Genomic DNA, 57671 nt, shown 5'->3' with positions numbered 1-57671 from the left:
TCCGCACCTGCGGAGATAGACCCGGGGCGTGCGTCGTGGGAGGCCCGATCTCGTCGGTTCATCCGCACCTGCGGAGATAGACCCGCCTTGGCAACCGGCGGGCACACGCTGTTGCCGGTTCCTCCGCACCTGCGGAGATAGACCCCACACGAAGGCGGCTGACGTCATGATCTGCGCGGTTCCTCCGCACGTGGGGAGATAGATCCCGTTTGAGAAGCTTCGATTGAAAATTGGAAACGCTCGTGATGATGCGGTGGCGGTCCTGCCTCAGGCGGGTTCGGCGGTACGCTGTTCGCCAAGGGACTGGACGAGCAGTTCCGACAGATGCCGGCGCATCAGGGTAAAGCCCTCGCTCATGCGATCGCGCGGCCGAGGCAGATCGATCGGGACTTCAGCGAGAATGCGCCCCGGGAACGGACGCATCACGACCACCCTGTCCGCCATGAAGATCGCTTCCTCGATATCGTGCGTCACCAGCACCATGGTGGAGCCGAAATCCCGCCAGAGATCCACCAGATGGGATTGCAGGTCTTCCCGGGTCATGGCGTCGAGCGCGGAGAAGGGCTCGTCCAGCAGCAGGACCGAGGGCATTGTCACGATCGCTCTTGCGAGCGCCACCCGCTGCGCCTGACCGCCGGACAATTCCTTGGTCCAGCGCCCCTCAAAACCCGAGAGCCCCAGCCTTTTGAGAACCTGTGCAACGGCCGTCTTCCGCTTGTCCGCGGCAAGATGGGACAGGCCGAAGCCCACATTGTCGGCCACGCTCAACCACGGAAACAGGCGCGGCTCCTGGAACACGACATTCACGAGAGGATCCGGCTTGTGCAGCCGGCGGCCGCGCAGCTTGACCGTCCCTTCGCTGGCCTCTTCCAGGCCGGCGAGCAGGCGCAGAAGCGTGCTCTTGCCGCATCCGGAACCGCCGATGATGGCCACCACCTCCCCTTTGCTGATGCTCAGCGTAAAGGCTTCCAGCGCGCGGGTCCCGTTGGGATAGATCTTCGACAGGCGCAGGATATCGAGCATTACCGTTTCCCCTGATGCGTATCCTGCCAGGCGAGGAACGGGGCGGAGCAGAGCAGAAGCACGGTATCCGTCACCTTGCCGACCAGGGCGAAGACGAGGATGGCGGCAATGATCTGATCCGGCTTGCCCAGTTGCTGTCCGTCAACCAGAAGATAGCCCAGCCCCTCCGATGCGCCCATGAATTCGGCAGCAACCACGAACATCCAGCCAAGGCCGAGGCCCGCGCGCAGGGCCAGCACATAGCTTGGCAGGATGGACGGCAGCAGGATCCTGCGGACAAGCCCCAGCCGCGACAGGCGGAAGACACGCCCGACCTCAACGATGCGCCGGTCGACGCCGGTGATGGCCCCATGCACCCCGAGATAGACCGGAAAGAAGACGCCGACAGCGATCAGGGCAACCTTGGAGGTCTCGAAAATACCGAACCACAGGATGAACAGCGGCACCCAGGCAATGGAAGGGATGGCCCTGAGTGCCTGCAGCGTGGGATCGAGAAGACGCGACGCCATGGGCGAGGAACCGGTCACCGCCCCGAGCACCGTGCCCGCTGCCGCGCCCGTCACGAAGCCCACAAGCACGCGCCGCAACGTGACCCCGATATGCATCGAGAGTTCTCCCGAGGCGGCAAGCGATGAGAGCGCCGTCAGAACGCGCGAGGGCGGCGGCATCAGCCGCCCTCCAATCACGCCGGACCGGACGCCGAGTTCCCAGCCTGCGAGCACAAGCAGCGGAAACAGGACGGAAATCAGGACCGGTTTCAGCAGCTGTAGAAGCGAAGCACCCTGCCGCAAGGGCAGATCATCGCCCGGCTGGCGTTTGAGAAAGACGGCTTCCAGAAAGGCCATGTCGTGCGGCTCCGAAGATTACTGGCCCACCCCGACAGGCAGATAGGAGGGATCGATGAGCTGGGAGACGGTGGCGGCAACGTCCACATCGGCCTTCACCACCCCGGCTTTCTGCAGGGCAAGGCCGGCGGCGGCAATCGTGCCCGCCTGCTCCTGTCCGATCGCGGAATGGTTGAGGTCGGTCCGCTGCAGCTGACGCTCGATCACGGGCTCCGGCAGTTTCGTGGCGGCGACCAGTTCAGCCTTCAGCTTGGCCGGGTTCTTTTGCGATTCAGCGCGCGCCTGCTCGTAGGCCCGCAGCACACGCCTGACAATGTCCGGGTGTTGGGCCGCAAATTCCTCGCGAACATTCAGCACACCCCAGCTGTTGTTGGCTGGATTGCGGTGAAAGAGAACGTCACCATCCTCGATCTCGGCCGATGCCATGATCGGATCCAGGCCCGCCCAGGCCGCCACGTCTCCCCGCTTCAGTGCGAGGCGGCCATCCGCATGCTGCAACAGGACAAGTGACACGTCCTTTTCCGTCAGTCCCGCCTCCGCGAGCGCCCGCACAAGGAAGATATGCGGATCGGTGCCCCGTGTCACGGCGATGGCCTTGCCCTTCAGATCCGCCACCGTGGTGATGCCGGTATCCTTGCGCGTCACCAGCGCCGTCCACTCCGGCTTCGAATAGACATAGACCGACTTGATCGGATTGCCGTTGATGCGACCGATCAGGGCAGCGGCGCCAGCCGTCGAGCCGAAATCAAGGGAACCGGCATTGAGGAATTCCAGCGCCTTGTTGGAGCCGGCAGACTGCACCCAGGTAACCTTGATGCCATCCTTCTCGAATTCCTTTTCCAGAACGCCGTCGGCTTTCAGGACAAGGCTGACGGGATTGTAGGTCGCCCAGTCGATCCGGATTTCCGAGATCTGCGCCGCAAGGGCGGCGACGTGACTTGCTCCTACCAGGGCCAGGGCAGCGGCCAGACGAATGATCGACTTCATTCCAATACCTCCGATTTGGATGAATTATTTCTATAAATTTAATATTATATCGAGAGTGCCCATTCCAAAGTTGGACCCCGGTCTGCATTTCCATACCCTCGCAAGGGCCATGAAAGGATTTCCCATGCCCTCGCCCGTCCTCGCCGGGTATCCCTTTGCAGATCTCGTGGCGGCGCGACGGACCGTCAGCCGCATTCCGCCCTCCGTTGCGATCCATGCCGTCGCACCGTCTTCACGGCCATCCGGATGGCAGCCCCCTTCATCCTCGCAGGCATGGCAGGCCTAGGGTGCGAAACGCCCGCGCTCGGCATCCCGGATTGCCGGATCTCGAAAACTCCGGGGATCGGGATGCTCTGCCCCGGTGCGACGTTGCCAGCCGATCTGCGGGGCGATCTTTTCGACAAAATCGGTAATGATCTGCAGATACTCCTCCAGCGCGAATTCGTAAGGCAGCTCAAGGCGCAGTTCCTGAACTTCGGACAGAACCGGATCCGCCTGAAGGCGGGCAATGATTTCATCCGAACTGCCGACGAGATCGCGGCTGAACAACGTGCGGCGCGGGCCTTGCGGCGAGAGTGTCCGCTCATGCCGGCTGGCGGCATAGGTCGCGTAGCGGGCCCGCGTTCTTGCATCGGCGCTATCGGTCGGCACGATCACGCGGCCTGCCGCCACCCGCGGTGTGCGGCCGGGCGGCAAGGCGGCGCGATAGGCTCTGAGCTGCGCCAGTTGCGCCTCCTCGAACCGGTCGGACACATCGCCGGAGGTGAGACTGCCGATCATCAGGTTGAGGCCCTTCGAACCTGTCCATTCATAGGAGCGAAGCGAGCCGCCGCCATACCAGACCCGGTCCCTGAGACCCGGCGCAAAGGGTTGCAGGCGGGCACGCTGGCGGTTGCCGGGTGAGAGAACATAGGTTTCCCCATCGCCCAGATAATGGCCGGAGAGGCTGTCGAGAAGCCGCTCCACCCGCCCGTAGGAGAAATCGAAGCTGCGCCAGTCGCCATCGAAGACCAATGGCGCGACCAGCTCCGCATGCAGCGGCGGACCGGCGCTGACCCCGACATTCAACCGCCCGCCTGCGAGGGAATCAGCCATGGAAAGGTCCTCCGCCAGCCGGAACGGACTTTCATAGCCGAGCTGGATCACGGCAGACCCCAGTTCGATCCGCCGCGTGCGCTGGCTGGCTGCGGCGAGAAACACCGGCGCGGAGGAAACACCATGCTCCAGATGGCGCTGACGCACCCAGGCGCTGTCAAAACCCAGCGCCTCGCCGGCCTCGAAGAGTTTCAGCGTCTCCTCGAGCCCCGCCGCCGGATCGTTATCGGGATAATTGCCAGGGGTGAGGAAGCCGATATGGGCGATGGAGAGAGCCATGGTGGGGAAACCTTTGAAAGCAAAGCGGGGATGCGCGTTCAGTATTTCGGCAGGCCGGGCGGGTTGGTCTCGGATTTCGCCAGGGCCTCCTCGCTCAACTGCCAGCGGTCGAGGATCTTTGCGTAGTCGCCGCTGGCGATCAGTCCGTTCGTGGCAATCGTGAGGGCATTGGCGAGACCGGATCCCTTGCGGGTGGTGATCGCCACATCCGAGCGTTCCGGCCAGCCGGCGGAGAGAAAGCCGACACGCTTGATGTTCTTGTCACGGTTGGCGATGAAGACCAGCGTGGAATGCGGCTGCACGATGACGTCGGCGCGGCCCGATTGCAGCGCAAGCAACTGCGTCGCCTCGTCATCATAATATTGCAGCTCGATCGGCTTCAGGCCCGCCTTGACGTTCTCCTCGCTCCACCGCACCAGGATGCGCTCCTGATTGGTGCCGGCGCCGACGATGATGCGAAGCCCGGCAGCATCCTTCGGTTCGCTGATCGGTCCGATCTTGCTGTCGAGCCGCACGAAGAAACCATGGCCGCCCTTGCGATAGCTGGAGAAATCGAACTTCTCCTTGCGCTGCTCGGTGACGCCGACATTGGAAATCACCGCGTCATACTTGCCGGAGCTGAGGCCGAGCGGCCAGTCGGCCCAGGCGACGGGAATGATGGTCAGCCGCAGGCCAAGGCTTTCGGCAATGGCAGACGCAAGATCGGGATCGGCGCCGACGACCGTCTTGGCATCCGTCGCATAGGTGTTGAGCGGCGGGCCGCCGACGGCCGAGGCGACCGTGAAGGTGCCCGGCGTCACGAACCTGAAATCGGCGGGAACGGCGGCGATCGCTTGTGGATTGGGCTTCACATGAATACGCCCCGTCTGTTCGGGTGACAGGTCGTAGACGCTGTCCGCGCCGGCACGCACCGCCGATGCGGGTCCGAGAGCGACGAGAACCAATGCGGTCGCGAGACTGCGACCAATTTTATCAACCATCGACACGATGATAGTCTCCAGCTTCTGAAACGGGAAAAGGGCGCGCCAGGGGGCGCGCCCCCACAATCACTTCTTCTTCGGCAGACCGGGCGGATTGGTCTTCGATTCCGTGATGGCCTCGGAGGTCAGGTTCCAGCGCGCCAGGGCCCTGGTGTAGTTGCCCTGCCTGATCTCTTCGTTCAGAACCGCCGTGAAGGCATCGGCGATGCCGGATCCCTTGCGGGTTGCAACCGCGATTTCCGCCGTCAGCGGCCAGCCGCCGGAGAAGGTTCCAACCAGCCGCGTCTTGCCTTCCTTCTGCGCCTGGAAGGCCGCTGTCGCATTCGGACCGAGATAGACATCCGCGCGGCCGGCCTGCAGGGCGAGGTCAAGCACCGCCTGGTCGTCGTAATACTGAACCTCGGTTGCCGGCAGGCCCTTGGCCTTGTTCTCTTCGATCCAGCGCAGCAGGATCTGCTCCTGGTTCGTCGCGGCGCCGACGATGACCTTCAGGCCGGCGACGTCTTCCGGCTTCGAGATCGCCTTCACCTTGCCGTCCCTGGCGGCATAGAAGCCCAGCAGGTCGTTACGATAGCTGGAGAAATCAAACTTCTCCTTGCGCTCTTCCGTCACCGTCACGTTGGAGATCACGGCGTCATACTTGCCGGAGGCAAGACCCAGCGGCCAGTCGGCCCAGGCAATCGGCACCAGTTGCAGCTGCAACCCCAGCCCGTCGGCGATCAGCTGGGCCAGATCCGGCTCGATGCCGATCGGGGTCCTGGTATCGCTCGCATAATCCACCAGCGGCAGGCGGAAGGGAACCGTTGCGACCGTCAGCTTGCCGGGCGTCACGAAGGTGAAGCCGGCCGGGATCAGCTTGATCGCCGCCTCGACCTTCTGCGCCCGCACGCGCCCCTTCTGCTCCGGCGAAAGATCGACCTCCTGCGCATGGGCGATACCGGCGACGGATACGGCAAGGGCGACAAGGCCCGCCACAACAGTGCTGAAAATACTTTTGGAATAAGACATGTCAGGTGTTCCTCTGATGTTTTCGTTAGAGAACCTTGGCCAGGAATTCCGCAGTGCGCGGATGGTCCGGCGTGTTGAAGAGCTTGTCCGGCGTACCGGTCTCGAGAATGCGTCCCTGCTCCATGAAGACGACCAGATCCGCCACCTCGCGGGCAAAGCCGATCTCGTGCGTCACGATCACCAGCGTGGTGCCGGAGCGGGAAAGTTCGCGGATCACCTCCAGCACTTCGCCCACCAGCTCCGGGTCGAGCGCGGAGGTCGGCTCGTCGAACAGGAGAACCTTGGGCTTGAGGGCAAGGGCGCGGGCAATGGCAACGCGCTGCTGCTGGCCGCCGGAGAGCTGGCGCGGATAGGCATCCGCCTTGTCGGCCAGGCCGACGCGGGCCAGAAGCTCGCGCGCCTCCCGTTCGGCCTGTTCGCGGGCAAGCCCACGCACGGTGACGGGCGCCTCCACGATGTTGTCGAGAACGGTCAGATGCGGGAAGAGATTGAAGTTCTGGAACACCATGCCGACTTCGACGCGGCGCTTCAGGATGTCCTTCTCCTTCAGCTCGTAGAGCGTCTCGCCCTCCTGCCGATAGCCGACCAGCTGACCGTCAATGGCAATGAAACCTTCATCGACCCGTTCGAGATGGTTGATCGAGCGCAGCAGCGTCGACTTGCCGGAGCCCGACTGACCGAGGATGACGGTGACGCTGCCCGCCGCAAGCGTCAACGACACATCGTCGAGAACCTTCAGCGGACCGAAGCTCTTGGAGACGCCCTGGATCGTCACGTCGCCGCCATGCGCGTGAAGCGGCGCGATGCTGACCGAACGGTCCACCTGCGTTGCGACAACAGCGCTCCGCGTCTGATGCGTTCCGGCAAGGCGCCGCGACAGGCGCGAGAGCAGCGAGGGGGGCAGCGTGCGCAGCGCGCCACGGGCATAATGCCGTTCGATATGGTGCTGGACCAGCGACAGCACCGTGAGGATGACGAGATACCAGACCGTCGCCACCATCAGCAGCGGAATGACCTCCAGATTGCGACGGTAGATGATCTGGATCGTGTAGAACAGTTCCGGCAGCGCCAGGATGTAGACCTGCGAGGTGCCCTTGGCGAGCCCGATGATATCGTTGAAGGCGGTGGGCAGGATGGAGCGCATGGCCTGCGGCAGGATGATGCGCCTCGCCTGCCGGCCCCGCGGCAGGCCGAGTGCGGCGGCCGCCTCGAGCTGTCCCTGATCGACCGAGAGAATGCCGCCCCGGATGATCTCGGAGGCGAAGGCGGCCTGGTTCAGCGTCAGGCCGAGCAGCGCCGCGGCAAACGGCGTCATGATCTGCGTGGTGTTCCAGCTGATGAAATTGATGCCGGTAAAGGGCACGCCGATCGTCACGGTCTCGTAGAGATAGCCGAGATTGTTGAGGATCAGCAGCAGGACGACGAGCGGAATGGAGCGAAAGATCCAGATATAGGTCCAGGACAGACCTGACAGCAGCGGCGAACGGGACACGCGCGCCAGAGCGAGCGCCGTGCCGAGCGTGAAGCCTGAAATCGTGCCCAGCAGGGTCAGCAGCAGCGTGCGGCCGAGGCCGACGAGCACCGGTTCTGCAAAGAACCATTGCGCAAAGACATCCCAGCCCCAGCGCGGATTGGTGAACACCGAATGCAGCGCGACCCCGATGACGAGAAGCGCAAACAGCGTGCCGGCGGTGCGGGCCGGATAGCGGGCCGGAACGATCCTGTACTGGGCAAAACCGGTGCGGGGGCGGGACGAGGAGGACGCGCTGGCCACGCCCGTCTCGACGAAATCTGTTGTGACAGCCATGCGAAAGCCCCTCATGCGCTCGGCCGCACGTCCGCCACGGGACGCTGCAGGGAATGGGCAGGACGATGGCGCTCCACCTTCAGGTGTTTCTCGAAGGGCAGCTTCACGATGGTTTCCGGCGCAGCCGTGGTGTCGAACAGCGCGGTGTAGCCATTGGTGAGATAAAGGCCGACCGCCTCCGGCTGGCGAAAGCCGGTGGTGAGATAGACCCGGTGGTATCCCTGCCGGATCGCCTGGGCCTCCAGTTCCAGAAGCACCTTGCGCGCCAGACCCTGGCGGCGCAGCGTTGCGTCGGTCCAGATCCGCTTGAACTCCGCCGTTCCCTCGTCGGCATGGGCCATGAAGGCGCCGCCGGCAATGGCCCTGCCCTCCCGCAGCAGCAGCAGGAAATTGCCGTGCGGCGGCTGGAAGACCTCGGCCGGATAGCGGTTGATTTCCTTCTTCGCGCCCTCGGCATCGAAGAAGCTGCCGTAACGGCTGTCATATTCGAACGTCAGCTGCTCCAGCAGCGGCGCCGCCAGCGGGTCGAGCGGGCTGGTGTAATGGAAATGATCGCTCATGGCGTTCTCCTTGGATCGTGGCAGATCAGGACAGGAAGGTCTCGGCCAGCCGCACCCAGAGGGTTGCGGCTGGCGCGATGATGTCGTCGTTGAAGCGGTAATGGGGGCTATGGAGCGGCGCGCCCTCGCCATTGCCGACGAAGACGTAAGCGCCGGGACGCGCCTGCAGCATGTAGGCAAAATCCTCGCTGGCGGTGCGCGGCCGGAAATCGGCAATCACCGTTCCGGCCGGGAAGTTGCGCTCGGCCACGTCCCGGACAAAGGCCGTCTCGGCCTCATCGTTGACGACGGCCGGAAAGCCGCGCCGATACTTGACCTCGGCCGAGGCGCCGAAGCTTTCGGCCTGGGAGCGCGCAAGCGCCGGCACCCGCGTCTCCAGCCTCGCCCGGACCTCCTCGGTGAAGGCGCGCAGGGTCAGCTTCAGCTCGACGCTTTCCGGAATGACGTTGGAGGCGGCGCCGCCGTGAATGGAGCCGACCGTCACGACCGCCGTTTCCAGCGGATCGATGTTGCGCGACACGATGCTCTGCAGCGCCGTGATGAGGCTTGCCGAGGCGAGCACCGGATCGACAGCCTCATGCGGAGACGCGCCATGGCCGCCCTTGCCGCGAACGGTGATGAGCGCCTGATCCACCGAGGCCATGGCCGGCCCCGCCACGAAGCCGAACCTGCCCGCCGCCACCCCCGGCCAGTTGTGCAGGCCAAAGACCGCATCGACGGGGAAGCGCTCGAACAGGCCCTGCCCGATCATCGCCTTGGCCCCGGCGCCGATCTCTTCCGCCGGCTGGAAGATCAGAACCAGCGTGCCCTCGAAGGCGACTTCTTCCGCGAGATAACGCGCCGCGGCGAGCAGAATGGCCGTATGCCCGTCATGGCCGCAGGCATGCATCACACCCGCATTCTCCGAGGTAAACGGTTGCCCGGTCTCCTCGGTGATGGGCAGCGCATCGAAATCGGCGCGGATGCCGAGGCGCTTCGATCCCCGGCCGCGCTTCAGCGTGGCGACCACGCCGGTGCCCCCGATGCCTTCCTGCACGGTGTAGCCATAGGAGAGCAGGTAGCGGGCGATGACACCTGCGGTGCGCTTCTCCTCGAAGGCGAGTTCGGGGTGGCGATGCAGATCGTGCCGCAGGGCGATGATCTCATCGAGAAAGGCGAAATCGATCACCCCGGCAGGATCGCCCGGGCGACCGCCGTTCACATGAACATTCATGACAGGACTCCAAAGCTTGCGCGGCAGGGTTGGCTTTGACGGCCGGGCGTCAGGCGCGGGCCTTTTCCCAGGCCTCCAGCCTGGCGTAATGGCTTGGCTTGAACGGCAGGCCGAGATTTTCGCGCAGTGTGGCACCGGTCAGCTGACCGTCGAAATAGCCGCGCGCCTTCAGGATCGGGATGACCAGTTCGATGAAATCGTCGAGACCCTCGGCAATCACCGGAAAACCGAGGATGAAGCCGTCTGCGGCACCGTTTTCCACCCAGTCGATGATCGTGTCGGCCACCGTCTCGGCCGAACCAACGAAGCCTTCACGCGGCGTGGCCGCCTCGAGCGCCGCCTCGCGCAGCGTCTGCCCCTTTTCGCGGGCCACACGCTTGATACGATCGGTGGTCGAGCGGAAGCTGTTCTTGCCGATGTCACCGAGGTCCGGGAACGGGGCGTCGAGTGGATAGACGCTGAAATCGTGATGATCGAAGAAGCGACCGAGATAGGCGAGCGCCTCCTCGATGGTGATCAGATTGCGGATGATCTGGTATTTCTCTTCCGCTTCCGCTTGCGTGCGGCCAACGACCGGACCGATGCCCGGGAAAATCTTCACGTCATCCGCAGAGCGCCCCTGCGCGACCGCCGCCTGCTTCACGCGTTGCAGGAAGCTGCGATTTTCCTCCAGCGACACCGAATTGGTGAAAACGGCATCGGCGTGACGACCGGCAAGGCCGATGCCGGCATCGGAAGACCCCGCCTGGAAGACGACCGGCTGGCCCTGCGGAGATCGCTGGATGTTGAGGGGCCCTTCCACGGAGAAGAAGCGGCCCTTGTGATCGAGCCGGTGCAGCTTCTCGCGGTCGAAGAACTGGCCGGTCTCGCGATCGCGCACGAAGGCGTCATCGTCCCAGCTGTCCCACAGGCCCTTCACCACCTCCAGATATTCCTGGGCGATCTCGTAGCGCAGCGCATGTTCCGGATGCTGGCGGCTGTAATTGCGCGCAGTGCCTTCCAGCGGCGTGGTCACCGCATTCCAGCCGGCCCGCCCGCCACTGATGAGGTCCAGCGAGGCGAACTGCCGCGCCACCGTGAAGGGGTCGCTGTAGGAGGTGGAAACGGTGCCCGCCAGCCCGAAGCGGCTGGTGACGGTGGCAAGCGCCGACAGGATCGTCAGCGGCTCGAAGCGGTTGAGGAAATGCGGGATCGACTTCTCGTTGATGTAGAGCCCGTCGGCCACGAAGCCGAAGGCGATGCCGGCGGCTTCCGCCTTCTGCGCGACGCTCTGGAAGAAGGCGAGGTTGACGCTGGCATCGACCGGACTTTTGGGATGGCGCCAGGCGTTCATATGGCCGCCAGCGCCCTGTAGCATGATTCCGAAGGTGATTTTCTTGCTCATGGGATGATGCTCCGAGGTCAGGCGGCCGCCGAAAGAGGCTGGCGCGCCAGAAGTTCGATGGATGCCAGCCGCTCGTCGGCGCTGACGGCGGGCGGCTCGAGGATGAATTCCTCGATGCCGTAGCGGGCCGAGAGATCGGCAAGCTCGGCGTGGATCGTCTCCGGCGTCCCGTGCAGGATGCTCGGCTTGCGCTCCTCGATGCGGAAACTCTTCGCGCCGGCCTGCCGGGCAAATTCCTCCGCCTGCTCCCGCCGCCCGAGACTGACGGACTGTCCGTTGTCGAGGAAGACCTTGAAGACTTTCAGGTCCGCCACCTGTTCCGCGGCGCGTGCCGCATCGGTGGAGGCGAGCACGGCCAGCGCGAGGATGGCGCTCTTGCCACCGCTTTCGGCGCGGAAAGTCTCCAGGCTGAGGCGAAGGTTTTCCGGATCGCCGTTCAGGTGACCGGCAAAGACGAAATGCCAGCCCTGCTGCGCGGCCAGCCGCGCGCTGTCCGGGCTTGCCCCCAGCAAGAACCGCTCCGCGCTGACGGGCGGCTGCGGCCCCGCAACCGGGCGCGCCGGATCCCGTCCGACGCGGACGGCTTCATCCAGATAGGTTGTCAATGCCGCGAGCTGGGCGGCAAAATCCGGCTTTTCCGCGCGGTAGACCTGCAAGGCCTGCGTCGCATTCGGCAGACCACCCGGCGTCTTGCCGATCCCGAGATCGACGCGACCAGGCGCCAGAGAAGACAGCAGGTTGAAGGTCTCGGCAACCTTGTAGGGGCTGTAATGCTGCAGCATGACGCCCCCGGAGCCGACGCGGATGCGCGAGGTATTGGCGAGGATCCAGCTGACCAGCACCTCCGGTGCAGAGCTTGCCAGTTCGGTGGTGCCGTGATGCTCCGCCACCCAGAAGCGCCGATAACCCAGCTCTTCCGCGCGCCTGGCAAGGTTGACGGTGTTCGCCAGCGCGGTCACGGCGCTGTCTCCTGCGCGAACCGGACTTTTATCCAGAAGACTGAGCTGATAGGGCATGGGCATCTCCAACAATTTATCGGAGATTATTTATTCTATGTATTTTGTAGATTTATAAGCAATGAATTTGCGTAAGTCGGAAACGATCGGGAAAATTTGGTGCGCGCCTGTCGATTGCACAACCTGACGGATGCGGCCGAGCCTCGCATTGTCCAGCGGCGCCAACCGACCTCAGACGGCCGACACGTCAGCCAGACTCCGCACGATGCTCTGTGCATGGCGCCCGCTCCGCCCGTGGGCGTCTCGGCGATCTCTTGCGGATTACAATCAGGGTTAAGTGTCAGGGCCCATCTGGTCCCGTGCCTCCCATCGGGACATCCAAAATGTCCTGCAAGCTGTGCGCGCCATCCGGGTCCGCGGGTGCTTGCCCAACGCATCTGCGGCATCCCTGCTTCGGCCCCTTCCAAAGACGGAGGCGAATTTTTCTCTTCTGTTCGCAAATTCGCAATTTTTATAATCTGTAGAATTTATGGACTAACCTATCCTCATCCTCAGTGTCCATGAAGCGCCGATGGCGCCGGGACTGCAGAGGAGAGGCACATGACGAAGATTTCAAATTCCGAAACCCTTGCGTTGCACGCGGGCTGGCGGGCAGATCCTGCCACGGGGGCGGTCCAGCCGCCGATCTACCAGACGACGTCGTTCCAGTTCCAGAACGCCGACCATGCCTCGCGCCTCTTCGCGCTGGAGGAACTCGGGCCGATCTATACCCGTATCGGCAATCCGACCAATGATGTTCTGGAACAGCGTCTGGCGGCGCTGGAAGGCGGTGCGGCCGCTCTGGTTCTGGCCTCCGGACAGGCTGCCTCGGCCTTCGCGATCCAGAACCTGGCGCGGGCGGGTGATAACATCGTCAGCTCGACCGACCTCTATGGCGGCACCTGGAACCTGTTTGCCAACACCCTGAAGGATCAGGGCATCGAGGTGCGCTTCGTCGATCCGCAGGATCCGGAAGCCTTTGCCCGTGCAACCGACGAGCGCACGCGCGCCTACTATGCCGAAACCCTGCCGAACCCCAAGCTGCAGGTCTTCCCGATCGCGGAAGTCGCCGCCATCGGGCGCAAGCTCGGCATTCCGCTGATCGTCGACAATACCGCAGCGCCACTCCTCGCGCGCCCCTTCGACCACGGCGCCGCCATCGTCGTTTACTCGACCACCAAATATATCGGCGGCCATGGCTCTTCCATCGGCGGCGCCATCATCGACGGCGGCAATTTCGATTGGGAGGCCGCTGCGGCACGCCAGCCGGCGCTCAACACGCCGGATCCGAGCTACCACGGCGCTGTCTGGGTGGAAGCAACCCGGGCGCTTGGCCCCGTCGCCTACATCATCAAGGCGCGCACCACCCTGCTGCGTGACCTCGGAGCGGCACTGTCCCCCTTCAACGCCTTCCTGACGCTGCAAGGGATCGAGACCTTGCCGCTGCGCATCGAACGGCACAGCAGCAATGCGCAGAAGGTGGCGGAATTCCTCTCCCGGCATCCAGAGGTCACCAAGGTCATCTATCCGGGCCTGCAGACCGGTACGGCACGTGCACGCGCCGATGCCGTCCTGAAGGGGGGCTATGGTGGTCTCGTGGGCTTTGAGCTGGCAGGCGGACGCGATGCCGGTCGACGCTTCATCGATGCGCTGACACTGCATTATCACGTGGCCAATATCGGCGATGCCCGCAGCCTTGCCATTCATCCGGCCTCCACCACGCATTCGCAGCTGAGCGCCGAGGACCAGCGCAAGACGGGCGTGACGGAAGGCTATGTGCGCCTTTCGGTCGGCATCGAGCATATCGACGACATTCTGGCCGATCTCGAGCGCGGCCTGGAAGCCGCCCAGTCGTTCAAGGCGGCGGCGGAATAAGCGCTGTCTTACCGATCAACACGAAGATATTCAGGGAGATCCGACATGTTTTCCATTTCACGGCGCGGGCTTGCAACGCTGGCACTTGCGACCGGCCTGACCGCGACCCTTGCGGCGACAGGCGCTTTTGCCGCCGACGTCACCATCAATATCGGCTATCAGCCGATCGTCGAGCCATCGCGCGTGCCGCAGGCCGACGGGACCTATGAGGCTGCCACCAAGGCCAAGATCAACTGGAAGAAGTTCGACAGCGGCGCGGATGTGATTGCGGCCATCGCCTCCGGCTCGCTCGATATCGGCTATGTCGGCTCCTCACCACTTGCTGCCGCCGCCAGCCGCGAACTGCCGATCGAGACGATCGCGCTCGTCGGCCTGATCGGCGAGGCCGAGGCGCTCGCGGCCCGCAACATCGCCAAGCCGGAGGATCTGGTCGGCAAGAAGATTGCCACGCCCTTCGTGTCCACCGGTCACTACAGCCTGCTGACCGCCCTGAAGCACTGGAACATCGATCCGAAATCCGTGCAGATCCTCAACCTGCGGCCGCCGGAGATCGCGGCAGCCTGGAGCCGTGGCGATATCGATGCGGCCTACGTCTGGGACCCGGTGCTGGCGGAGATCAAGAAGTCCGGCACCGTTCTCGCCACATCGGCCGATGTCGCCCAGTGGGGCGGCCCGACCTTCGATGCCTGGATCGTCAGCAAGGATTTTGCCACCAAGCATCCCGATCTCGTCGCGGCCTTCGTCAAGGTGACCGGTGACGCAACGGCGGCCTATCGTTCAAAGCCCGAGGCCTGGAATGCCGGATCTCCGCAGGCGGAGAAGATTGCCCGTCTGACCGGCGCCAAGCAGGACGAGGTCCCTGCACTTCTGAAGGGATACATCTTCCCGACCCTTGAGGAACAGGCGGGCGCCGACCTGCTCGGCGGCGGCACCGCAAAGGCTGTGGCTCAGACCTCCGCCTTCCTGAAGGAGCAGGGCAAGATCCCGGGCACGCTGGCCGATTACAGCCCCTATGTCTCCAATCACTGGGTGAAGGACGCAGCCAAGCTGTCGTTCTGACGACAGGGCCGGGCAAAGGGATCGGCGGGCGCTCCATGGAACGACCCGCCGTTTCTGCTGTCCGGATCGCACGGGGCGTCCGCCCCGGTCAGGTATGTCGCTGCAGGTGAGAAGGTACAAGATCGTGACGAGTTCACTGACATTCCGGGATATCGGACTGATCTACCCGGGAAGAGGCCGTTCCGAGCCGGATGTTCCGGTGCTCGATCGCATCAATCTCAGCCTTCGGAGCGGGGAATTCGTGGTCGTGATCGGCCGTTCCGGGTCCGGCAAGACAAGTCTTTTGAACATTGCCGCCGGCTTTCAGCGTCCGACATCCGGCGCCGTGCTGGTGGATGGCGTTGCAATCGACGGACCGGGGATCGACCGCGCCGTGGTGTTTCAGGATGATGCCCTCTATCCCTGGCTGACGGCCGCCGACAATATCGCCTTCCCGCTGAAGCTGGCGGGCGTGGCCAGGCAGGAGCGGCAGGCCACCGTCCGGGATCTGCTGGCGCAGGTCGGGCTGGAAGGGTACGGCGAGCGGCGCATCTGGGAGCTGTCGGGCGGCATGCGCCAGCGCGTGGGCATTGCCCGCGCGCTGGCCTCGAAACCCCGCTTCCTGCTGCTCGATGAACCGCTTGGCGCGCTCGACGCCCTGACCCGCACCAGGCTTCAGCTTTTCCTGCTGCACATCTGGCGAACCAGCCATGCCGGCGCGCTGCTGATTACCCACAGCATCGAGGAGGCCCTGCTTCTGGCGACCCGGATCGTCGTGCTGTCCGCCAATCCCGGCCGCATTTCCACCGTGGTGGAGACGGGCTTTGGTCTGGAGATTCTGGCGGGGGCCACGCCGCAGGCGATCCGCCGGACGAAGCCGTTCCGGGACCTCTATGACGAACTGACGAACCTGATCGAAGGCAGTGACCCGGAGGAACTGGCGGCATGAGCGTGATTTCGGATCTGAAGACATCGCTGGAGCCGGATGCCGGGCATGCTGCGCCCGCCGCGCGACCGGCCCGACGTCGAAAGACAACGACTCCTTCCACCATCAGCCTTTCTCTTCTGACGGCGGTCGCCCTCGTCGGCCTCTGGTGGGCCGCGAGCACGCTTCGGCTTGTCTCGCCGGTGTTCCTGCCCTCGCCGGTCGCTGTCGTCATCGCCTTCTCATCGCTGCTGAAGGTCGGTTTCGTCGATTCCACGCTGCTCCAGCATGTCAGCGCCAGCCTTGCACGCGTGCTGGCGGCCCTTGTGGTGTCCGCGCTCATCGGCGTGCCCGTCGGCATTCTGATTGCGACCAGCCGTATCGGGCGCGGCATTCTCGATCCGATCGTGGAGTTCCTGCGTCCCCTGCCGCCGCTTGCCTATCTGCCGCTCATCATCATCTGGGCAGGCATCGGCGAAGCATCCAAGGTCACGGTGATCGCCCTGTCCATGCTGCCGCCCATCATCCTCTCGACACGTGCAGGTGTGCGCGCCGTGCCGAAGGACTTTATCAACGCGGCGCGCTCGTTTGGTGCAAGCCGTCGTCAGGTGCTGGCCTCGGTCATCCTGCCCGCCAGCCTGCCCGCGATCCTGACAGGCATCCGGATCGCGCTCGGGACCGGCTGGTCCACGCTGGTTGCGGCGGAACTGATCGCGGCCAGCCAGGGGCTGGGCTTCATGATCCAGTCCGCCGCCCAGTTCCTCGTCACGGACGTGGTCATCGTCGGCATCTTCGTCATCGCCGCCATCGCCTTCCTGCTGGAATGGGTGGCGCGAGCGCTGGAGCGCCGCTTCGTGCCCTGGGCGGCCACAGGCAGCGCCTGAGCGGACCGGCCTCGGCAAGAGGACGTCGTATCGCCCGTCGATCCGACAATGTGCCTCGCCTCCTCTGCCGCAAGCCCCCTATGGCCCATTCTGTCACCCGCGCAAAACTTAGAGGAATTTTCCGCAGACCGGGTACTGGAAGTGTGCATGCGCCCTTCAACAGATGTCGGGTCGAGGATAGTTTCGGCTTACAGATCAGATAGAAATGCAAGGACCATCATCATGCGACGCTCCCATTCCCCTCTCACCTCTCCGACGCGTGGCGTGACAGTCAGTGTTGTCGGGCTCGTCGCCCTGATGACGGCGTCGCTCACCTCGGCGCACGCCGCGGATGCCGATCCGAATGCCAGCGTCAGCATCGGGTCCCTGTATGAGCCGCAGAACCTCGACAACACGGCAGGCGCTGGCCAGGGCATCAACGAAGCCTTCAACGGCAATGTCTACGAAGCGCTTTTCCGGCTGTCGGACTCCGGCGCCGTCGAGCCGGTGCTTGCCAAGGATTACAAGGTGTCCGAGGATGGGCTGACCTATACCTTCACGTTACAGCCGGGCGTGAAATTTCACTCCGGCGAACCGCTCACGGCCAAGGACGTGAAATATTCGATCGAGCGGGTGACGGCGCCGGACTCCAAGAGTTCGCGCAAGAACAGCCTCAAGGGCATTGCCTCCATCGAGACACCGGATGATGCGACGGTCCTCATCAAGCTTTCGGCGCGCTCCATCTCGCTGCCGTACAATCTGAGCTATGTCTGGATCGTCAACGACGCGGCGAAGGACCTGAAGTCGGCGGAAGACGGCACCGGCCCCTACAAGCTCGGGGACTGGCGGCGCGGTTCGTCGCTGTCGCTCGCCCGCTTCGACGGCTATTGGGGGAGCAAGCCTGCGAATGGCGGCGTGACCTTCCGTTACTTCACCGATGCGACCGCCCTCAACAACGCCCTGCTGACGGGTGCCGTCGACATCATCACCTCGGTCCAGAGCCCGGATTCCCTCAAGCAGTTCCAGACCAACAAGAGCTTCACCGTGGCCGAGGGGCAGTCAACCACAAAGCTGCTGCTGGCCTATAACGATCGGGTCGCCCCCTTCGACAACGTCAAGGTGCGCAAGGCGCTGGCCCGCGCCATCGACAAGAAGAAGCTGCTCAATGCCATCTGGGGTGACCGCGGCCTCGTGATCGGCTCCTTCGTGCCGCCGACAGATCCCTGGTATGTGGATCTCACCAAGGTGGATGACTACAATGTCGAGAGCGCCAAGGCTCTTCTCGCGGAAGCCGGTTTCAAGGACGGTTTCACCTTCACGATCGACACGCCGAACTACGACCCGCACCCGCTGGTCGCGCAGTTCCTGCAGACGGAATATGCCAAGATCGGCGTAAAGGTGAACATCAACATCATCACCGCCAACGAATGGTACTCCAAGGTCTACAAGGCCCATGACTTCCAGGCGACCCTTCAGGAGCATGTGAACCACCGCGACATCGTGTTCTACGGCAATCCCGATTTCTACTGGGGCTACAACAATCCAAAGGTGGTCGATCTCGTGAAGGCGGCCGAAGCCAGCACGACGACGGATGAGCAGACCGCCCGCCTCAAGGAAGCAAACACCCTCATCGCGGAGGATGCCGCCAGCAACTGGCTCTACCTTTATCCGCAGATCGTGGTGTCGAAAGCCTCCGTCACCGGCTATCCGGTCAACGGCCTGAACTCGCAGTTCTTCGCCTCGGGCATTCGCAAGGCCGGGAAATAAGCGTCAAGCCATCGACAGCAGCCGCAAGCCGCCCTATGACGGGGCGGCTTTTGCATGGGGCCGTGGCGATTGTCCCTGCCAGGCCATCGCCGATCACCGGCCGGCAAGGCGTGGTGGATGCCGCGTGCCGTCGACGGATAAGGAGATCCGATCATTCTCGTTTATCTCTTGCGCCGTTCTGCCATCCTGCTTGTCTCCGTTCTGCTGGCCAGCGCGGTCTTGTTCGTGCTGCTGCGGCTTTTGCCGGGAGATCCGGCCAATGCTCTCGTTTCGGTCGGCGCGGATGCGGAACAGATCGAAGCGGCGCGCCGTCAGGTTGGCTCGAACCTGCCGCTGCTCCAGCAGTTCCTGCATTTCCTCGCCAATATCGCCGTGTTCGATTTCGGCGTTTCCTTCGTCAGCGGCGCACCGGTTCTGGGCGAGATCGGCGGGCGTTTGATGGTGACCCTGCCCCTGACGCTTGCAGCCTTTGCGGGATCGATCCTGATTGCCGTTCCGATCGGCATCCTGGCGGCGGTCCGTCAGCGAACCTGGTATGGCGCCCTGATATCGATCGTCTCGCAGCTTGGCATTGCCGTGCCGGCCTTCTGGATCGGCATTCTGCTGGTGACGCTGTTTGCCGTGAACCTGCAGCTGTTTCCCTCCGGCGGCTTTCCCGATGATGGATGGACCGCGCCGGCCGAGAGCATCCAGGCCCTCATCCTGCCGGTCCTGACGATCACGCTGGTGATGTCGGCTTCCCTGATCCGCTATGTCCGCTCCGCCACCGAGGACATCCTGTCGAGCGATTATCTGAGGACGGCGCGGGCCCTGGGTGCCACGCTGTCCGGCGCGCTTGTCCGCCATGGCATTCGCAATGGCGCCGTCCCCGTGATTTCCATTCTCGGCATCGAGCTTGCCTCGACCCTGCTTGGCGCCGTCGTCATCGAACGGGTGTTTGCGTTGCCCGGTCTCGGCTCCATGTTGCTGCTTGGCATCGAGCAGCGCGATTATCCCAATGTTCAAGGCGTGCTGGTGGTATCGACCCTGCTCGTTCTCATCGTCGGCTTCCTGGCCGATGTGCTTCAGCGCCTTGTCGATCCGCGTCTTCGCGAGCGCGTGACGGGTGGCGCATCATGAACGGAACGGCCGGGTCCATGCCGCAGACCGAGGGAAAAATGACACGTCGAACGATACCGCTGTCGCTGATTGTCGGCGGCGTGATCGTCGGCCTTCATCTGCTGGCCGGGCTGCTGACCCTGTTCTGGACGCCCTACGATCCGACCGCGATGGTGGGGGGGCGACTTGCCGGACCCTCCCTTGCCCACTGGGCCGGGACGGATCGCCTCGGGCGAGATCTTTTCACCCAGATCCTGATCGGCGCCCGCATTGCCATCGAAGTGGGCAGTGGCGCTGTCGCGATCGGCGCCGCGATCGGCGTCACGCTCGGCATTCTGGCCGCCTTTGCCACCCGCACGCTCGATGATGTGTTTGCCGCCGCCTTCGACATTCTGATTGCATTTCCAACCCTGCTCGTCGCCATGCTGATCGTCGCCGCCAGCCAGACGGCGAGCCTTTTCACGGCGGCGCTTGCCATCGGGATTGCGGGGTCGGCCATCATCGCCCGCCTCACCCGCATCCTGGCCAAGCGGGTGCTCTCGATGGATTACATCATCGCCGCCCGTGTCGCCGGCAGCAGCTGGCCATCCATCGTCGTCGTGCATGTGCTGCCCAATATCTGGCCGACGCTGATCGTCAATCTGGCGCTCCAGTTCGGGTTGGCGGCCATGGCGGAATCCTCGCTTTCCTATCTGGGGCTCGGGGCCCCTCCTCCGAATGCCTCCTGGGGACGGCTTCTGCAGGAAGCGCAGGGAACGGTCTATACGGCACCGTTCGGGGCCATCGCCCCCGGCATTGCGCTCGTGACACTGGTGATCGGGGTGAACCTGCTGGCAGACGGCCTGCGCGCCTTTGCCGATCCGACGCGGAGGGGACGCCGTTGACCGCTCTGCTTACCGTCGATCGCCTGTGCATCGCCACTCAGGCGCGCCAACTGGTCCGCAACCTCAGCTTTTCGATTGCGCCGGGCGAGCGGCTCGGCCTGATCGGCGAATCCGGCTCGGGGAAATCGCTGACCTCTCTGGCTCTGATCGGGCTTCTGCCCGAAACAATGGCTGCGACCGGTTCGATCCGTCTGGACGGAACCGAGGTGATCGGCGCCGGCGAGCGGCAGCTGGTCGCCTTGCGCGGGCCTGCGGCGGCCACGATTTTCCAGGAGCCGCTGACGGCCCTTGATCCCTTGATGCGCGTCGGCCGACAGGTGGGTGAAGTGGTTCGCCGGCGCCTGCGCCATGAGGGCCTGCCGTCCTCCGCGCCCGCAGTACAGACACGCGTACTGGAGCTTCTTTCGCGCGTGGCCCTTCCCGACCCCGAACGTCTTGCCCGTGTCTATCCCCATGAAATGTCAGGCGGCCAGCGCCAGCGGGTCGCCATTGCCATGGCGCTCGCCTGGCGTCCGAAGCTCCTGGTCGCAGACGAACCGACGACCGCGCTGGATGTGACGACACAGGCGGAGATTCTTGCGCTCATCGGGCAACTGGTCCGGGAAGACAACATGGCGCTTCTGTTCATCAGCCACGATATTCCGGTCGTTGCCGGCACCGTGGACAGTGTTGCCGTCCTTCGCCAGGGCGAACTGGTGGAAGCCGGCCCGGTCAGCGATGTGCTTCAGGCACCTGCGGATCCCTATACCCGCAGTCTCGTTGCAGCCGCCCGCACCTTCGACACGGCTCTGGGGAGGGTGTTTTGAGCTTCATCACCGTGGAGAACGTCTCCTTCGCCTATCGCTCCGGCCGGACAATCCTCGACAGCCTCAACCTGACGATCGAAAAGGGCCGCAACCTCGGCATTGTCGGTGAAAGCGGCTCCGGCAAGACCACCCTGCTGCGGTTGCTGCTCGGTCTGGCGCAACCGTCTGCGGGCCGTATCCTCCTCGACGGACAGATCCTCGATACGCGGAACCGGGCCTTCATGCGCGGCTTCCGCAAGCGCGTGCAGGCCGTCTTCCAGGATCCCTATTCGTCGCTCGATCCGCGACAGTCGGTCTTCAACATCGTGGCGGAGCCCTTGCGTGCGCTGAAGGTCCAGACGGATATCGAAAGCGCGGTATCGGAGGCTCTGGCAGCGGTGGGGCTGCCGGCGGATGCGGCGCGCCGCTATCCGCACGAGTTCTCCGGCGGCCAGCGCCAGCGTATCGCCATTGCGCGCGCCATCGTGGCACGGCCCGATCTCGTGCTGGCCGACGAAATCGTCAGCGCGCTCGATCTTTCGACACGCATCCTCATCGTCGATCTCCTCAAGACCCTGTCGACCTCCGCGACCTTTGCCGTCGTGTCGCACGACATTGCGCTGGTTGCGCTCTTGTGCCCGGACATCATCATTCTGGAGAAGGGCAGGATTGTCGAAAGCGGGCCGACGGAGCGTGTTCTCAAGGATCCCGCGCATCCCTACACCCGCCGGCTTCTCGCCAGCACCCCGCGGCTTCCCCCGCCAGTCTGACCGCGGCCGTTGCTGACCGGAGCGGATGACCGCTCCGGTCCATGAGGGGGGTGCCCAGTTTACCCCGGGCGGACCATCCAGAGATGCGGGGCGACAGGATCACGCCGCATCGGATGCGGCTGCGGCGGGCTGATGGTGGTTCACGGTTCCGACGACCTTCGTGCCACGCTTCAAAAGGTTGAGGATCGGACAGAACGCCTCTACCGCCGCCGTCACCCTGGCGATCTCCGCACTGCTGGCCGGAGACACCAGCGTCACCGTGTAGACGATGTCATGCGGATAGACGGGGATCGTTTCATGGCCCTCCGAGCCTCCGCGGGGATCGAGAACCGCCGACACCTCTGCCTCGAGCGTTTCAAGCGGCACGCCCTGATCGGCAGCGTGGATGAGGTAGGTGTGCGTCAGGCAGCTCGACAACGCCCCGAGCAGCAGCTCGGGAGAGGAAGGCCCGAGATTGTATCCGGCAAAATCCGGCGGGCTGTCGGTGATGACTTGAAAATCGCGGATGCGAATCCGCCGTACGCCGCTGCGTCCCTCGGCGGTCGCGCCCGCTTTCAGGGTGATCGCACCTGCTTCACCGCTGCGGATGCGGCTGCGACGCGCCAGCACCGCCTCTCTCTTCTGGCTCAGATAATCATTCAGCGTCGTCACGCGGTCTCTCCATGTTCACGATCAACAACATGATGCCTGCGCCCCAACCCGAAGATCGCGCCGATGAAGCCGGCGGTCAGCAGAAGGGCCTGCAGGGATCGGGGAATCTCGATCGAACAGACCGAAGCCACCAGCGCGAAAGCGAGAAGGATGATGCTGACGCGGGTAACGCGGCACAGCGGAGCGTGGTCCGGGATCTTCAGGCTGATCTTGGCGATGTGCATGTCTTCCACCAGCGCGGGGGGCCTCGCCAGCGTCGGTCGGGCGGGCCATGATGCGGTTGCAAGTCCGTTTCGATCTTCATTTTCGTCCGTCGGGCAGCCATCGCTGTCGACACTCCCCAAATCTCGGGCAAGACGACGCCTTGTTCAAAGGCGAGACGTGTTCGATCGCTGACCGAACGGAAACGCCGTGCCAATTTTCTATTAATTCAGTAGAAGATTATGCCCGCAGGCCGTTGATCGACCGGCTGGGGTCCCGGCACCTTGATCATCACTCCCCGCCGCATCCCGGATGGATCGGTTGTACGCAGCGGCAAGCCGGGCCGCGTCTCAATGGCAATCCACGATAGGCCCACGGTCTGCACCGCCGGCAGTTGCGGGCGACGCCCGCTCATCAGGAAGCAGCTTGCAGCGACATGCCTGTCGAGCGCCATCGTGCCGGTGGAAAATCTGCAATCAAGGACTCATCCCGTCACCGAATGACCTGGCCTTCCTCGCAACCACGCCCAAACATCCGCAGCTCGCCATCGGCGATTTATCTACAGAGGCGGTAGATTTTTACTCCTGGACGTCGGAAAATCGAGACAAGGCTTTCCGGTTTCGCCCAAAATTTAGACAGGGCTGCTTCGAAATTCATCGTCCGCACTGTGATGCTAAAGATGTCGAAGGTGACATCCACCTTCCCGCAGACACTTGTGCAGGGATCAAGAACATGAAGAAGACGATTGGAAACACCATATCCTGGACGCGCCGCCTGAGCCTGACGGCTCTGCTGGCCGGTGCGGTCGCGGGCCTGGGGCTTGCTGTTCCCGCCGCGCAGGCTGCCGACAAGACCATCAAGGTCGGCATCATCAGCGGCGAAGACGAGGATGTGTGGCGCGCCGTGACCGCCGAAGCCGCCAAGAAGGGGCTCACGATCAAGACCGTCGTATTCAACGATTACACGCAGCCGAACGAGGCGCTGGAGCGCGGCGATATCGACGCCAATGCCTTCCAGCACAAGCCGTATCTCGACAACCAGATCAAGCAGCACGGCTACCATATCGTTCCGGTCGGCTATACGGGCGTCTGGCCGATCGGCCTTTATTCCAGGAAGGTGAAGTCGGTTGCGGATCTGCCGAAGGGTGCGCAGATCGGGGTGCCGAACGACCCGTCCAACGAGGGACGCGCGCTTCGCGTTCTGCAGAACGAAGGCCTGATCAAGTTGAAGGACGGCACGGGTATTCTCGCGACCATCGCCGACATCACCGAAAATCCGAAGGGCCTGAAGATCAAGGAACTCGATGCCGGTGTGGTGGGGCGCGCCATCGATGACCTCGATGCCGCCGTGGTCAACACCGACTGGGCGCTGAAGGCTGGCCTCAGCCCCGCTCAGCGCATCGCGCAGGAGCCGATCAAGGACAATCCCTACCGCAATTTCATCGCCGTCAAGCAGGGCAAGGAAAACGAGGACTGGGTGAAGACGCTCGTCGCATCCTACCAGAATGAGGCGGTCCGCGCCGTTTTCGAGAAAGTCTACAAGGGCACCGGCCTCATCGCCTACTGACGTTCGAACCATCACACACAGCCTGAATGCGGCGGCTCCTCCGCCGCATTTTGTCATCTGGAGTTCCCGGCTATGAACAGCCATCCCTTTCTGAGTGCCCAGATCGCTCCCCTCGCGCCTGCTGACGCGGTGGTGACGCTTTCCGGCGTGCGGCGCCGTTTCAACGACACGGTGGCCCTGGACGGCATTTCCCTGTCTGTTCGCAAAGGTGAAATTCTCGGTATCATCGGTCGAAGCGGAGCAGGAAAGTCGACCCTGATCCGCTGCCTGAACGGGCTCGAACGACCGGACAGCGGCGAGATCACCATCGAAGGCAAGCGTATCGATGGCCTGCCGGAACGGCAGTTGCAGCCCTTGAGGCGGCGCATCGGGATGATCTTTCAGCATTTCAACCTGCTGTCGGCGAAAACGGTGGAGGCGAATGTTGCCCTGCCGCTGAAGATCGAAGGTCTGCCGAAGGCAGAGCGAATGGCGCGCGCCCGTGACCTGCTGGAGCTGGTTGGACTGTCTGACAAGGCCAAGGCCTATCCGGCCCAGCTGTCGGGCGGGCAAAAGCAGCGTGTCGGCATTGCGCGCGCGCTCGCCGCACGACCGGCACTGCTGCTGTCGGACGAGGCCACCTCGGCGCTCGATCCGGAAACCACCCGCTCCATTCTCGCGCTGCTCAAGGATATCAACCGCAAGCTTGGCCTGACGATCATCCTCATCACCCACGAGATGGACGTCGTGCGCTCGATTGCCGACCGGGTTGCCGTGATCGACGCCGGTCGCATCGTGGAAACCGGCACGGTCCAGTCCGTCTTCGCCAATCCGCAGGCACCGATCACGCAGCGGCTGCTCGAAGGCAGCCGGCCTCGTCTGCCGGAACATGTGGCAGCCCGGCTGAACCCGACGGGGGAGGCCATCATTCTCGGCGTGGATCTCAGCGGCCCCTATGGACAGGGCCGGTTCTTCACCGATCTCGCCGATGCCCTGAGCGCCGGCGCCAGCCTCATTCAGGGTGGAGTCGAACACATTCAGGATGAGCCCGTGGGCCGGTTCTTCCTGTCACTTCCGGCCCGCGACGCCAATCTCGTCGAGCGCGTGCGCAGCACGCTGCAGGCGGGTGGCGCCCATGTGGAGGTTCTTGGCCATGTCTGACGTCATGATCGATCTGCTGATCAGCGCTGTCTGGGAAACGCTGCTCATGACCTTCGCTGCAGGCCTGATCTCGCTGGTCGCCGGGCTTCCGCTCGGTCTGGCGCTTGTTGCAACGGGCAAGGGCGGGCTGGCGGAGAACATCTGGGTCAACCGTCTGCTGGGAGCCGTGATCAACGCCTTCCGGTCGGTTCCCTTCATCATTCTCCTCGTCGCGCTCATTCCCCTGACACGCCTGATCGTGGGAACCGCGCTCGGAACCTGGGCGGCGATCGTGCCGCTGGCCATTGCGGCAACCCCCTACTATGCCCGCATTGCCGAGGTATCGCTGCGGGAGGTGGACAAGGGCCTCATCGAAGCGGTCCGCGCCATGGGCGGCAACCGCTGGACGATCATCCGCGAGGTGCTGGTTCCCGAGGCACTGCCCGGCATCGTCGCCGGCTTCACGGTGACACTCGTGACATTGATCGGGGCCTCGGCCATGGCGGGAGCCATCGGGGCGGGCGGTCTTGGCGATCTCGCGATCCGCTATGGCTACCAGCGCTTCGAGACAGGCGTCATGATCGCGGTCGTCATCGTGCTCATCATCCTCGTCTGCGGCATCCAGTGGATCGGTGACCGCATCGTTGAACGGCTCGACCATCGACAGAGCCGGGGCTGAACCACGGTCCTGCCCGGCGCTTCGCCCCGGGCCGCACACCTTGCCGATAGAGGCGGTCTGCGAGAGCTGCCTCCAGAGCATTTCCGGTCAGAACGCGATCACCTGAAATGCTCTATCTATTTGTTTTTACGCAGTCCGATCCAAAACCGCTGACGCACTTTTGGATCGGACGTGCTCTATGTCGCCCGCGCGATCGCCGCCTTTCCAAGCATGCTGCGGATCATGTGGGCCTGCGGCGCATGCGCTCGTGCGGTCAGTGCATCGCGATGATGCCGCTCGAGATGATGATCGCGGCGCAGGCCGCGATTGCCCCCGAGTTCGAGCGCCAGATCCGTCACGCGCACCGCATTGTCGATCACCACATGACGAAGCACCAGCGGATCGGTCCCCACCCCTCTGCCGTCGTCGACATCGCGCCCCACGGATCGCAACAGGCGGGCATTGGTGGCGAGCAGGATCTCGATATCGCCGAGACCTTCCTGCAGACGCGGAATCGAGGACAGCGGCGAACCGAGGCTGGTCGGCGTATGCCGGGTCAAATGGCGCAAAAGATCATCGCGCGCCGAAACGGCAACGCCATGATAGACGGCAGACAGCAGCGTGAAGAAGACATGCCCGCCTGCCTCGTCACGACGCAGCGGTTCATCTGCCGGCTGCTCCGCCACGAGATCTCCAAGCGGTATCCGCACATCGTGGAGCACAAGATCATCGCTGGCCGTCGCATGCATGCCGGCGGCATCCCAGGTCTTGACCTGGGAAACGCCAGGAGAATCCAGCGGCACCAGAAGCTGGATCAGGCGCGGGCGCTCCTCCTCGGTCAGCGCCAGAACGATCGCAAAGGCAAGGCCCGGCAGGCCGGTGACGAAACTCTTGCGTCCGTTCACCACCCACGCGCCGCCCTCGCGGCGTGCGGTCGTCGCCGGACGGCCGCCATGGGCAGGCGACCCCATGCCCGGCTCCGCCTGCGCATTGTTCAGCAGAGCCGGTCCGCGGCGGTTCGCCTCCAGCACCCGCGCGGCAAGGTCCGGCGGCCAGGTCCCACGGCTGATCGTCGCATGGACACTGTAATGCATGGCCAGGACCAGCGCGGTGGACGGCTCACCGGCTGCGATGGCGGAAATCACCGCCTGCGCCGTCTCCAGCCCGGCGCCCGCACCGCCGTGGTCACGCGCCGTGACGAGGCCGAGCAGGCCGGCCTCGAACAGCGCATGAAAATGGTCGGCGGGAAAGGTTCCGGTCCGGTCGCAGTTCGCCGCGTTCTCGGCAAAGCGCAACGCAAGCCTTTGCGCCACCGCGACGGCATCCGGCTGTTGCACCGAGGTCTTGAGCGCGAGGAGACTCATGCCACGGCCTTCCCTTCAAGACGTGCCCAGGGCCGGTGATCGACCCAGTCCGCCACGCTGAAATCCCCGGCCAGGAAGCCCCAGTCACGCAGAAAGTCCTTGTAGTGCGCGATGGCATCGATGAGAGGGGCTTCCAGCGACAGGCCGAGGTGGCGGTGAACCTCCGGACCGTTGGCGGCCAGAACCTGTTCTTCGGTCGCCCCTGCTTCGCGCGCAATGAAGCGCCGGGTTTCCTCGGGATGTCCCTCGGCCCAGGCGGCAGCCTGCCGGATCGCGTCGATCAGACGCGCGACCAGATCCGGTCGCTCGTCGGCCAGCCTGTGGTCCACCGTCAGAACGCGCGGCGAACCGGAATTGATCCGGATCTTCGGGTCTGGATGAAAGCCGAACTCCACCACCGGCACAGCGCCGATGAAGTTGGCGGCGGCAATGCCGCCGGTGCCCTTGACGAAGATGGCATCCACCTCACCCCGCAGCAAGGCAGCCGCCTCCTCTGCGAACGCCTGACGACGTTTCAGGCGAAACAGGGATTGCCCCTCCTGGTCGGCCAGTACGGACTGGGCAATCTCGACATCCACCCGCTCGATCGCATCCAGGGGAACTCCCTCCAGCGAAAGCGCCGAGACGAGCCCCTTCAGAGCCGTGGCCCGCATGAAATCCACAATCCCGTCCGGCCGCCTGGGAACGCCGAAACGACGGCCCGCAAGGTCGCGCACCGAGCGGATTCCGCTGGTCGGCAGCGTGACGATGGCCTGGAACTCATCCGTCCAGGTGATGCCGACAAGACGGGTTTGCCGGCCTTCGGAGCGCGCGCGGATCGGCGGAACATTGCCGCCATGGCGAAACGACCATTCGAGCGTGTGGTTGAAATGGCTCTGCCGGATCGTGCTGTCCGGCGAGTCGATGATCGATGTCAGCGTGATGCCCGCCTCGGAAAAGGTTTTCTCCAGAAGGCCAAGCTGTGCCGCAAGGCCGACCGGCGTGGGCACCGGGCAGCGCGTATACCAGATTTGCGAAAGGGTCATGATCTTCGGCTCCAGATGCCCTTGCCGGGCGTTCCCATGTTCATGGCGTTGAATGACAGGCTCAGGCGCTCGTGACATAGGCCTGGGCAAGGCTGCCCGACACACCTTCCGCGCCCACCGTGTGGTCCGCGATCCTCCTGTTGTAGATCGTGATTTCCGGCGGGCTGGCGATGTCGATCGCCGGCAGATCCTCCACCAGCACACGCTGGATGTCGCGCCACTGTTCGAACCGCTTCTTCGGATCGATCTCGATGGCGGCAGCCTCCAGCAGCGCATCCACTGTCGGATTGGCATAGGCCGCGCCATTGGAGAAGGGCACGCCCTTGCGGAAGTTCTTGCTCCAGTAGAGGCGTTGCACGCCGACCGTCGGATCGAACAGATTGCTCATGCCCTCGTAGGCGAAATCGAAATCGCGATCGGTATAGATCCGCTTGATATAGGCGGCGAAATCCTGGGAGCGGACGGTCACCTCGATCCCGACCTTCGCCAGGGCCTGCCGGATATACTCGGCCCCGCGTGCATAGCCCTCACCGCTCGGCACGTAATCGATTGTCAGCCTGGCGCGAATGCCGCCGGCGCCGCGCCTGTAGCCTGCCTCGTCCAGCAGCGCCTCGGCAGCCTTGAGGTCGATCGGATAGCTCTTGAGGTCACTGACGAACCACTTCGTCAGCTTGGGATTGATCGGGCCGGGATTGATCGAGCCGTAGCCGTAATTGACGGTGTTGAAGATCACCTTCTTGTCGATCACATGGGCGAAGGCGCGACGCACGCGCACATCCTTGAAGAAATCCCGCTCCAGATTGAACTCGATGCGGCTGATGCTGTTGGAATACTGGTATCCCTGCGTCTCGAAACCGATGTGCGGCAGGCCCTTGATCCGGTCGAGATCGCTGTAGGGCAGCGGCGTGCTGGGCGCGAGATCGATTTCACCGGTCTCGATGGCGATGGCGCGCGCCGCAGCATCGGGAATGAAGCGGACGATCAGGCGATCGAGATAGGGCCGCGGCCTGTCCCAGTAATCGGGGTTGCGCTCGTAGACCAGGTGGCTGCCGCGCACCCATTCCTTGAAGCGGAAGGGGCCGGTGCCAACAGGGGCAAGGTTCACGGGGCTTTCGGCGGCCTTGCTGCCTTCGTAAAGGTGCTTCGGCACGATCGGCGTTTCGGCCGAAGCCAGTGCCGTGATGAGATAGGGCGCCGGCTTGGACAGAACGAAAATCGCCGTCAGTTCGTCCGGCGTTTCGACGTCGACGAGGTTGAGGAAGGTGTTGCGGCCGCGCGGATGGATTTCCTTGATCGTTCTGATCGAATAGGCAACGTCCGCGGCGGTGAAAGGCTTGCCGTCATGCCATTTGACGCCAGGGCGCAGATGAAAGGTGTAGCGCAGACCATCTGCGCTGATGCTCCACTCCCTCGCCAGCAGCGGCCTGGGGTTGAGATCGAAGTCGTAGGTCAGCAGCCCCTCGGTGACCTTGGGCGACACATAGACCGAATTATAGGCCGTATGCGCGATGGTGGTGAGAACCGGGGGTTCCGAGGCCAGAACCAGCGTCGCCGTACCGCCGCTTGCCGGCGTGGCCGCACGGGCCGATAATCCGGAAACCGACAGTCCCGCCAGCGCCACCGATGCCTGCAGAACCAGCCGGCGCGTCGGGTTGAAGTTGATGTTCATGATGTCCCTCTCCTGTCAGGCGGCCGTCCATTTCGTCGCCGCGTGGCATGCCGTTGTTTCATTCTCGCAAATCGCCGTACCATGGCATGAAATGCGATATTTTCCTCATTAATTGAAATTTAATTGCCACTCAGGCGTTTGCTTCGGCCATATCAGGCAAAAATGTTCTTTTCGAATTTGACAAAATCTATAAATCTAGTCAACTATTACGACATGCGATTTTGATCGCTCGGGAAACGCTCCGGCATCGGGACTGAAGACATGCTTGTATTGAAAAGGCTGCTGCAGCGCGCAAGGCGCGTCGTCCTTCAGGCGGTGCCGACGGTCATCGGCATCGTGATCCTCAACTTCTTCCTCTTGCAGTTTGCGCCCGGCGATGCTGCCGACGTGATGGCTGCGGAAGCCGGTTCCGCCACGGTGGAAACGATGGCGGATCTTCGTCAGCGCTTCGGGCTCGATCTGCCGGTCATCCATCAGCTGCTGAACTACCTCGGCAACCTCGCGCATTTCAGTCTCGGCTACTCGCCCCGCTATGGCATGCCGGTTGCGGAGCTGATCGGCCAGAGACTGCCCGGAACGCTTGTCCTGATGGGGGCGGCGCTTTCGCTGGCCCTGGCGATCGGCGTGATCTTCGGCGCGCTGATGGCCCAGTTTTCCGGTCGCCTGCCGGACCGTCTTCTCTCCATCGGCTCGCTGCTGTTTTATTCGGTGCCGGGTTTCTGGATCGGGCTGATGCTGATCCTGATGTTTTCGGTGAAGCTCGGCTGGTTGCCCTCGGGGGGTGACAGCACCATCGGTAGTCCCCTCACCGGCCTCGCGGCCGTCCTGGATCGGGCACGCTACATCGTGCTGCCGGCGCTCTCGCTCGCGCTCTACTATCTGGCCATCTATGCGCGCCTCACCCGGGCTGCGATGCTGGAGGTGAAATCGCAGGATTACGTGCGCACGGCCCGTGCCAAGGGCGTATCCCCCGTGCGTCTCGTTCTGCGCCATATCCTGCGCAATGCGCTGATCCCGATCACGACGCTTGCCGGCATGCATATCGGCGGCATGCTGGGAGGTGCCGTGGTTGTCGAAACGGTGTTCAGCTGGCCCGGGCTCGGTCGTCTTGCCTTCGAAGCCGTCATGGCGCGCGATTTCAGCGTTCTGCTCGGCATCCTGCTTCTGTCCTCATTCGTCGTGATCATCGTCAACGCCGCCGTCGACCTGCTGCAGGCCTGGCTTGATCCGCGCATCGGAGAAAGTCGATGACATTGACCCAATCAAGCCTTGCACCCCCCACCCGTCTGGCGGCGAGACTGTCCGAACAGGAAGACCATTCGCCAGCGCAAGAGCCCTCGAAGGACTGGCCCTTCCTGCATGCTCCGGATGCGAGGGCCAAGGCAACGGCCGCCGTAACCAAGGCCGGCCTGCGTCGGGAAATCAGGATCTTCCTCACCAATCCCAATGCCATCATCGGCATGCTGTTCTTGCTCACCGTCGTTGTCATGGCACTGGCTGCACCCGTTCTCTATCCGGGCGATCCTCTCGAAATGGTGGCGCGCCCGTTCCTGTGGCCGGGCCAGAACCCGGACTATCCACTCGGGACTGACTCCATGGGCCGGGACGTGCTGGCCGGCATCGTGCATGGCGCCCGCATCTCGCTGACCGTGGGGATCGCCGCGACGCTGATCGGCCTGACCATCGGCGTTCTCGTCGGGTCTGTCGCCGGTTATTTCGGCGGTCTCATCGATGACGTTCTGGTCAAGCTGATCGAGATCTTCCAGACCCTACCGAGCTTCGTGCTGCTTGTGGTGCTCGTGGCGATTGCCCAGCCGAATGTGCTGACCGTCACCTTCGCCATCGGCATCATCAGCTGGCCGCTGGTCGCCCGCCTCACCCGTGCCGAATTCCGGGCGATCCGCGAGAAGGATTATGTTCTGGCCGCCCGCAGCCTTGGCTACGGCCATCTGCGCATCGTGTTTGGCGAGATCCTGCCGAACGCGCTGCCGCCGATTATCGTCACCTCGTCCGTGATGGTGGCCGGGGCCATCCTGATGGAGGCCGCCTTGTCCTTCATGGGGCTTGGCGATCCCAACCGCGTGTCCTGGGGATCGATGATCGGTGCCGGCCGCGACGTGATCCGCACCGCCTGGTATCTGACGGCACTGCCGGGCCTGGCCATCGTCTTCACGGTCATTTCCCTCAATCTGATCAGCGACGGACTGAACGATGCGCTGAACCCCAGGTTTTCGGAGGAGCGGCGATGACCCCTCTGCTCGACGTTCGCGATTTCTCCGTGGCCTTCGGCACAAGCCAGCCGGTCAAGGGCGTGAGTTTTTCGGCGAGCCCCGGCGAGATGCTGGCCATCGTCGGGGAATCCGGGTCCGGCAAGTCGCTGACCGCGCTTGGCCTCATCGGGCTTTTGCCGCGACATGCCGCAACGGCGGGCGAGATCCGCTTCGAGGGCCGCAACCTGCTCGACCAGAGCGAGCGGGACTGGCGCCGGCTGCGCGGTCGCGACATCGGCATGATCTTTCAGGAGCCGATGACCTCGCTGAACCCGGTGCTGACGGTTGGCGAGCAGATCACCGAGGTTTTGCGCATTCACGAGGGCATCGACCGCAGGCAGGCCCGGAAACGGGCCGTCGAGCTTCTGGATCTGGTCAATATTCCCGAAGCCCGCAGGCGCATCGACGATTATCCGCATCAGTTGTCGGGCGGCATGCGCCAGCGCGTGATGATCGCCATCGGCGTGGCCTGCAACCCGAAACTCCTGATCGCCGACGAGGCGACCACCGCCCTCGACGTCACGATCCAGGCGCAAATCCTGCAGCTCCTCGACAATCTGCGCCGTGATCTCAACATGGCGGTGATCCTGATCACGCATGATCTCGGCATCGTGGCGCAGTGGGCCGACAGGGTGATGGTGATGTATGCCGGGCGAAAGGTCGAGGAAGGCCTTCCCGAACCTGTCTTCTCCCAACCCTACCATCCCTATACCCGGGGCCTGCTGGGGGCCTCGCCGCGTGCGGAAAGCGGATACCATTACCGCAACGGCCCCTTGCTGGAGATTCCGGGCTCCATCGTTTCGGCAGCGGACGAAAAGGGATGCGCCTTCCGGCCACGCTGTCCCGCCGCCCAGCCATCCTGCGGCTTTGCCGTGCCGCCACTGCAGCAGATCTCGGAAGGTCGTCTGGCGGCCTGCCCCTTCCCGCCCACGCGCATTGCGAGCCTCGTTCATGACGCTTCTTTCCGTCCGTAATCTCTCCACGCATTATCCGGGTGGCCGCGGCACCGTGCGGGCCGTCGATGACGTGTCGCTGAACATCGAGCGAGGCGAGACGGTGGCGCTGGTTGGCGAATCCGGTTGTGGCAAGTCCTCGCTGGGCAAATCGCTGATGCGGCTCGTCGAACCGACCGCAGGCACCGTCGAGTTCCAGGGCCGGAATGTCACCGCCATGCCGGGGCGTGAGCTGCGCAGCCTTCGCCGCAGCATCCAGATGATCTTTCAGGATCCCTTCGCCTCGCTCAATCCGCGCCAGACCATCCGGGCCATTTTGACCGCACCCTTGAAGGTGCATGGCATCGGTGATGCCAGGCGCCGCCGGGATATCGTCGAAAGCATCATCGTTCAGGTGGGGCTGCCCGCCGATGCGCTCGACCGCTATCCGCACGAGTTTTCCGGCGGACAGCGTCAGCGCATCGGCATTGCCCGGGCGCTCATCCTGCAGCCTGAACTGGTGGTCTGTGACGAGCCGGTCTCGGCCCTTGACCTGTCGATCCAGGCACAGATCCTCAACCTTCTCGTCGAAATGAAGAAGCGGCTGTCGCTTTCCTATCTCTTCGTGTCGCACGATCTGTCCGTGGTGCGCTATTTTTCGGACCGGGTCCTGGTGATGTATCTCGGCAAGATCGTCGAAAGCGCTCCGACGGACGAACTCTGGGCAGACCCGAAGCATCCCTACACCCGGGCCCTGCTGGCGGCCGTGCCCGATCCGAGCCGGCGCAAGCAGGCAGCGCCGATCACCGGCGACCTGCCAAGCCCGCATGATCCGCCCTCCGGCTGCCGGTTTAATACACGCTGTCCGCTCGCGACCGACCTCTGCCGCCAGCAGGCGCCGGAAAGCCGCCTTCTCGGCCCTGCCCATGCAGTGGCCTGTCACCACACGAACTGAAGACCGATTGGAGTAGAATATGGTCGACTATCGCTACCTTGGCCGCAGCGCCCTGAAGGTTTCCCCCCTGAGCCTCGGCACCATGATGTTCGGCGGCCCGACGCCGGATGACGTTGCCTTCCGCATCATCGACAAGGCGAAGGATCAGGGCATCAACTTCATCGATACCGCCGATGTCTACCACAATGGCAAGTCGGAGGAGGTCGTCGGGCGGGGCATCAAGGCCCATCGCGACCACTGGGTGCTGGCGACGAAATTCGTCAATTCGCATGTGAAGGGCCCGAACCTCGGGGGCCACTCCCGCAAATGGGTGATCGAGACCGTTGAAAACTCGCTGCGCCGCCTGAACACGGATTACATCGACATTCTCTATTTCCACCGGGCGGTCTTCGATGCGCCTCTGGAAGAGCCGGTTCGCGCCATTGCCGACCTCATCCGGGCGGGCAAGCTGCGCTATTTCGGGGTGTCGAATTTCCGCGGCTGGCGCATCGCCGAGATCGCGCATCTCGCCGACCAGCTCGGCATCGACCGGCCGGTGGCCAGCCAGCCGCTCTACAACATCGTCAACCGGACAGCCGAGGCCGAACAGCTGCCGGCTGCCCATCATTATGGTCTTGGCGTCGTCTCCTATTCGCCGCTGGCGCGCGGCGTGCTGACGGGCAAGTATCAGCCCGGCGAAGCACCGGCTGCCGATACCCGCGCCGGCCGTGGCGACAAGCGCATTCTGGAAACCGAATGGCGTCCGGAATCCGTCGAGATCGCCCAGAAGATCGCGGCGCACGCTCACGCCAAGGGCATCAAGGCCGCCGATTTCGCGCTCGCCTGGGTGCTGAACAACCAGCTGGTCACAGCGGCGATCACCGGCCCGCGCACGGAAGAGCACTGGGATGGCTATGTCCGCGCCCTTGGCGTGCAGATCGACGCGGAGGACGAGGCTCTCGTCGACAGCCTCGTGACGACCGGCCATCCCTCGACGCCGGGCTTCAACGATCCGAGCCATCCGGTGGAAGGTCGCGTTCCGAGACCGGTTTCGGCACCTGCGGCTGTCTCCGTCGCGCGGCGTGCTGTCGCCTGATCCGACGCTCATCCGGGCGGCGGCGTGCTGCCGCCCCTCAACCTCACCCATTGCGGAACGCCATCATGCCCATCACGCTTCGAACCCTGTCGGCCGAAACGGCTGCCGTCCCTCCCGTGACCCGCGAGGGGCTGATCGACAGCGCGCGCCGCATCGCCGCCGATCTCGCCGGAGATGCCGCGCGTCGCGAACGGGACCGCGTGCTGCCCTTCGACATCTTCCAGCAGATCAAGGAGGCCAGGCTCGGAACGCTTCGCGTTCCGCAGGCCCTGGGGGGCCCGGGCGGCAGCATCAGCGACTATATCGAGGTGCTGATGATCCTGGGCGCCGCCGACAGCAACGTGCCGCATGCGCTGCGCAGCCACTTCAACTTCACGGAGGGGCTTGTTCTCGGCGGCATCGACAGCGAACGGGACCGGCGGCTGCTTGCGCATGTGCTGGATGGCAAGCTGTTTGGCGGGGCTCACACCGAACAGGGCACCCACAAGCCGGGAGACATCACGACCCGGCTGACGCGCGAGGGTGAGAACTATCGTCTCAACGGCCGCAAATGGTATGCGACCGGCACCGCCTTTGCGGATTTTGCGAGCTTCAGCGCGCTGGACGAGGAGGGCAACGCCACCTACAGCCTCATTCCCGTCGACCGTCAGGGCATCACGGTTCTCGACGACTGGGACGGCATGGGCCAGCGCATGACCGCGAGCGGGGGCGTGCTGCTGGAAAACGTGCTGGTCCTGGCATCTGAAGTGTCCGGGCGTACACTTGGCTCGCGGGTCGGGCGGCATTGCTCGACCATGCGGCAGCTGCACCTCGCGGCCTCGGCGGCCGGAGCCGTTCAGGGCGCCGTCGATGAAGGCATTCGCTATGTGCAGCGCCAGGCCCGCGCCGCAGCCCACAGCGCCGCAGAGACCGCGCGTCAGGACCCCTTCGTGCAGAACGTGGTCGGCGAACTGAGCGCGGCGGCCTTCGCCGTGCAGACACTGATCCGCGAAGCAGCGCGAACGCTTGACCGGACCGTGGCCGCCTTTGCAACGGGCGATGAGGACGCCATCGAGACGGCGCTGACCGACAGCGCGCTGACGACATCACGCGTGCAGATCGTCACCGCGCAGCTGGCACTGTCCGCGGCCACGCAGGTCTTCGAGCTGGGGGGTGGCTCGGCCACATCCCGCGACCTCAACCTCGACCGTTACTGGCGCAACATTCGCACCGTCTACAATCACAACCCGCTGCTGCACAAGGCGCGGGTGGTGGGGGACTTCTACCTCAACGGCACGAAGACGCATCTTCTCGAAGGACGTGTTTTCTAGAGCACGTCCGGGCCAAAGGTGCGTCAGCGGCTTTGCGTCCGGACGGCGTGAAAACAAAGAGACAGAGCATTTCGAGCGCTTCCGTTTTCGCTGGAGACGCTCGGGGGGATTCTTTTCAGTCATGTCCGGATCGAACGCGCATCCGGACATGTAGCCAGCGAAGGATTGTCATGGGACCGTCAGTCATCCTGCCGCGGCCTGCGCAGCAATTGCCCGGCCTCTCGCGCCTGCCTCCGCTGACGGCGCTCAGGGCCTTTGTCGTGACCGCCCGTCACGCGAGCTTTTCGCGCGCAGCCGAGGAACTGCATGTGACGACGGCGGCCATCGGCCAGCAGATCCGTCTGCTGGAAACCCATCTGGACGAGGTCCTGTTCAGCCGCAATCGCGGGGAGCTGGTTCTGACGCCGGCAGGGGCATCGCTCTATCCGGGCCTGGCGGCCGCCTTCGATGCGATCGTCGACAGTCTGGGTGCGCTCTATGCGCAGGGGCGGCGCACGACGCTCAGGCTGCTTGTCGAGGATTCCTTTGCAAGCCGCTGGCTTGCGCCACGCCTCGGCCCCCTGCAAAATGCCCTGGGCGAGACCGATCTCATCATCGATCGTTCGATCGCCGGTGAGGCCGACCTGACCCGCCTTGAGGCCGACTGCGCCATTCTGCCGCTCGCCTATCCGTTGACCGGCTACCACTGCGAAGTTCTGCTGGGGGATATGGTCCTGCCGGTCTGCACGCCGGCATTTGCCGAACACCATCACTTGCAGGAGGGGGCCCACCGTCTGCGGGAGGTGCCGGTGATCTATGATGCCCAGGCCGAACCGGAACTCGACTGGCCGCGATGGCTGCGCGCCTGCGGCTTTCCGATCCGCCTCTCCGGCAAGGGATTGAGGCTCACCAGCGTCTCCGCCCTGCTGGAAACGGTCCTGGCGGGCAACGGGATTGCGCTCGCCCGCAATTCGCTCGTTTGCGCGGATCTGCAGGCCGGCCGGCTGATCAGTCCGTTCGGGCGGCCGGTGCCGGTATCCTCCTCCTATTACCTCATCGCCACCGCCGCCAGACGGCGCCTGCCGCCTGTGGAAGCCCTGTTCCGCAGGCTGCAACAGGAAGCGACGACATTTCCGGCGCACACGGCTTGAAGGAGAGGATGAAACGGCGCGGAAAGCGGCACAGGACGGTGCGGGAGGCGCAGCGCCCCCCGCTGCCCGTGATCAGGCGCTTGCTTTCTCGCGGCGGCGGGCACTGTAGAGGCTTTCCGGCCGGGGCAGACCATAGTGGTCACGAAGCGTCGAACCGGCATATTCCAGGCGGAACAGGCCGCGCCGTTGCAGGATGGGCACCACCTCGTCGGCAAAGATATCGAAGCCGCCCTTGAGGTAAGGCGGCATGATGTTGAAGCCATCCGCCGCACCGTTGAGATGCCAGAGTTCGATCCAGTCGGCCACCTGTTCCGGCGTCCCGGCGATGACCTTGTGGCCGCGCGCCCCCGCCAGGCGATGCAGAAGCTGGCGCAAGGTGGGATTTTCACGATCGATCACATCGAGCACCAGCTGATGGCGGCTGCTGGCGGCCCGGGCGCGGGTTGCATCCACGGCGTCCCTGGGAACGGCAGCATCGAGATCCGCCCCGGTGAGATCGACACCGATCATGCGGCGCAACTGCTGCAGCGAAAACTCGGGCTGGATGAGCGCGTTGAATTCGTCCTCCAGCGCCCTGGCCTCCGCTTCGGTGGACGCAATGAAGGGGCTGAGGCCCGGAAGGATCTTGACATGATCGGGATTGCGCCCCTGCCCCCGCGCCCGGCTCTTGATGTCGGCGTAAAATTCCTGTGCGCTTTCAAGGGATTGATGCGCGGTGAAGATTGCTTCCGCGTGGCGCGCGGCAAAGGCGCGACCATCGTCCGAGGAACCGGCCTGGACATAGACCGGACGTCCCTGCGGCGAGCGCGGCAGGTTGAGCGCGCCTTGCACGCTGTAGAACTCGCCCTTGTGCTCGATGGGATGAATATGATCGGTCTCGGCAAACAGGCCGCTTTGCGGATCGACGACCAGGGCATCGTCTTCCCAGCTGTCCCACAGCTTGGTGACGACATCCACGAATTCCGCGGCCTGGCGGTAGCGATCCCCATGAACCGGATGCTTCTCCAGCCCGAAATTGGCCGCGGCCCGATCGACCGAAGTCGTCACGATGTTCCAGCCGACCCGCCCGCCGCTGATGTGATCTGCCGAGGCAAACAGCCGGGCGAGGTTGTAGGGGTCGTAATAGGTGGTGGACGCGGTGGCGATGAAGCCGATCCGCTCCGTCACCGCGGCAAGCGCCGTGATCGCGGTGATCGGCTCCAGGCGGTGGCGGGCCGCATAGCGGATGTTTTCGTCCAGAACAGGGGCATCGGCAAAGAAGATGGCATCCAGCTTGGCGGCTTCGGCGCGCCGGGCAATTTCCTGGTAGAGGCGGATATCGGTCACGCGATGCGGCTCCGATTGCGGGTAGCGCCAGGCCGCCTCGTGGTGACCGGCGGGATAGATGAAGGCATTCAGCACGAGAGATCGTGACGGCAAGGTCATGCGGGTCTCCTTCCGAAAAGCATGAAGACAGTCAGTCAGTGCAGGCTTGGAAAGCCGTGGCGCTCTGCCAGAAAATCCAGAATACGTGTGGTGTCCTGTATGAAGGACAGACTTCCGGCCCGGCCGGCATCCTCCGGCGCCTCGTCTGCGAAGACCAGCAGCGGCAGCGACTGGTTCTCCTCGCCGACCACGGCAATCACGTCGGCTCTCGGACGAGGAAAGCCGACACGGACGACCTCGATCCGCGCCGCCAGATCCGGAAATGCACCAAGCAGGCCCTCGATCTGATTGCAGTACGGACACACGAATGTCTTGCCCGGACGGTTCGGATCTTCAAAGCCTGGCCTGATCAGAAAAAGGCGATCCTTTGCCATCGGCATCATCATCCACATTGGTAAATTCAACTCTGAAACAAGCTTGCTCCTCCGCGAAGGCGAAATCCAGAAGGGAATATTCCGCGTATCGGAAGAAAAAAATTGCGCGAGGTGAGAGGTGGCACGGAGGCCGCCGCTTCTTCCCGCAACGCAAAAAGCCCCGGCGTCCGCAGGGAGCGCCGGGGAGTTGGAGGAGAGTGGAACGACTTTCCTCAGCTGCGCTTCCAGGCTGTCGCCAGATCGCTGTAGGCGATGTCGATGGTCGTCACGAGATTTTCGATCCGCTTGTTGCGGGCAATCACGGTCGGAAGTGCGACCACGGAGAAGTTGGGCAAATCGTCGCCGGCAATCTTCTGGATGTCCTTGAACTGCTCGGCGCGCTTCTTTTCATCCACCTCGACGGCTGCCGCCCGGAAGAGATCGTCGACCTTCGGATTGTTGTAATGGGCGGCATTGGCATACGGCACGATGTTCTTGATGTTATCGGACCAGTAGAGCCGCTGCACACCCGGCGTCGGGTCGAACAGACGGCTGATGCCGTTGAGGTTGATGTCGAAGCCGCGCTCGGTATAGACGCGCTTGATGAAGGTCGCGAGATCGCCTTCCAGGATATCCACCTTCACGCCGAGCTTGCCGAATGTGGAGCGCACATATTCCGCCGTCTTCTTGAAGGTATCGCCCGGAATGAAACTGAGGCGCAGCGTGAAACGTGTGCCGCTTGCGTCCTTCGGATGCCCGGCCGCATCCAGAAGCGCATTGGCCTTGGCGAGATCGAACGGGTACTGGAACGGGGCCTCGTCGTTGTAAGCCTTGAAGACGGCGGGGATCGTGGACGCCGCGGCCTGCGCCGTTCCATAGAAGATCGCGTCGATGATGAACTGCCGGTCGATGGCATGGGCAAGCGCGTGACGCACCTCCTTCTTGGCGAGGATCGGGTTCTCCAGGTTGAACTCGAAGACCTGCGTATTGTTCAGATAGGCATCGGTATAGACATCGACGGCCACTGACGGGTTCTGGCGCAGCCTTTCGATATCGCTGTAGGCGATATCGGTCGTGTAATCGGCTTCCCCGGTTTCCAGCGCGATGGAGGCGGACGCCCCATCGCCCACGAAGCGCGTGACGAAACCATCCAGATGCGGCAGGCCGGCCTGCCAGTAATCCGGGTTGCGCTTCAGCTTCACATGGCTGCCACGCTTCCATTCCTCGAAGATGAAGGGGCCGGTGCCGATCGGCGCATTGCCGTTCGGGCTCTCGGCATAATTGTCGGTCGGATAACGGTGCGCCGGCAGGATGGGTGTCTCGCCGCCGGTCAGCGCCCGCAGCAGATAGGGGGCCGGCTTGGAGAGAACGACGATGGCCGTCAGCGGATCGGGCGTCTCCACATCGCTGACATTGGCGAAGGTGATGCGCGCGCGCGGACCGACCTTCTTGAAGGCCAGCAGCGAGAACTTCACATCCGCAGAGGTGAAGTCCTTGCCGTCATGCCATTTCACGCCCTTGCGCAGCTTGAAAATGTAGCGCAGGCCGTCGGCCGATTGTTCCCAGCTTTCCGCAAGCACCGGCTCGGGCTTGAACTCCTTGTCGAACCTGACGAGACCCTCCAGGACCTTGGTGGAGATATAGCGGGTCTTGGTATTGCTGTCCGACAGGGGGACGAGCGTGGTCGGCTCGCCAACCGTGACGAAGGTGGCAATGCCGCCCTTCTTCGGGGTCTCTGCAGCAAAACCGAGCCGGGGCAGAAGGCCCGCGCCACCCACAGCCGCGCCCAGCAAAAGCGCCTTGCGACGTGTCAGATCCATGGTGTTACCTCTCTTTTGTTCTGGTGATGAAATAATCAGGCTGCCTTCAGCCTGGTCTCGACCAGGCGGGCGAACAGCGTTGCCCCCACTGGCAGGATGGCGTCATCCACGACGAAGCGCGGATTGTGGGCCGGCACCGTGCCGCTGTGTCCCAGCGTGAAGAAGGCGCCGGGCGCATGCGTCAGCATGTCGGCAAAGTCCTCGCTGCCCATGAAGCGGGAGGGCACGGTGGAGACACGGGCCTCCCCGACAACCTCGCGGGCGACCTCCGCCACGATCTTCACGGCCTCCTCGTGATTGGTCAGCACCGAGAAGATGTCGCGGATATCGACGTCAGCGGTCAGGCCATGCGCTGCGGCCACATGCTCGGCAATCGTGCGGATCCGCTCGCGGATGGTGGCCCGCACCGCATCGGAAAACGCCCGCACCGTGCCGCTGATCGAGGCCTGTTCCGGGATCACGTTGTAGGCCGAGCCCGCCTCCAGCTTGGTAATGGAGAGGACCGCCGGTTCGGTCGGCGAGATGGTGCGGCTGACGATGGTCTGCAGCGCCTGGATGAGTTCGCCCGTCGCGGGAATCGGATCTTTCGCGGCATCCGGATGTGCGGCATGGGCCCCCTGACCGCGCAGGTGAATGTCGAAGAAATCGGCACCGGCGAGAATGGTGCCCGGCGACGCCTTGACGTGGTTGGGAAAAGCGTGGGCCGAATTGTGCAGCCCGTAGATTTCATCGACCGGGAAATGCTCGAACAGACCGTCCGCGATCATCGCGCGCGCCCCGCCCAGCCCCTCTTCCGCCGGCTGGAAGATGAACACGACGGTGCCCGCAAAATCCCGCGTTTCTGCCAGATAGCGCGCGGTGCCGAGCAGGATCGTGGTATGCACGTCATGGCCGCAGCCATGGAACTTGCCGGGATAGACGGAAGCATAGGGAAGCCCCGTCTCCTCCGGCATCGGCAGAGCGTCCATATCGGCACGAAGACCGATCGACCGGTTTCCCGGATGGCGGCCCGTCAGGCGGCCGACCACGCCCGTCTTGCCCTAGCCGCGATGCACCTCGATGCCCCAGGAGGCCAGCTTCTCCGCGACGATGCCGGAGGTGCGCACCTCCTCGAAGCCGATTTCGGGATGCTGGTGAATGTCGTGCCGGATGGAAACCAGCTCCGGCGTGAAGGCGGCAATGCGGTCCAGCACCTTCGGCTGGCTGTCGGTCACAGGGTCGATGGATGTGGTCAAGCTCATTCTCCGGTCATGCAAATGCTGTTTCCGCATGCGCCGCATGCAGATTGATGGCGTTCAATGGCAAAAGCTTAGAGGCGCAGGCCGGCCTGCTTCATCAGCGGCAGGATGCGTTCTGCGAAGTATTCAAGGTCATCGCGGAAATCGTAAAAATTCAACTGCACGCCATCGATGCCCGCCTTCTTGAGGCCGATGAGTTGCTCGACCACCTGTTCCGGTGAGCCGATGATCTCGATATTGCCGCCCAGGTTGCGCCCCTGCTTGTGGCGGGCATCGCCACGACCGCGCCAGGCATGCGCATCGCTGTCATAGTTGTTCGTGGCGAAGGCGCGGGTTCCGGGCTGCGGCCGTCCGGCCTCGATCGCATCGGCATAGGCAATGGCTTCCGCCTCCGTATCGCGACTGACGATGATGGGATTGATGATGGTCTTCACGTCGCGGCCATGGGCACTGGCGCGATCCTTGACCGTGCGGATATGCGCCGGCAGGGTTTCGAGTGCACTGTCGATATGCGCTCCGCCCGGCGAGGTCACGAAGACGAGATCGGAATGACGTGCGGCAAAATCCATGCCGGCCGGAGAGCCGGTCGCCGTGACCAGCGTCGGGCGGCCATACAGGGGCTTCGGCGTGATCCAGCCATTGTTGACCGACCAGGGATTGAGCCTGCCCTGATAGGAATAGTTTTCCGTCTCGCCCCACAGATGGTGCAGGACATCGAACAGTTCGGCCGCCATGTCATAGCGCTTGTCATGCTCGATACGTTGCCAGCCGAACATTTCATGCTCGACCGCCCGGTGGCCCGTGACGATATTGATGCCCCAGCGTCCCTTGGCGATGTGATCCAGCGTCGCGCCATACTTGGCCAGATGCAACGGATGCAGCGGCCCGTAGAGGACATGGATGGTGGAGATCAGCAGGATGTTTTTGGTGATCGCTGCCATGGCGCCGAGCGCGATGAAGCTGTCCAGCGAGGCGTCACCGTCATAGCCACCCTTCGGCAGCCACTGGGTGCGGCTGAAGGCGATTTCGAAGCCCAGCTCGTCCGCCCGCTTCACCAGTTCGGCATTGTAATCGAAGGTCCAGCTGTTGCTGGTCGGCAGGCTGGAGAAGTTGATGTCCTGCAGATTGAGAAACAGCCCCAGCATCAGGGGCTGGCGCACGGCCCGGCTGAGCGGGCTGTCGCTGAAATCGGAGGGCGTTCGCAAGGCCGGACCGCCGTCTCGCACTGCCGTTACTGCCATTGTGTTTCTCCCTGCGCCGCACGCGGCGCCTGTGTGTGCAAGGGTGCCAATTGTCTTTCGAGGAAGTGACGCAGGCTGGCGGGTCGACGCCCCAGCAGACGTTCCACGGTCTCGGTGACCGGCGCGGCCAGGCCCTCGGCGATCAGCGTGGCAAATTCGGCGACGGCCCGCGTTGCGAAGGCATCGCCGCCATGCGGTGACGGTGCGCCCGCGCCAGCCTCGATACCGACCGGGCGGCGAAGAATGGTGGAGACCAGACCTGCGACATCCCGTGCGGTATAGGCGCGGCTCCCCGTCAGCACCTGCGGCCCGGACACCGACGTTCCGGCATGCAGCAACCTCGCCGCCACTTCGGCGATATCGTGCACGTCGATGAAGGAAACGGCGGCACCGGCATAACGGTTGGGCAAATCCCTGCCGGACAGTGCCGCGACAACGACCGGAGCAAGCGATACCTGCATCCAGGCATTGGGACGCAGGATGACATGGCCGATGCCGCGGGCGGAAAGATGTGCCTCCGCGGCCCGATGCTGTGCCCCCGCGATGGAGCGGGCGCTGTTGTCGATCGTCCAGGTCGATCCGGACAGCTTGACGATGGAGCTGACGCCGGCCTCTGCGGCGGCATCGATGAGGGCCGTCTGGTGTGCCGCAAGGTTCTGGCTGATGGGCGACAGGAGAAACAGCCGGTCGACCCGTCGCAGCGCCACCTGCAGGCTGCGCGGATCCTCGAAATCGCCCTCGGCGATATCCACCTGATCGCCCCACAGACGAACCGCCTCCTCCGGCCGCCGGGTCAGCACGCGGACCCGATCGCCGATATCGAGAAGCCTGCGGGTTACCAGTTGACCAAGCCGACCCGTGGCGCCCGTGACAAGAATGGTGTGTGCCATGTCAAACCTCACAGCGGCTGCCTGAGATGCGCCAGCGCCAGCGGGCGCGGATCGACCCAGTCGTTGACGTTGAAACTCTCGGTGATGAAGCCCCATTGCAGGAGGAAATCCCGGAAGTGGGCAATTGCATCGATCTCGACCGGATCCAGGGTGAGCGACAGGTGGCGATGCACCTCGACGCCATTGGCGGCGCGAACAGCATCCTCGCTGACACCGATCTCCGCCGCGATGAAACGGACGGCGTCGGCGGGATTGGCCTGCGCCCATTCGTCGACGCGCTGCACGGCGGCAATCAGGTCCGCCACCAGATCCGGCCGTTCGGTGGCAAAGGTTGCATCCACGGTCAGCGGGCGCGGCGTGCCGTTGTTGATGCGGATGCGGGCGTCCGGGTGGAATCCGGTCTCCACGACGATCTGCGCACCGATCAGGTTGGCGACCGTGACACCCTCCGCGCCCTTGACGAAAAAGGCGTCGATCGAACCGCGGTGAAGCGCCTTGATCTCCTCGCCATAGGGAAGCCGTCGCGACAACGCGAACGGCACTGCCTCGGCCTGCGTGGACAGGGCCGATGTCGCGGCCTCGATATCCACCAGTTCGACCTCATCGACGGAGATCTCCGATATTTCGAGTGCGGAGACGATGCCCTTCAGCGCGGTTGCCCGCTGGAAATCGATGCGATCGCCGGGCCGCCGCGGCAATCCAAGGCGACGACCTTTCAGGTCGTGGCCCGTCACGATGCCGGCGCCCGGCAATGCGATGACGGCCTGGAACTCGTCCGTGCGCGTCAGTCCGACCAGCCGGGTACGGGCACCGCCCGCCCGCGCCCAGATCGGCGGGATATTGCCACCCTGACGGAATGACCAGTCGAGATGATGATCGAAATGGCTCTGGCGCACCACCGGATCGCGGGAATCACGAATGGAGGCGACCGCGATGCCGTGGCGGGCGAAGGTCTGCTCCACCCAGCCGAGCTGTGCGGCGATGGACAGCGGTGTCGGTGCCGGGCAACGGGTGTACCAGACCGAGTCTGGAGAGACGGAAAGACGGGAAGCGGCCTGGGGCATCGAAGCATCCTGTGTGAACCAAGAGGATGCCCAAGGCTAACGCCAAATGAAAATAGTCTATAGAAATTATATACTATATTGCGTCCTGCAGTGGAACGGATCGTCCCCGGCTCCCCCCGCGCGCAAAACGAGGGGCCGACGGAGCAGCCCCGGAAGCCCTGCCCCGCCTGTGCCTGCCTGCGGTTACTTCAGCGGGAAACCCAGGCGCCGCAGGATGGCTGTCAGCTGTGAACGGCCCTTCAGCGCCGCCTCGTTTTCGATGCGCTTGGCAATGACGCTCGTCCAGCCACTCTGCGGCAGGTTCTGCCGGGACTGGAAGGCCGCCATCGCGGCATCATAGCGATCGAGATCCTCGCGCTTGACCTCTCCATACTGCTCGCGAAACAGCACCGCCGCCTGCGGCAGGCGCGGCTTGACCTCCGTCTCCACCCCGGGATCCGGATAGCCGACGGTCAATCCGAAGACCGCGACCGTTTCCGGCGGAAGCTTCAGTTCGCGGGCGACATCTTCCGGCTGGTTGCGCATGCCGCCGATGTAACAGGAACCGAGACCGAGCGAATCGATCGCCACGACGGCATTCTGCGCAGCCAGTGCGGCATCGATTGCACCGATCAGGAAGCTTTCATGAAAATCGAGCCCCTCCCCCGCATTGCCGTGCTGGCGCGCAATGGCCCTCAGCCGCGAGAGATCGACCAGCCAGACCAAAAGCAGCGGGGCCGCCACGATATGCGCATTGCCACCCGTAAAGCCGGCAAGCCGCGCCTTGCGCTGCGGGTCTTCGACCGCAACCACGCTCCATGCCTGCAGGTTGGAAGAGGTCGGCGCGGACTGTGCCGCCGCCACAATCAGTTCCACGGTTCCCGCCGGCAGGGAATCGGGCCGGTAATGGCGTGACGTGCGGTGGTTCAGCAGGACCTCCAGGGTCCCGTTCCAGTCGGGTGGCAGGACGGGCGCGGTGCCCCCGCCATAGCGGGCCTGCCACAGGCCCTCAGCCTCATGATCCTGCGCTGCGTTCTGACGAATGGCGGTCGATGTCATGAAATCTCCTTGCGTGAACAGGCTTCTTCCGAAGGGGCGGGCGCGGCAGGTTGGCTGCCCGCATCCGTGGCCGCGACTAGAACCTGCCCTTTGCGGGATGCCGAGCAATTTCATCCCAATCCCGCCATTGCGTTTGAAAGACCATTTCTGCCCCTTGGGTGCAAGCGGCGTATCGCGACATTTTTTCGTGACGTGAACGGCCCGTCTTTTGAGGATGGTTGCGTCCGCAACCGGCCGGCAGCTGGATGGTCGACCTTGTTTACGGGCATATTCGAGAAATTCTTTCTCGGAGACAGGATTTTTTGTCGCCTCCGAAAGAAATCCATTCTTCTGATTTTCGACAGGGCTGATGATGCTTCCGGGGTTCGGATTGATCTTCGCTCCCACAGGAGACTGCCCCCAATGTCGTTCACGAGACGCGCCTTCCACAGACTGCTGCTGGCCGCCACGGCCGGAACCTCCCTCTCCCTGCCGCTCGCGCCCTCGGCACTTGCCGAAACGAAACAGCCTGTTGCCGGCGGAACGCTGAAGCTGCTCTACCGTGTTGATCCGGGCAATGCGCTGTTTGCCATCAACACCTCGTCAGGCACCGGCCAGGCAATCGGTCCCAAGGTGGTGGAGGGCCTGCTGACCTTCGACTTCGACCTGAAGCCGCAGCCTCTTCTGGCTACGGCCTGGTCGGTTTCCGAAGACAACCTCAGATACACATTCAAGCTTCGGCCGGGCGTGAAATGGCATGACGGAGCGGATTTCACGTCGCAGGATGTGGCGTTCTCGATTTTCCGGCTGAAGGAAGCGCATCCACGCGGCCGCATCACCTACCAGAATGTCGTAGCCGTGGAGACGCCCGACCCGCTGACGGCCATTATCGTGCTGTCCAAGCCGGCCCCCTTCCTGCTGGCCGCCCAGTCCAGTTCGGAATCGCCGATCGTACCGAAGCATATCTTCGAGAAGCTGGCGCCGGGCGATGGCCAGACGCTCAAGACGGCGATCGGCACCGGTCCGTTCAAGCTTGCCGAATGGGTGCCGGGCAGCCATCTGATCTTCGAACGCAACCCGGCTTACTGGGACAAGGGCAAGCCCTATCTCGACCGCATCGTGCTGCGCATCGTGACCGACCCTGCCGCCCGCGCCGTGGCGCTGGAAACCGGCGAAGCCGATATCGGCGACAACCCCGTGCCTCTCGCGGACCTCGAGCGTCTGAAGCAGAGCAAGAACCTCGTCGTTGACACCACGACCTATGCCTATGCCGGCCCGCAGCAGCAGCTGTTCTTCAACTACGACACCGAGATCCTGCGAAACAGGGAGGTGCGCCTGGCGATCGCCAAGGCGATCAACCTGCAGGAAATCGTCAATGTCGCCCTGTTCGGCTACGGGCAGGTGTCACCGAGCCCGGTCAGCACGGCGCTGCCCAACTGGTACGATGCCAGCGTGACCGCCCATCCCTTCGACCCCAAGGCCGCCGAGGCCATCCTCGACAAGGCCGGTTTCCCGCGCAAGGCGGATGGCAAGCGCTTCCAGCTGCGGCTGACCTACAATTCCTATCTCGTGCCGGGCTTTGCCGACGTGATCCGCAGCCAGCTGGAAAAGATCGGCATCGGCATCGAGATCCGCAAGTATGATCTGCCGACCTTCCTGAAGACCGTCTACACCGACCGCGCCTTCGATCTCGTCGTTGAATCGCTGTCCAATACCTTCGACCCGACGCTCGGCATCCAGCGCGCCTACTGGAGCAAGAACTTCAAGATCGGCCTGCCCTTCTCGAATGCCGCCCATTACGACAATCCGCAGGCTGATGCGCTGCTGGAAGCAGCCGCCATCGAATCGGATACGCGCAAGCGCTGGGAGCTGTGGAGCCGCTTCCAGCATCTCATCCATGACGATGTCGCCTCGGTCGATCTCGTCGCGGCGGGCAGCCAGATCGTGGCCAACAAGCGGGTGAGGAATTTCGTGACCGGCGCCCAGGGCCTCAACTGGAGCTTTGCCGATATCTGGCTGGAACCGGGCGTGTGAAGGAGATCAACATGACACACCAGATCGACAGGAAGACCTTCATCGACTGGCTGGCGGATGGCCGGGAGCTGGCAGTTCTCGATATTCGACCGGCAGACGAGGTGGGCTATGCCTCACCGCTGTTTGCCACCAATCTGCCCGCCGACCGGCTGTTTGCCGACATCGATCGCTTCATCCCCCGGCGCGCTGTGCGCACAGTGCTGGTGGATGACGGCAAGGGCGCGGCCCTGGCGGCGGCGCAGGCGCTGGCTGGCCTCGGCTGGAGCGACATTCACGCCCTCGAGGGCGGCATCGGCGCCTGGACCGAAGCGGCCGGCAAGCCACTGCCGACCTTCGATATACCGGGGGTGCCCTTCGTGCAGGCGGTGCGCGCGGAGAAAGGCACGCCGGTCGTGTTCGCCGCCGAGCTTCAGGCCTGGCGCGATGCGGGCGAGGATGTGGTGGTGATCGATACGCGCACCCTGCCCGAATATGAAAAGGGCCATGTCCCCGGCGCTGTCGCGGTGCCGGGCGCCGAGCTTCTGCTGCGGTTCCGGGACATCGTTCAGGATCCGGACACCAAGCTCGTCGTGTCCTGCGCAGGTCTGCCGCGCGCCATTCTCGGCGCGCAGACGCTGATTGATGCCGGCGTGGAAAATCTCGTTGCCTATCTGGATGAGGGCACGCGCGGCTGGACTGAGGCCGGCTTGCCGCTGGAGAGCGGCCTCACCGCCACCTACCGGACGCCGAGCGACGAGGCGCTGCGCTTTGCCGAAGCGCACCTGTTGACGCTTTCGAGGGAGGACCGCCTGACCTTCATCGATCTCGACACGGCCCGGGCCTGGGCTGCCGATCCGCAGCGGACCACCTATCTTCTGGACGTGCGCACGCCGGAGGAATTTGCGGCGGCCCATCTGCCCGGCACCCTTTCCTCGGAGGGCGGACAGTTGCTCGGCGTTGCCTATCGGACCCTGTCGGTTCGGGGCGCCCGGGTGGTTCTGGTGGATGATCTTCTGGGCGCGCGCGCCCGGATCGTTGCGCACTGGCTTGCGCGGCGCGGCTTCGAGATCGCGATCCTTCTGCATGACATCGTTTCCGTGAACCGGGCGGCGGCTTGAAGCAGCCGGCGCCTGTGAGACCGGACCCGGACAGCGGCATGGTCATGGGCGGCATGCCGCTTCCGGGTCCGGCACGAGGAAGAATTTCTTCTCCCGCCTGCAAGAATTCATGACCTGCGGCCCTTCAGCCGCGTGGCTAGGGTGAACATGATCCGGAGGATGGACAGACATGACTGAGATCGCGCAAGTGTGGGGCGCTGCGCCCAGCACGCGTTTCGACGAAATCGCGAGGAAATACCGGCCGATCTTTGCCGAAATCCGCCAGGGCGCCGTCGCCAGGGACCTGGAGCGACACCTTCCATCCGTCGAATATGACCAGCTTCGTGCAGCCGGCTTTTCGCGACTTCGCCTGCCGCAGAGCCTCGGCGGCGACGGGCTGACACTGCCCGAACTGTTCGGACTGCTGATCGAGCTGGCGGAAGCCGATCCCAATCTCACCAATGCCTATCGCAGCCATTTCGGCTTTACGGAAGACCTTCTCAATGCGCCGGAAAGCGCGTGGCGCAATCACTGGTTCTCGCTGCTTGCCCGGGGGCAGACGATCGGAAGCGGCTTTTCGGAAATCGGCAATGCTCCGCTCGGCAGCTATTCGACGCAACTGACACGCGACGGCGATCACTGGCTGCTCAACGGCCAGAAGTTCTACACCACCGGCTCCCTTTATGCCGACTGGATCACGCTCGGGGCGGTGGATGGTGACGGTCAGCCGATCGGCGCGCTTGTGCCCACGCGTGCGCCGGGCGTGGATATTCTGGATGACTGGGACGGGTTTGGCCAGGCCCTCACCGCCAGCGGCACCGCGCACTTCACGGATGTGCGGATCACCGACGACCTGATCAAGCCGAGCGCGCTGCGCTTCAGCTATGCCGGCGGCTTCTTCCAGCTCGTTCATCTCGCGTCTCTGGCCGGTATCGGGCGGGCTGCGGCGGGCGATCTCTCCCGGCATGTGGCAGAGCGGCGGCGTGTCTACGCCCGCAGCAATGCTGCCGTGCCGGGAGACGATCCGCAGATCCTGCAGGTCGTCGGACGGGTTCGCAGCGCCGCCTATGCCGCCGGCGCCATCGTGCTGAAGGCCGCCGAAGCCCTGCAGCGCGCCCATGAGGCAAACAAGGGCACGGATAGCCTTGCCATCGGACAGGCCAATCGCGATGCGGATCTGGAGGTCAGCCAGTCTGTGACGGTGGTCTCGACGCTGATCCTTGAGGCGACAACGCTGCTCTTCGATGCGCTCGGAGCCTCGGCGGCGCGCAGGATCCACGGCCTTGACCGGCACTGGCGCAATGCCCGGACCATCACCTCGCACAATCCGCGCATCTACCACGACCGTGTCGTGGGAGATTTCGCGGTCAATGGCCATGCGCCCCCTCAGCAGGGGGGCGTCGGCATTCATCCTGGAAGAGAAATATCGAAGGCATGACTGACACCAAGCGACGGCTGAACCTCAATGTCGGCATCAACACCACCGGCTATCTCCCGCATGCCTGGAAATACCGGACCGGAAGCAGGCACGATATCAACGACCCCGACTACTACCGGCGGCTGACGGAACTCGCGCACCGGGGACGCTTCGATGCGGTGTTCTTTTCCGACCATCCGGCACTCCTGACCGATCCGCTGAGCCGCCCCTTTCACACCCTCGACCCGCTGATCCTGTGCAGCGCACTGGCGGCCCAGGTGCCTGATATCGGCTTTGTCGCAACGATCACCTCGACCTACAATTCGCCGTATAATCTGGCGCGACGCGTCCAGTCGCTGGATATCGTTTCGGGTGGCCGCCTGATCGTCAACGTGGTCTCCTCGTTCAATCCGAATGTGGCGGCCAACTTCGGCAATGCGCCCTTGCCGCCGCGCAGCGAACGCTACCCGCGCGCCATCGAGTTTCTGGATGTCGCCAAGAAGCTCTGGAACAGCTGGGACCCGGACCGGGAGGGCGAGGTTCCGCCGGACCGTTTCTGGGATGCGTCGAGCGCCCATACCATCGATCACAACGGCACGTTCTTTCATGTCCGCGGGCCTCTCAACGTGCCGAGGAGTCCGCAGGGTCACCCGGTGATTGCCCAGGCCGGCGCATCCGAAGGCGGGATCGAACTCGCCGCACGTCATGGCGAGATCATCTACTGCAACATCCTGTCGCGTCCGGCCGGCCAGGCCTTTGGCAGGAAAGTGAAGGACAAGGCCATCGAGATCGGTCGCGATCCCGCCGGCATCCGGATCGTGCCGGGCCTTGTCGTCATTCTCGGGGAAAGCCGGGAGGAAGCCCTGCGCAAGCACGAACTGTTCAGTGGCGCAGGCTCCGAAGACGGATTGCTGGCCCGGTTCATCCGGGAAAACGGCCTCGATCCCGATCGCTTCGATCCCGATGCGGTGCTGGAGGCCGAGCGCTTCGTGCCCGACCAGAACCGGCAATGGGCCGTCGGCATGGGCCTCGGCCTGTCCGAACTGCTGACCTATGAGCGGTTGACCGCGCGCCAGGTGATCCGCCGCTCGGAGGGACATCACCGGCTGTTGCTCGGGACGCCGGAAGAGGTCGCGGACGAGATCATCGACCTCTGGGAGGATGCAACGGTGGACGGCTATACCTTGCAGCCGCCGCGCGCGCCGGACGACATCGCCGAATTCGTCGACAAGGTCGTGCCGATCCTGCAGGATCGCGGGGTCTATCCACGCGACTATGAGGGCCGCACGATCCGTGATCGCTATCGCCTTCCCCACCCGGCCTGACGCCCGCACCGGATCGAACCAGGTCCGGCTGACGGCGGGCGGGACCGCGTGACGGCGGGTCTGCGTGCCGTTCCGGCAGATCCGCCTCTTGTCGGAGGGCACGATCGCCTCGATATCAGGGGGACCGCTCCCCTCCCTCTTGCCCGTCACGCGAGACACGTCCATGCCGAAGTCGCTTCATCTCACCGCATTCATGCGTCCCGTCAGTCTGCACACCGGGGCATGGCGCTATCCGGGCGCCTACCCGGACGCCAATTTCAACTTTCGCCATCTGGCCTCCTTCGCACAGGCGCTGGAGCGGGCGAAGTTCGATGCCTTCTTCATGGCGGACCATCTGGCGGTGCTCAACATGCCGGTGGACGCGCTCAAGCGCAGCCACACCGTCACCTCCTTCGAACCCTTCACCCTGCTGTCGGCGCTTGCCGCCGTAACGGACAGGATCGGCCTTGCCGCAACCGCATCCACCACCTTCGACGAGCCCTATCATGTCGCGCGCCGCTTTGCTTCGCTCGATCACATCAGCGGCGGCCGCGCAGCCTGGAACATCGTCACCACCTCCAACCCCGATGCCGCACGCAATTTCGGGCTCTCCGACCATGTCGAGCACGGCGAGCGCTACAGGCGGGCCCGCGAATTCTTCGATGTCGTCACCGGGCTCTGGGACAGCTTTGCCGACGATGCCTTCATCCGCGATCCGCAGAGCGGCATCTTCTTCGATCCGGAAAGGCTGCATGTGCTCGATCACAAGGGTCCGGCCTTCAGCGTGCGCGGACCGCTCAACATTGCCCGCCCCGTCCAGGGCTGGCCGGTGATCGTGCAGGCGGGACAATAGGAACCCGGCAAGCAGCTGGCGGCGGAAACGGCAGAAGTGGTGTTTGCCGCGCCGCGGGAGCTTGGCACCGCCAAGGCGCTCTATGCCGACATCAAGGGGCGCATGCCTGCCCTTGGCCGCAATCCCGCGCATCTGAAGATCCTGCCTGCGGCCATGATCGTGGTCGGGGAGAGCGTGGAGGAGGCAAGGGCCAAACGTGCCCGGCTGGACAGCCTCGTCCATTACGACAGCGCCATCGCCTCGCTGTCCATCGCGCTCGGCCATGATGCCTCCGGCTTTGATCCGGATGGCCCGCTGCCCGCCATTCCCGACACCAATGCGAGCAAGAGCGGCCGGGCGGAAGTTCTGCGCCTGGCGGAGCAGGAAAAGCTGACGGTTCGGCAGCTGGCGCAACGGTATGGCGGCTATGCCGGACTTGCGTTCGTCGGAACACCCGCATCCATCGCCGACGCCATGGAGACCTGGCTGCAGGAAGAGGCCGCGGACGGCTTCACCTGCGTCTTCCCCTATCTGCCGCAGGGGCTTGATGACGTGACGGAACGGCTGGTGCCGGAATTGCAGCGGCGCGGCCTGTTCCGCAGGGACTACGAGGGCGCAACGCTGCGCGAGCATCTCGGCCTGCCGCGCCCGTCCAACCGCTTCTTCGGCTGAGCCTCCTGCGGCCCCTGAGGTCAGCACAGGAGCGGGCGTTCGCGCCCCTCCGTTGAGAGAAGGCGCCCCGGCGCCGGCCGTCACGCCGGTGACATAGTTCACGCGTCTGCACGAAAATAGAATATAATTCCTATAGAAAATATTATCCACTGTTACTGTTGACACATCGACGGCGGTTCGGGGCGCCTGCCCTGACAGCGCCGTGTTGGCCCTGGCCGTACCAGCATCCGCTTGTCGGCCACTCCCGCGCAACAGAGGACAGGTCGATGAGCGCCACGGCACATCTCGCCATTCAGAACGTCACGCGCCAGTTCATGGTGAATTCCCGCATCATCACGGCCTTGCAGGATGTCAGCCTTTCCGTTGCGGCCGGCGAATTCGTGACCATCGTCGGCGCAAGCGGCTGCGGCAAGTCCACCCTGCTGCGGCTCGGGGCGGGTCTCGACACCGGCCATCAGGGCGAGATCCGCCATCGCGGCGAGCCGGTGCGCGGCGCGAGCCTCGAGCGCGGCATCGTCTTCCAGGAGCCGCGCCTGTTTCCCTGGCTGACGGTCGAGCGGAACGTGGCGCTCGGGCTGGAAAATGCGGCCGTCAGCAAGGCGGACAAGAAACGGCTGGTGGACGAACATCTGGAACTGGTGGGCCTGACGGGCTTTGCGAAAGCCTATCCCCATCAGCTTTCCGGCGGCATGGCGCAACGCGCCGGGATTGCGCGCGGGCTGGTCAACCGTCCCGACGTCCTCTTCCTTGACGAGCCCTTCGGTGCCCTGGATGCGATCACCAAGGCGCATCTACAGGGTGAACTGCAATCGATCTGGTCACGCGAGAAGATCACGATGATCCTCGTGACGCATGATGTGGACGAGGCCGTCTTCCTGGGCGACCGCGTGGTGGTGATGTCGCCGCGTCCGGGCCGCATCCGCGAGATCGTGCCGGTCGACCTGCCCCGACCGCGCGATCGGACGTCGGCCGCCTTTGCCACGGTGCGCGCGCATGTGCTGCAAAGCCTGAACGGGACGACCTCTGCCCGCGATCCGCGCCCGACCCCGGCGGATGCAACGCCGGTGCTGCCACGCCCCGCACCGGCCATCGCCGTCGCCCGCTGATCCGTTCCCGACAACCCTGGAGCCTATCCATGATCTTGACATCCTTCCTGCGCGCCACAGCCGGCGCGGCCTTCGCCCTTGCGCTTTCCTGGCAGCCGACGCTGGCAGCCGAACCTCTGGTCATCCATGTCGGCTATGCCGCAATCGGGGTCGACAATCGCCCCTTTGCCGAAGGCACCTCTGCCGCCACCGCACGGGCCGGAGAGTTCCTGGAAAAGGAATTTGCCAACGATCCGGACGTCAAGATCGAATGGACCTTCTTCAAGGGCGCAGGCCCGGCCGTCAACGAAGGCTTTGCCAACGACCAGTTGGACTTTGCCTATCAGGGTGACCTTCCCTCGCTGATCGGCCGCGCCACAGGGCTGAAGACGAAGTACCTGCTGGCGAGCGGCGCCCGCAAGCCCTCCTATCTCGCTGTCGCCAAGGAGTCCGGCATCCGGAAGATCGAGGATCTGAAGGGCCGCAAGGTGGCATTGCAGCGCGGCACCAACAGCCATCTGGCGGCCATCAAGATTCTGGAGGCGCATGGGCTGAAGGAACGCGACGTTCAGGTGGTCAATCTCGACAGCGCCGCCACCGTGGCGGCCCTGACCAGCAAGGACATCGATGCCGCCTTTGGCGATACGCAGCTGATCAATCTCGCGGCCAAGGGTTCGGCCGACATCATCTACACCACCAAGGGCGACGACCCGCGCTTTGGCCGCAATGCCGGCATCATTGCCCGCGAGGCCTTCATCACCGCCCATCCGCAGATCACCCAGCGTGTGGTCGATGCCTTCGTGAAGGCCGCGCAATGGTCGTCGGATGAAACAAACCGCGCCGCGCAGTTCGAGCTCTGGGGCAAGTCCGGCACGCCGATTCCGATCCTGGAAGAGTATTTCAGCAAGGATACGCTCGCCTATCGCAATTCGCCGCTGATCGATGACCTGCTGGTCTCGCAGTACAAGGAGCAGGCCGTGAAGAGCAAGGAATTCGGCCTCATCCGCCGCGACGTCGATCTCAACGGCTGGTTCGAGCCGAAATATCTCGACAATGCGCTGGAGCGGCTGAAGCTGAAGAGCTTCTGGCAACCCTATGGTGCCGACGGCAAGCCGACGGCCTCGTGATCGCCTTCCCTGCCTCCACGATCACGCAAAAGGACCAGGCGATGGCCGTTCTGACAGTCACCGAGGTGCATGCGGCGGGAGGTGCCCCTCGCCTGTGGCGCAAGCGCACCATGCGTGGGCTGACCGCCCTGCTGCTTCCGGCCGCTCTGCTTCTCCTGTGGTGGACCGCGTCCGATCGTGGCTGGCTTGCCGAGCAGATCCTGCCGCATCCGGTCTACGTCTTCGAGGCGCTGCGCGACATGCTGGCCAGCGGCGATCTCGTCTACCATGTCGGTGTCAGCCTGCGGCGCGTGCTGATCGGCTTTGCCATCGGCGCGTGCCTCGGTCTCGCGCTCGGCATTGCCATGGGCCTTTCGGAACGCGTCGAAGACTATGTGAAGCCGCTGTTTCTCGCCTTTGCCCAGATCCCGACGCTCGGCTGGATTCCGCTGCTGATGCTTCTCGTCGGCATTGGCGAGACGCTGAAGATCATCGTCATCACCAAGGGCGCGCTGGTGCCGATGACGCTGAACACATTCGCCGGCATCCGCAATGTCTCGCCGCGCTATCTGGAGGTGGCGGACGCACTGCGGTTCACGCGCTGGCAGAGGCTCAGGCTCGTCATCCTGCCCGCCGCCATCCCCTTTGTCTTCACCGGCATTCGCTATGGGCTCACCCATGCCTGGACCTCGCTCGTGGGGGTCGAGTTGCTCGCCTCCTCCGAGGGGCTCGGCTATCTGCTGGTCTGGGGCCGGCAGATGTTCTGGCTGGATACGGTGATCATCGCGATGCTCGCCATCGGCGTCGTCGGCTTCATCATGGATGGCGGGCTCAACCGAACCGAGCGGCTGATCCAGCGCTGGAAGCGGAGCGAGATCTGACCATGAGCGGCACGACATCCACCGCACTGCGCATTCGCCGGGGCATCACGCTTCCGCTGCTTCTGCTGGTCGTCTGGGAATTCTCCAGCCGAACCGGCCTTGTCGACCCG

At 64.0% G+C, this 57671-nt stretch carries 50 protein-coding genes, 2 pseudogenes and 1 CRISPR repeat array (2 of these 53 running past the window's edge); of the genes and pseudogenes, 28 read left to right on the top strand and 24 right to left on the bottom strand.

Annotation, left to right across the window (positions count from 1 at the left end; translation table 11 throughout):
* Positions 1–206: a CRISPR direct-repeat array (repeat unit 29 nt; unit sequence GGTTCCTCCGCACCTGCGGAGATAGACCC); it reaches 250 nt to the left of the window's first position.
* A gap of 61 nt (positions 207–267) precedes the next feature.
* The 11 genes from F3H95_RS19905 to F3H95_RS19855 all read right to left on the bottom strand — a co-directional run bounded on the left by F3H95_RS19905 (position 268) and on the right by F3H95_RS19855 (position 12197).
* The gene (locus F3H95_RS19905; RefSeq protein WP_149747277.1) at positions 268–1023 is read right to left on the bottom strand and encodes an ABC transporter ATP-binding protein; all 756 of its coding nucleotides are present in this window, start codon (positions 1021–1023) and stop codon (positions 268–270) included.
* Positions 1023–1868 carry an ABC transporter permease gene (locus F3H95_RS19900; RefSeq protein WP_149747276.1) on the bottom strand — a complete coding sequence of 282 codons (846 nt, stop codon included), beginning with the start codon at positions 1866–1868 and terminating at the stop codon, positions 1023–1025. Before F3H95_RS19900 ends, F3H95_RS19905 begins: the two co-directional genes overlap by 1 nt.
* A gap of 18 nt (positions 1869–1886) precedes the next feature.
* Complete coding sequence (locus tag F3H95_RS19895) at positions 1887–2855, bottom strand: aliphatic sulfonate ABC transporter substrate-binding protein (protein ID WP_142880695.1); 969 nt, start codon at positions 2853–2855, stop codon at positions 1887–1889.
* 282 nt (positions 2856–3137) lie between these two features.
* Positions 3138–4229, bottom strand: coding sequence for an LLM class flavin-dependent oxidoreductase (locus tag F3H95_RS19890; RefSeq protein WP_142880694.1), 1092 nt, complete (start codon positions 4227–4229; stop codon positions 3138–3140).
* A 38-nt stretch (positions 4230–4267) separates the two neighbouring features.
* On the bottom strand, positions 4268–5209 hold the full coding sequence (locus tag F3H95_RS19885) for an ABC transporter substrate-binding protein (protein WP_142880693.1): 942 nt from the start codon (positions 5207–5209) through the stop codon (positions 4268–4270).
* 66 nt (positions 5210–5275) lie between these two features.
* The gene (locus F3H95_RS19880; RefSeq protein WP_149747275.1) at positions 5276–6217 is read right to left on the bottom strand and encodes an ABC transporter substrate-binding protein; all 942 of its coding nucleotides are present in this window, start codon (positions 6215–6217) and stop codon (positions 5276–5278) included.
* 25 nt (positions 6218–6242) lie between these two features.
* Complete coding sequence (locus F3H95_RS27655) at positions 6243–8024, bottom strand: amino acid ABC transporter permease/ATP-binding protein (protein ID WP_149747274.1); 1782 nt, start codon at positions 8022–8024, stop codon at positions 6243–6245.
* Positions 8025–8035: 11 nt separating this feature from the next.
* Positions 8036–8584 carry a GNAT family N-acetyltransferase gene (locus F3H95_RS19870; RefSeq protein WP_142880691.1) on the bottom strand — a complete coding sequence of 183 codons (549 nt, stop codon included), beginning with the start codon at positions 8582–8584 and terminating at the stop codon, positions 8036–8038.
* A gap of 25 nt (positions 8585–8609) precedes the next feature.
* Positions 8610–9797, bottom strand: a complete 1188-nt coding sequence (locus F3H95_RS19865) for a M20 aminoacylase family protein (RefSeq protein WP_149747273.1) — start codon at positions 9795–9797, stop codon at positions 8610–8612.
* 49 nt (positions 9798–9846) lie between these two features.
* The gene (locus F3H95_RS19860; RefSeq protein WP_149747272.1) at positions 9847–11181 is read right to left on the bottom strand and encodes an LLM class flavin-dependent oxidoreductase; all 1335 of its coding nucleotides are present in this window, start codon (positions 11179–11181) and stop codon (positions 9847–9849) included.
* 17 nt (positions 11182–11198) lie between these two features.
* Entirely contained in the window at positions 11199–12197 is a 999-nt protein-coding gene (locus F3H95_RS19855; RefSeq protein ID WP_142880688.1) for an MsnO8 family LLM class oxidoreductase, read from the bottom strand.
* A gap of 540 nt (positions 12198–12737) precedes the next feature.
* On the opposite strand from F3H95_RS19855, the gene F3H95_RS19850 reads away from it, so the two are divergent.
* From F3H95_RS19850 to F3H95_RS19810, 9 genes are all read left to right on the top strand, one after another.
* Positions 12738–14051, top strand: a complete 1314-nt coding sequence (locus F3H95_RS19850; protein WP_142880687.1) for a PLP-dependent transferase — start codon at positions 12738–12740, stop codon at positions 14049–14051.
* A 45-nt stretch (positions 14052–14096) separates the two neighbouring features.
* Complete coding sequence (gene tauA, locus F3H95_RS19845) at positions 14097–15110, top strand: taurine ABC transporter substrate-binding protein (RefSeq protein ID WP_149747271.1); 1014 nt, start codon at positions 14097–14099, stop codon at positions 15108–15110.
* Positions 15111–15234: 124 nt separating this feature from the next.
* On the top strand, positions 15235–16038 hold the full coding sequence (locus F3H95_RS19840) for an ABC transporter ATP-binding protein (protein WP_244618083.1): 804 nt from the start codon (positions 15235–15237) through the stop codon (positions 16036–16038).
* On the top strand, positions 16035–16898 hold the full coding sequence (locus tag F3H95_RS19835; protein WP_149747269.1) for an ABC transporter permease subunit: 864 nt from the start codon (positions 16035–16037) through the stop codon (positions 16896–16898). The genes F3H95_RS19840 and F3H95_RS19835 overlap by 4 nt, the downstream gene beginning before the upstream one ends.
* Positions 16899–17195: 297 nt before the next feature.
* Positions 17196–18644 (top strand): ABC transporter substrate-binding protein, encoded by a 1449-nt coding sequence (locus F3H95_RS19830; protein WP_244618085.1) that lies wholly within the window; start codon positions 17196–17198, stop codon positions 18642–18644.
* A gap of 168 nt (positions 18645–18812) precedes the next feature.
* Positions 18813–19763 carry an ABC transporter permease gene (locus F3H95_RS19825; protein ID WP_244618082.1) on the top strand — a complete coding sequence of 317 codons (951 nt, stop codon included), beginning with the start codon at positions 18813–18815 and terminating at the stop codon, positions 19761–19763.
* 38 nt (positions 19764–19801) lie between these two features.
* Positions 19802–20626: an ABC transporter permease gene (locus F3H95_RS19820; protein WP_244618081.1), complete on the top strand. Its 825-nt coding sequence runs from the start codon at positions 19802–19804 to the stop codon at positions 20624–20626.
* The gene (locus F3H95_RS19815; RefSeq protein WP_149747266.1) at positions 20623–21432 is read left to right on the top strand and encodes an ABC transporter ATP-binding protein; all 810 of its coding nucleotides are present in this window, start codon (positions 20623–20625) and stop codon (positions 21430–21432) included. Before F3H95_RS19820 ends, F3H95_RS19815 begins: the two co-directional genes overlap by 4 nt.
* Positions 21429–22181, top strand: a complete 753-nt coding sequence (locus F3H95_RS19810; protein WP_149747265.1) for an ABC transporter ATP-binding protein — start codon at positions 21429–21431, stop codon at positions 22179–22181. The genes F3H95_RS19815 and F3H95_RS19810 overlap by 4 nt, the downstream gene beginning before the upstream one ends.
* A gap of 99 nt (positions 22182–22280) precedes the next feature.
* On the opposite strand, the gene F3H95_RS19805 is transcribed toward F3H95_RS19810, so the two are convergent.
* Positions 22281–22832, bottom strand: coding sequence for an OsmC family protein (locus F3H95_RS19805; protein WP_149747264.1), 552 nt, complete (start codon positions 22830–22832; stop codon positions 22281–22283).
* Positions 22829–23056 (bottom strand): hypothetical protein, encoded by a 228-nt coding sequence (locus tag F3H95_RS19800; protein ID WP_149747263.1) that lies wholly within the window; start codon positions 23054–23056, stop codon positions 22829–22831. Before F3H95_RS19800 ends, F3H95_RS19805 begins: the two co-directional genes overlap by 4 nt.
* A gap of 709 nt (positions 23057–23765) precedes the next feature.
* Between F3H95_RS19800 and F3H95_RS19795 the strand changes: the two genes are divergently transcribed.
* The 3 genes from F3H95_RS19795 (at position 23766) to F3H95_RS19785 (ending at position 26397) form a co-directional block, all read left to right on the top strand.
* The gene (locus F3H95_RS19795) at positions 23766–24599 is read left to right on the top strand and encodes a MetQ/NlpA family ABC transporter substrate-binding protein (RefSeq protein ID WP_149747262.1); all 834 of its coding nucleotides are present in this window, start codon (positions 23766–23768) and stop codon (positions 24597–24599) included.
* Between the two features lie 72 nt (positions 24600–24671).
* Positions 24672–25739 carry a methionine ABC transporter ATP-binding protein gene (locus F3H95_RS19790; RefSeq protein WP_149747261.1) on the top strand — a complete coding sequence of 356 codons (1068 nt, stop codon included), beginning with the start codon at positions 24672–24674 and terminating at the stop codon, positions 25737–25739.
* The gene (locus F3H95_RS19785; RefSeq protein WP_149747260.1) at positions 25732–26397 is read left to right on the top strand and encodes a methionine ABC transporter permease; all 666 of its coding nucleotides are present in this window, start codon (positions 25732–25734) and stop codon (positions 26395–26397) included. The genes F3H95_RS19790 and F3H95_RS19785 overlap by 8 nt, the downstream gene beginning before the upstream one ends.
* Before the next feature lie 176 nt (positions 26398–26573).
* Here F3H95_RS19785 and F3H95_RS19780 read toward each other — a convergent pair whose 3' ends face one another.
* The 3 genes from F3H95_RS19780 to F3H95_RS19770 form a co-directional block, all read right to left on the bottom strand.
* Positions 26574–27740, bottom strand: a complete 1167-nt coding sequence (locus F3H95_RS19780; protein ID WP_149747259.1) for an acyl-CoA dehydrogenase — start codon at positions 27738–27740, stop codon at positions 26574–26576.
* Entirely contained in the window at positions 27737–28765 is a 1029-nt protein-coding gene (locus F3H95_RS19775; protein ID WP_149747258.1) for an ABC transporter substrate-binding protein, read from the bottom strand. Before F3H95_RS19775 ends, F3H95_RS19780 begins: the two co-directional genes overlap by 4 nt.
* 61 nt (positions 28766–28826) lie before the next feature.
* A complete protein-coding gene (locus tag F3H95_RS19770) occupies positions 28827–30434 on the bottom strand; it encodes an ABC transporter substrate-binding protein (RefSeq protein WP_149747257.1) in 1608 nt (535 codons plus the stop codon).
* Between the two features lie 261 nt (positions 30435–30695).
* Between F3H95_RS19770 and F3H95_RS19765 the strand changes: the two genes are divergently transcribed.
* From F3H95_RS19765 to F3H95_RS19735, 7 genes are all read left to right on the top strand, one after another.
* Positions 30696–31685, top strand: coding sequence for an ABC transporter permease (locus tag F3H95_RS19765; RefSeq protein WP_149747256.1), 990 nt, complete (start codon positions 30696–30698; stop codon positions 31683–31685).
* Positions 31682–32683, top strand: a complete 1002-nt coding sequence (locus F3H95_RS19760) for an ABC transporter permease (protein WP_149747255.1) — start codon at positions 31682–31684, stop codon at positions 32681–32683. The genes F3H95_RS19765 and F3H95_RS19760 overlap by 4 nt, the downstream gene beginning before the upstream one ends.
* Positions 32680–33678: an ABC transporter ATP-binding protein gene (locus tag F3H95_RS19755; protein ID WP_149747254.1), complete on the top strand. Its 999-nt coding sequence runs from the start codon at positions 32680–32682 to the stop codon at positions 33676–33678. The genes F3H95_RS19760 and F3H95_RS19755 overlap by 4 nt, the downstream gene beginning before the upstream one ends.
* Positions 33656–34591 (top strand): oligopeptide/dipeptide ABC transporter ATP-binding protein, encoded by a 936-nt coding sequence (locus F3H95_RS19750; protein ID WP_149747253.1) that lies wholly within the window; start codon positions 33656–33658, stop codon positions 34589–34591. Before F3H95_RS19755 ends, F3H95_RS19750 begins: the two co-directional genes overlap by 23 nt.
* A 19-nt stretch (positions 34592–34610) precedes the next feature.
* Positions 34611–35666 (top strand): aldo/keto reductase, encoded by a 1056-nt coding sequence (locus F3H95_RS19745; protein ID WP_143126583.1) that lies wholly within the window; start codon positions 34611–34613, stop codon positions 35664–35666.
* Positions 35667–35731: 65 nt separating this feature from the next.
* Positions 35732–36976 (top strand): acyl-CoA dehydrogenase family protein, encoded by a 1245-nt coding sequence (locus F3H95_RS19740; protein ID WP_149747252.1) that lies wholly within the window; start codon positions 35732–35734, stop codon positions 36974–36976.
* 170 nt (positions 36977–37146) lie between these two features.
* Complete coding sequence (locus F3H95_RS19735; RefSeq protein WP_149747251.1) at positions 37147–38106, top strand: LysR substrate-binding domain-containing protein; 960 nt, start codon at positions 37147–37149, stop codon at positions 38104–38106.
* Between the two features lie 72 nt (positions 38107–38178).
* On the opposite strand, the gene F3H95_RS19730 is transcribed toward F3H95_RS19735, so the two are convergent.
* The 8 genes and pseudogenes from F3H95_RS19730 to F3H95_RS19695 all read right to left on the bottom strand — a co-directional run bounded on the left by F3H95_RS19730 (position 38179) and on the right by F3H95_RS19695 (position 47175).
* A complete protein-coding gene (locus F3H95_RS19730) occupies positions 38179–39531 on the bottom strand; it encodes an LLM class flavin-dependent oxidoreductase (protein ID WP_149747250.1) in 1353 nt (450 codons plus the stop codon).
* 35 nt (positions 39532–39566) lie between these two features.
* Entirely contained in the window at positions 39567–39917 is a 351-nt protein-coding gene (locus F3H95_RS19725; RefSeq protein WP_149747289.1) for a DUF3088 domain-containing protein, read from the bottom strand.
* Positions 39918–40117: 200 nt separating this feature from the next.
* Positions 40118–41704, bottom strand: a complete 1587-nt coding sequence (locus tag F3H95_RS19720) for an ABC transporter substrate-binding protein (protein ID WP_149747249.1) — start codon at positions 41702–41704, stop codon at positions 40118–40120.
* Between the two features lie 35 nt (positions 41705–41739).
* Positions 41740–42939 (bottom strand): annotated as a pseudogene (locus F3H95_RS19715) (M20 aminoacylase family protein).
* A gap of 74 nt (positions 42940–43013) precedes the next feature.
* Complete coding sequence (locus F3H95_RS19710) at positions 43014–44183, bottom strand: LLM class flavin-dependent oxidoreductase (RefSeq protein ID WP_149747248.1); 1170 nt, start codon at positions 44181–44183, stop codon at positions 43014–43016.
* Positions 44174–45073: an NmrA family NAD(P)-binding protein gene (locus F3H95_RS19705; protein ID WP_143126576.1), complete on the bottom strand. Its 900-nt coding sequence runs from the start codon at positions 45071–45073 to the stop codon at positions 44174–44176. The genes F3H95_RS19710 and F3H95_RS19705 overlap by 10 nt, the downstream gene beginning before the upstream one ends.
* An 8-nt stretch (positions 45074–45081) precedes the next feature.
* Positions 45082–46137 (bottom strand): ABC transporter substrate-binding protein, encoded by a 1056-nt coding sequence (locus F3H95_RS19700; protein ID WP_149747247.1) that lies wholly within the window; start codon positions 46135–46137, stop codon positions 45082–45084.
* Between the two features lie 183 nt (positions 46138–46320).
* Complete coding sequence (locus tag F3H95_RS19695) at positions 46321–47175, bottom strand: NADPH-dependent oxidoreductase (RefSeq protein WP_149747246.1); 855 nt, start codon at positions 47173–47175, stop codon at positions 46321–46323.
* 402 nt (positions 47176–47577) lie between these two features.
* On the opposite strand from F3H95_RS19695, the gene F3H95_RS19690 reads away from it, so the two are divergent.
* From F3H95_RS19690 to F3H95_RS19650, 9 genes and pseudogenes are all read left to right on the top strand, one after another.
* Entirely contained in the window at positions 47578–49188 is a 1611-nt protein-coding gene (locus F3H95_RS19690; protein WP_149747245.1) for an ABC transporter substrate-binding protein, read from the top strand.
* 11 nt (positions 49189–49199) lie between these two features.
* On the top strand, positions 49200–50285 hold the full coding sequence (locus F3H95_RS19685; RefSeq protein WP_149747244.1) for a rhodanese-like domain-containing protein: 1086 nt from the start codon (positions 49200–49202) through the stop codon (positions 50283–50285).
* Between the two features lie 169 nt (positions 50286–50454).
* The gene (locus tag F3H95_RS19680; RefSeq protein ID WP_149747243.1) at positions 50455–51702 is read left to right on the top strand and encodes an acyl-CoA dehydrogenase family protein; all 1248 of its coding nucleotides are present in this window, start codon (positions 50455–50457) and stop codon (positions 51700–51702) included.
* Positions 51699–53006: an NtaA/DmoA family FMN-dependent monooxygenase gene (locus F3H95_RS19675; RefSeq protein WP_149747242.1), complete on the top strand. Its 1308-nt coding sequence runs from the start codon at positions 51699–51701 to the stop codon at positions 53004–53006. Before F3H95_RS19680 ends, F3H95_RS19675 begins: the two co-directional genes overlap by 4 nt.
* A gap of 163 nt (positions 53007–53169) precedes the next feature.
* A pseudogene (locus F3H95_RS19670) lies at positions 53170–54489 on the top strand (LLM class flavin-dependent oxidoreductase).
* Positions 54490–54755: 266 nt separating this feature from the next.
* The gene (locus tag F3H95_RS19665) at positions 54756–55595 is read left to right on the top strand and encodes an ABC transporter ATP-binding protein (protein WP_143126568.1); all 840 of its coding nucleotides are present in this window, start codon (positions 54756–54758) and stop codon (positions 55593–55595) included.
* A 29-nt stretch (positions 55596–55624) separates the two neighbouring features.
* Positions 55625–56701, top strand: coding sequence for an ABC transporter substrate-binding protein (locus F3H95_RS19660; protein WP_143126567.1), 1077 nt, complete (start codon positions 55625–55627; stop codon positions 56699–56701).
* A 41-nt stretch (positions 56702–56742) separates the two neighbouring features.
* On the top strand, positions 56743–57561 hold the full coding sequence (locus F3H95_RS19655; protein WP_149747241.1) for an ABC transporter permease: 819 nt from the start codon (positions 56743–56745) through the stop codon (positions 57559–57561).
* 2 nt (positions 57562–57563) lie between these two features.
* Positions 57564–57671, top strand: partial view of an ABC transporter permease gene (locus F3H95_RS19650; RefSeq protein WP_143126565.1) — the 5' portion only. It continues 672 nt past the right edge of the window; 108 of the gene's 780 nt are visible here — the first part of the coding sequence; it begins with the start codon at positions 57564–57566; the stop codon falls past the right edge of the window.

The sequence above is a fragment of the Rhizobium sp. RU35A genome (genome assembly GCF_900156005.1).
Classification (GTDB): Bacteria; Pseudomonadota; Alphaproteobacteria; order Rhizobiales; family Rhizobiaceae; genus Neorhizobium; species Neorhizobium straminoryzae.
Note: the sequence above shows the minus strand (reverse complement) of the source record. Positions and strands in the feature narration are given on the sequence as shown.

What these genes read in the sequence shown, in the direction of transcription:
- F3H95_RS19905 (WP_149747277.1), bottom strand. Translation starts at nt 1,023, where the DNA reads ATGCTCGATATCCTGCGCCTGTCGAAGATCTATCCCAACGGGACCCGC.
- F3H95_RS19900 (WP_149747276.1), bottom strand. Translation starts at nt 1,868, where the DNA reads ATGGCCTTTCTGGAAGCCGTCTTTCTCAAACGCCAGCCGGGCGATGAT.
- F3H95_RS19895 (WP_142880695.1), bottom strand. Translation starts at nt 2,855, where the DNA reads ATGAAGTCGATCATTCGTCTGGCCGCTGCCCTGGCCCTGGTAGGAGCA.
- F3H95_RS19890 (WP_142880694.1), bottom strand. Translation starts at nt 4,229, where the DNA reads ATGGCTCTCTCCATCGCCCATATCGGCTTCCTCACCCCTGGCAATTAT.
- F3H95_RS19885 (WP_142880693.1), bottom strand. Translation starts at nt 5,209, where the DNA reads ATGGTTGATAAAATTGGTCGCAGTCTCGCGACCGCATTGGTTCTCGTC.
- F3H95_RS19880 (WP_149747275.1), bottom strand. Translation starts at nt 6,217, where the DNA reads ATGTCTTATTCCAAAAGTATTTTCAGCACTGTTGTGGCGGGCCTTGTC.
- F3H95_RS27655 (WP_149747274.1), bottom strand. Translation starts at nt 8,024, where the DNA reads ATGGCTGTCACAACAGATTTCGTCGAGACGGGCGTGGCCAGCGCGTCC.
- F3H95_RS19870 (WP_142880691.1), bottom strand. Translation starts at nt 8,584, where the DNA reads ATGAGCGATCATTTCCATTACACCAGCCCGCTCGACCCGCTGGCGGCG.
- F3H95_RS19865 (WP_149747273.1), bottom strand. Translation starts at nt 9,797, where the DNA reads ATGAATGTTCATGTGAACGGCGGTCGCCCGGGCGATCCTGCCGGGGTG.
- F3H95_RS19860 (WP_149747272.1), bottom strand. Translation starts at nt 11,181, where the DNA reads ATGAGCAAGAAAATCACCTTCGGAATCATGCTACAGGGCGCTGGCGGC.
- F3H95_RS19855 (WP_142880688.1), bottom strand. Translation starts at nt 12,197, where the DNA reads ATGCCCTATCAGCTCAGTCTTCTGGATAAAAGTCCGGTTCGCGCAGGA.
- F3H95_RS19850 (WP_142880687.1), top strand. Translation starts at nt 12,738, where the DNA reads ATGACGAAGATTTCAAATTCCGAAACCCTTGCGTTGCACGCGGGCTGG.
- tauA (WP_149747271.1), top strand. Translation starts at nt 14,097, where the DNA reads ATGTTTTCCATTTCACGGCGCGGGCTTGCAACGCTGGCACTTGCGACC.
- F3H95_RS19835 (WP_149747269.1), top strand. Translation starts at nt 16,035, where the DNA reads ATGAGCGTGATTTCGGATCTGAAGACATCGCTGGAGCCGGATGCCGGG.
- F3H95_RS19830 (WP_244618085.1), top strand. Translation starts at nt 17,196, where the DNA reads ATGACGGCGTCGCTCACCTCGGCGCACGCCGCGGATGCCGATCCGAAT.
- F3H95_RS19820 (WP_244618081.1), top strand. Translation starts at nt 19,802, where the DNA reads ATGACACGTCGAACGATACCGCTGTCGCTGATTGTCGGCGGCGTGATC.
- F3H95_RS19800 (WP_149747263.1), bottom strand. Translation starts at nt 23,056, where the DNA reads ATGCACATCGCCAAGATCAGCCTGAAGATCCCGGACCACGCTCCGCTG.
- F3H95_RS19795 (WP_149747262.1), top strand. Translation starts at nt 23,766, where the DNA reads ATGAAGAAGACGATTGGAAACACCATATCCTGGACGCGCCGCCTGAGC.
- F3H95_RS19790 (WP_149747261.1), top strand. Translation starts at nt 24,672, where the DNA reads ATGAACAGCCATCCCTTTCTGAGTGCCCAGATCGCTCCCCTCGCGCCT.
- F3H95_RS19785 (WP_149747260.1), top strand. Translation starts at nt 25,732, where the DNA reads ATGTCTGACGTCATGATCGATCTGCTGATCAGCGCTGTCTGGGAAACG.
- F3H95_RS19780 (WP_149747259.1), bottom strand. Translation starts at nt 27,740, where the DNA reads ATGAGTCTCCTCGCGCTCAAGACCTCGGTGCAACAGCCGGATGCCGTC.
- F3H95_RS19775 (WP_149747258.1), bottom strand. Translation starts at nt 28,765, where the DNA reads ATGACCCTTTCGCAAATCTGGTATACGCGCTGCCCGGTGCCCACGCCG.
- F3H95_RS19770 (WP_149747257.1), bottom strand. Translation starts at nt 30,434, where the DNA reads ATGAACATCAACTTCAACCCGACGCGCCGGCTGGTTCTGCAGGCATCG.
- F3H95_RS19765 (WP_149747256.1), top strand. Translation starts at nt 30,696, where the DNA reads ATGCTTGTATTGAAAAGGCTGCTGCAGCGCGCAAGGCGCGTCGTCCTT.
- F3H95_RS19760 (WP_149747255.1), top strand. Translation starts at nt 31,682, where the DNA reads ATGACATTGACCCAATCAAGCCTTGCACCCCCCACCCGTCTGGCGGCG.
- F3H95_RS19755 (WP_149747254.1), top strand. Translation starts at nt 32,680, where the DNA reads ATGACCCCTCTGCTCGACGTTCGCGATTTCTCCGTGGCCTTCGGCACA.
- F3H95_RS19750 (WP_149747253.1), top strand. Translation starts at nt 33,656, where the DNA reads ATGACGCTTCTTTCCGTCCGTAATCTCTCCACGCATTATCCGGGTGGC.
- F3H95_RS19745 (WP_143126583.1), top strand. Translation starts at nt 34,611, where the DNA reads ATGGTCGACTATCGCTACCTTGGCCGCAGCGCCCTGAAGGTTTCCCCC.
- F3H95_RS19740 (WP_149747252.1), top strand. Translation starts at nt 35,732, where the DNA reads ATGCCCATCACGCTTCGAACCCTGTCGGCCGAAACGGCTGCCGTCCCT.
- F3H95_RS19735 (WP_149747251.1), top strand. Translation starts at nt 37,147, where the DNA reads ATGGGACCGTCAGTCATCCTGCCGCGGCCTGCGCAGCAATTGCCCGGC.
- F3H95_RS19730 (WP_149747250.1), bottom strand. Translation starts at nt 39,531, where the DNA reads ATGACCTTGCCGTCACGATCTCTCGTGCTGAATGCCTTCATCTATCCC.
- F3H95_RS19725 (WP_149747289.1), bottom strand. Translation starts at nt 39,917, where the DNA reads ATGATGATGCCGATGGCAAAGGATCGCCTTTTTCTGATCAGGCCAGGC.
- F3H95_RS19720 (WP_149747249.1), bottom strand. Translation starts at nt 41,704, where the DNA reads ATGGATCTGACACGTCGCAAGGCGCTTTTGCTGGGCGCGGCTGTGGGT.
- F3H95_RS19710 (WP_149747248.1), bottom strand. Translation starts at nt 44,183, where the DNA reads ATGGCAGTAACGGCAGTGCGAGACGGCGGTCCGGCCTTGCGAACGCCC.
- F3H95_RS19705 (WP_143126576.1), bottom strand. Translation starts at nt 45,073, where the DNA reads ATGGCACACACCATTCTTGTCACGGGCGCCACGGGTCGGCTTGGTCAA.
- F3H95_RS19700 (WP_149747247.1), bottom strand. Translation starts at nt 46,137, where the DNA reads ATGCCCCAGGCCGCTTCCCGTCTTTCCGTCTCTCCAGACTCGGTCTGG.
- F3H95_RS19695 (WP_149747246.1), bottom strand. Translation starts at nt 47,175, where the DNA reads ATGACATCGACCGCCATTCGTCAGAACGCAGCGCAGGATCATGAGGCT.
- F3H95_RS19690 (WP_149747245.1), top strand. Translation starts at nt 47,578, where the DNA reads ATGTCGTTCACGAGACGCGCCTTCCACAGACTGCTGCTGGCCGCCACG.
- F3H95_RS19685 (WP_149747244.1), top strand. Translation starts at nt 49,200, where the DNA reads ATGACACACCAGATCGACAGGAAGACCTTCATCGACTGGCTGGCGGAT.
- F3H95_RS19680 (WP_149747243.1), top strand. Translation starts at nt 50,455, where the DNA reads ATGACTGAGATCGCGCAAGTGTGGGGCGCTGCGCCCAGCACGCGTTTC.
- F3H95_RS19675 (WP_149747242.1), top strand. Translation starts at nt 51,699, where the DNA reads ATGACTGACACCAAGCGACGGCTGAACCTCAATGTCGGCATCAACACC.
- F3H95_RS19665 (WP_143126568.1), top strand. Translation starts at nt 54,756, where the DNA reads ATGAGCGCCACGGCACATCTCGCCATTCAGAACGTCACGCGCCAGTTC.
- F3H95_RS19660 (WP_143126567.1), top strand. Translation starts at nt 55,625, where the DNA reads ATGATCTTGACATCCTTCCTGCGCGCCACAGCCGGCGCGGCCTTCGCC.
- F3H95_RS19655 (WP_149747241.1), top strand. Translation starts at nt 56,743, where the DNA reads ATGGCCGTTCTGACAGTCACCGAGGTGCATGCGGCGGGAGGTGCCCCT.